Origin of the sequence: Bacteroides sp. D22 (assembly GCF_000163675.1) — a bacterium.
Taxonomy (GTDB): domain Bacteria; phylum Bacteroidota; class Bacteroidia; order Bacteroidales; family Bacteroidaceae; genus Bacteroides; species Bacteroides xylanisolvens.
Window position 1 is genome coordinate 254,376 of record NZ_GG774797.1, and the last position, 57,671, is coordinate 312,046.

At 42.1% G+C, this 57,671-nt stretch carries 37 protein-coding genes (1 of these 37 only partly in view); 17 read left to right on the top strand and 20 right to left on the bottom strand.

Features of this window, described 5'->3' with window-relative positions; all coding sequences use genetic code 11:
• Positions 1-280 precede the first annotated feature (280 nt).
• The 11 genes from HMPREF0106_RS20465 to HMPREF0106_RS20415 all read right to left on the bottom strand — a co-directional run bounded on the left by HMPREF0106_RS20465 (position 281) and on the right by HMPREF0106_RS20415 (position 10,935).
• The gene (locus HMPREF0106_RS20465; RefSeq protein ID WP_004312106.1) at positions 281-1,720 is read right to left on the bottom strand and encodes an NADH-quinone oxidoreductase subunit N; all 1,440 of its coding nucleotides are present in this window, start codon (positions 1,718-1,720) and stop codon (positions 281-283) included.
• A gap of 37 nt (positions 1,721-1,757) precedes the next feature.
• Positions 1,758-3,242, bottom strand: a complete 1,485-nt coding sequence (locus tag HMPREF0106_RS20460; protein ID WP_004312107.1) for a NuoM family protein — start codon at positions 3,240-3,242, stop codon at positions 1,758-1,760.
• 38 nt (positions 3,243-3,280) lie between these two features.
• A complete protein-coding gene (gene nuoL / locus HMPREF0106_RS20455) occupies positions 3,281-5,170 on the bottom strand; it encodes an NADH-quinone oxidoreductase subunit L (protein WP_009039049.1) in 1,890 nt (629 codons plus the stop codon).
• 191 nt (positions 5,171-5,361) lie between these two features.
• Entirely contained in the window at positions 5,362-5,670 is a 309-nt protein-coding gene (nuoK, locus tag HMPREF0106_RS20450) for an NADH-quinone oxidoreductase subunit NuoK (protein ID WP_004312109.1), read from the bottom strand.
• Positions 5,671-5,707: 37 nt separating this feature from the next.
• Positions 5,708-6,220: an NADH-quinone oxidoreductase subunit J gene (locus HMPREF0106_RS20445; protein WP_004312110.1), complete on the bottom strand. Its 513-nt coding sequence runs from the start codon at positions 6,218-6,220 to the stop codon at positions 5,708-5,710.
• A gap of 2 nt (positions 6,221-6,222) precedes the next feature.
• Entirely contained in the window at positions 6,223-6,711 is a 489-nt protein-coding gene (locus tag HMPREF0106_RS20440; RefSeq protein ID WP_004305338.1) for a 4Fe-4S binding protein, read from the bottom strand.
• A 12-nt stretch (positions 6,712-6,723) separates the two neighbouring features.
• Entirely contained in the window at positions 6,724-7,800 is a 1,077-nt protein-coding gene (gene nuoH / locus HMPREF0106_RS20435) for an NADH-quinone oxidoreductase subunit NuoH (RefSeq protein ID WP_004312111.1), read from the bottom strand.
• 20 nt (positions 7,801-7,820) lie between these two features.
• Positions 7,821-9,413: an NADH-quinone oxidoreductase subunit D gene (locus HMPREF0106_RS20430; RefSeq protein ID WP_004312112.1), complete on the bottom strand. Its 1,593-nt coding sequence runs from the start codon at positions 9,411-9,413 to the stop codon at positions 7,821-7,823.
• 82 nt (positions 9,414-9,495) lie between these two features.
• The gene (locus HMPREF0106_RS20425) at positions 9,496-10,098 is read right to left on the bottom strand and encodes an NADH-quinone oxidoreductase subunit B (protein WP_004312113.1); all 603 of its coding nucleotides are present in this window, start codon (positions 10,096-10,098) and stop codon (positions 9,496-9,498) included.
• The gene (locus HMPREF0106_RS20420; protein ID WP_004312114.1) at positions 10,089-10,439 is read right to left on the bottom strand and encodes an NADH-quinone oxidoreductase subunit A; all 351 of its coding nucleotides are present in this window, start codon (positions 10,437-10,439) and stop codon (positions 10,089-10,091) included. The genes HMPREF0106_RS20425 and HMPREF0106_RS20420 overlap by 10 nt, the downstream gene beginning before the upstream one ends.
• A gap of 118 nt (positions 10,440-10,557) precedes the next feature.
• Complete coding sequence (locus HMPREF0106_RS20415) at positions 10,558-10,935, bottom strand: hypothetical protein (protein WP_004312115.1); 378 nt, start codon at positions 10,933-10,935, stop codon at positions 10,558-10,560.
• Between the two features lie 260 nt (positions 10,936-11,195).
• Here HMPREF0106_RS20415 and HMPREF0106_RS20410 point away from each other — a divergent pair, with 260 nt between their 5' ends.
• The 10 genes from HMPREF0106_RS20410 (at position 11,196) to HMPREF0106_RS20365 (ending at position 30,402) form a co-directional block, all read left to right on the top strand.
• Positions 11,196-12,800, top strand: a complete 1,605-nt coding sequence (locus HMPREF0106_RS20410) for a DUF6377 domain-containing protein (RefSeq protein WP_032851024.1) — start codon at positions 11,196-11,198, stop codon at positions 12,798-12,800.
• Positions 12,801-12,992: 192 nt separating this feature from the next.
• Complete coding sequence (locus tag HMPREF0106_RS20405) at positions 12,993-13,517, top strand: RNA polymerase sigma-70 factor (RefSeq protein ID WP_004301470.1); 525 nt, start codon at positions 12,993-12,995, stop codon at positions 13,515-13,517.
• Between the two features lie 78 nt (positions 13,518-13,595).
• The gene (locus HMPREF0106_RS20400) at positions 13,596-13,826 is read left to right on the top strand and encodes a hypothetical protein (protein WP_004312118.1); all 231 of its coding nucleotides are present in this window, start codon (positions 13,596-13,598) and stop codon (positions 13,824-13,826) included.
• A gap of 12 nt (positions 13,827-13,838) precedes the next feature.
• Positions 13,839-16,403, top strand: a complete 2,565-nt coding sequence (locus HMPREF0106_RS20395; RefSeq protein WP_009039050.1) for a glycoside hydrolase family 38 C-terminal domain-containing protein — start codon at positions 13,839-13,841, stop codon at positions 16,401-16,403.
• A gap of 18 nt (positions 16,404-16,421) precedes the next feature.
• Positions 16,422-18,761, top strand: coding sequence for a GH92 family glycosyl hydrolase (locus tag HMPREF0106_RS20390; RefSeq protein WP_009039051.1), 2,340 nt, complete (start codon positions 16,422-16,424; stop codon positions 18,759-18,761).
• A 48-nt stretch (positions 18,762-18,809) separates the two neighbouring features.
• Complete coding sequence (locus HMPREF0106_RS20385; RefSeq protein WP_032851009.1) at positions 18,810-21,899, top strand: discoidin domain-containing protein; 3,090 nt, start codon at positions 18,810-18,812, stop codon at positions 21,897-21,899.
• Positions 21,900-21,944: 45 nt separating this feature from the next.
• Entirely contained in the window at positions 21,945-23,351 is a 1,407-nt protein-coding gene (locus HMPREF0106_RS20380) for an SGNH/GDSL hydrolase family protein (protein WP_050427846.1), read from the top strand.
• Positions 23,352-23,360: 9 nt separating this feature from the next.
• On the top strand, positions 23,361-26,042 hold the full coding sequence (locus HMPREF0106_RS20375) for a family 78 glycoside hydrolase catalytic domain (RefSeq protein ID WP_009039054.1): 2,682 nt from the start codon (positions 23,361-23,363) through the stop codon (positions 26,040-26,042).
• Positions 26,043-27,075: 1,033 nt separating this feature from the next.
• Positions 27,076-29,220 (top strand): TIM-barrel domain-containing protein, encoded by a 2,145-nt coding sequence (locus tag HMPREF0106_RS20370; protein WP_032851010.1) that lies wholly within the window; start codon positions 27,076-27,078, stop codon positions 29,218-29,220.
• 384 nt (positions 29,221-29,604) lie between these two features.
• Positions 29,605-30,402 carry a KilA-N domain-containing protein gene (locus HMPREF0106_RS20365; protein ID WP_004301479.1) on the top strand — a complete coding sequence of 266 codons (798 nt, stop codon included), beginning with the start codon at positions 29,605-29,607 and terminating at the stop codon, positions 30,400-30,402.
• Positions 30,403-30,657: 255 nt separating this feature from the next.
• On the opposite strand, the gene HMPREF0106_RS20360 is transcribed toward HMPREF0106_RS20365, so the two are convergent.
• Genes HMPREF0106_RS20360 through HMPREF0106_RS20335 form a run of 6 tightly spaced genes read right to left on the bottom strand, consistent with a single transcriptional unit; the run spans position 30,658 to position 41,813 of the window.
• Complete coding sequence (locus HMPREF0106_RS20360; RefSeq protein WP_009039056.1) at positions 30,658-33,753, bottom strand: SusC/RagA family TonB-linked outer membrane protein; 3,096 nt, start codon at positions 33,751-33,753, stop codon at positions 30,658-30,660.
• A gap of 6 nt (positions 33,754-33,759) precedes the next feature.
• On the bottom strand, positions 33,760-35,535 hold the full coding sequence (locus tag HMPREF0106_RS20355) for a RagB/SusD family nutrient uptake outer membrane protein (protein WP_004320977.1): 1,776 nt from the start codon (positions 35,533-35,535) through the stop codon (positions 33,760-33,762).
• A gap of 14 nt (positions 35,536-35,549) precedes the next feature.
• Positions 35,550-38,381, bottom strand: a complete 2,832-nt coding sequence (locus HMPREF0106_RS20350; protein ID WP_004320976.1) for a SusC/RagA family TonB-linked outer membrane protein — start codon at positions 38,379-38,381, stop codon at positions 35,550-35,552.
• A gap of 33 nt (positions 38,382-38,414) precedes the next feature.
• Positions 38,415-39,482 (bottom strand): DUF4961 domain-containing protein, encoded by a 1,068-nt coding sequence (locus tag HMPREF0106_RS20345; protein WP_004301483.1) that lies wholly within the window; start codon positions 39,480-39,482, stop codon positions 38,415-38,417.
• Between the two features lie 15 nt (positions 39,483-39,497).
• Positions 39,498-39,953: a DUF5004 domain-containing protein gene (locus HMPREF0106_RS20340; RefSeq protein ID WP_004301484.1), complete on the bottom strand. Its 456-nt coding sequence runs from the start codon at positions 39,951-39,953 to the stop codon at positions 39,498-39,500.
• Between the two features lie 15 nt (positions 39,954-39,968).
• Positions 39,969-41,813 carry a RagB/SusD family nutrient uptake outer membrane protein gene (locus HMPREF0106_RS20335; protein ID WP_004301485.1) on the bottom strand — a complete coding sequence of 615 codons (1,845 nt, stop codon included), beginning with the start codon at positions 41,811-41,813 and terminating at the stop codon, positions 39,969-39,971.
• Positions 41,814-42,170: 357 nt separating this feature from the next.
• On the opposite strand from HMPREF0106_RS20335, the gene HMPREF0106_RS20330 reads away from it, so the two are divergent.
• From HMPREF0106_RS20330 to HMPREF0106_RS20310, 5 genes are all read left to right on the top strand, one after another.
• The gene (locus tag HMPREF0106_RS20330) at positions 42,171-43,475 is read left to right on the top strand and encodes a DUF5005 domain-containing protein (protein WP_004301486.1); all 1,305 of its coding nucleotides are present in this window, start codon (positions 42,171-42,173) and stop codon (positions 43,473-43,475) included.
• Between the two features lie 275 nt (positions 43,476-43,750).
• On the top strand, positions 43,751-46,024 hold the full coding sequence (locus tag HMPREF0106_RS20325) for a GH92 family glycosyl hydrolase (protein ID WP_008019149.1): 2,274 nt from the start codon (positions 43,751-43,753) through the stop codon (positions 46,022-46,024).
• A gap of 30 nt (positions 46,025-46,054) precedes the next feature.
• Positions 46,055-48,211 carry a GH92 family glycosyl hydrolase gene (locus HMPREF0106_RS20320; RefSeq protein WP_009039057.1) on the top strand — a complete coding sequence of 719 codons (2,157 nt, stop codon included), beginning with the start codon at positions 46,055-46,057 and terminating at the stop codon, positions 48,209-48,211.
• Between the two features lie 78 nt (positions 48,212-48,289).
• Positions 48,290-49,423, top strand: coding sequence for a glycoside hydrolase family 130 protein (locus HMPREF0106_RS20315; RefSeq protein ID WP_008642145.1), 1,134 nt, complete (start codon positions 48,290-48,292; stop codon positions 49,421-49,423).
• 49 nt (positions 49,424-49,472) lie between these two features.
• Positions 49,473-50,855, top strand: a complete 1,383-nt coding sequence (locus tag HMPREF0106_RS20310) for an SGNH/GDSL hydrolase family protein (RefSeq protein WP_004301490.1) — start codon at positions 49,473-49,475, stop codon at positions 50,853-50,855.
• 213 nt (positions 50,856-51,068) lie between these two features.
• Here HMPREF0106_RS20310 and HMPREF0106_RS20305 read toward each other — a convergent pair whose 3' ends face one another.
• The 3 genes from HMPREF0106_RS20305 to dxs are packed head-to-tail and all read right to left on the bottom strand — an operon-like array spanning position 51,069 to position 55,787.
• Positions 51,069-52,520: a TrkH family potassium uptake protein gene (locus tag HMPREF0106_RS20305; RefSeq protein WP_004301491.1), complete on the bottom strand. Its 1,452-nt coding sequence runs from the start codon at positions 52,518-52,520 to the stop codon at positions 51,069-51,071.
• 20 nt (positions 52,521-52,540) lie between these two features.
• Positions 52,541-53,881, bottom strand: a complete 1,341-nt coding sequence (trkA, locus tag HMPREF0106_RS20300) for a Trk system potassium transporter TrkA (RefSeq protein WP_004301492.1) — start codon at positions 53,879-53,881, stop codon at positions 52,541-52,543.
• 1 nt (position 53,882) lies between these two features.
• A complete protein-coding gene (dxs, locus tag HMPREF0106_RS20295; protein ID WP_004301493.1) occupies positions 53,883-55,787 on the bottom strand; it encodes a 1-deoxy-D-xylulose-5-phosphate synthase in 1,905 nt (634 codons plus the stop codon).
• A gap of 167 nt (positions 55,788-55,954) precedes the next feature.
• Here dxs and HMPREF0106_RS20290 point away from each other — a divergent pair, with 167 nt between their 5' ends.
• Complete coding sequence (locus HMPREF0106_RS20290) at positions 55,955-56,974, top strand: GSCFA domain-containing protein (RefSeq protein WP_004309403.1); 1,020 nt, start codon at positions 55,955-55,957, stop codon at positions 56,972-56,974.
• Positions 56,950-57,671, top strand: the 5' portion of a protein-coding gene (locus HMPREF0106_RS20285) for a bifunctional UDP-N-acetylmuramoyl-tripeptide:D-alanyl-D-alanine ligase/alanine racemase (RefSeq protein ID WP_008020734.1). 1,819 nt of this gene lie beyond the right edge of the window; the window shows 722 of its 2,541 coding nt (coding positions 1-722); its start codon is at positions 56,950-56,952; its stop codon lies off the right edge, out of view. The genes HMPREF0106_RS20290 and HMPREF0106_RS20285 overlap by 25 nt, the downstream gene beginning before the upstream one ends.

The window sequence follows — 57,671 nt, forward strand, 5'->3', positions numbered from 1 at the left end:
CAGGTATAAGGGATGCCTGGGATTCAGCTGGTCTGTCAAAGAGCTGAACAAGGAGGGCTGAGGGGTGGTCTTGTTTATCATAATAATCTGCAAGTTTTCAACCATAAAGATACAAAAACTTGCAGATATATCAAAGCAATTTATATATTAATATGTTGATTATTAGGCGTAAAAGCACATTCTAAGGGGCGACTATATAGAAGAAACGGTCTTGGTTTTGATGTCGATTGATACTGACATGAAACCAAGACCGTTTCTTTGGTGAAAAGGTGTAGTCCGTTTAAATTCCGAACGACAGTTTATCGATAGATTGATATACGATACTTGCAATACCCAGTCCGATGATACCCAATGTGCAAAGTGCCAATCCCCATTTTGTGCAGCGGTCGCTGCGGAAAGTAGGAATCGGGTTGTCGGAAGGAGTGATATACATTGCTTTTACAATCAATAGATAGTAATACAACGAAATCACTGTATTTACCAATGCGATGAATACCAGCAAGTGGAAACCTGCATCGAAAGCAGCCATGAAGATAAAAAACTTAGAGAAGAATCCGGCAAACGGAGGGATGCCTGCCAATGAGAACAGAGACAGAGTCATCAAGAGAGCGATTTTGGGATTCGTTTTATAAAGTCCTGCGTAATCTTCGAGCGTGAATTTCTGACTGCGTAATGCCACGATAGTGATAACGGCAAATACTCCGAGGTTGGCGGCAGCGTACACTAATACATAATATACCAATGCCGTCATGCCTTGTGCTGTACCACCAATAACGCCTAACATAATATATCCCGCTTGCGAAATACTGGAGAACGCCATCAAACGTTTCAGGTTTTGCTGACGGACAGCAAATATATTTGCAATAGTGATAGAAGCGATGGTTACCCAATAAAGTACTTCCTGCCAGTCATTAATCATTGGAGCGAATACTTTGATAAGGACGGCCAATAATACAAATGCTGCCGATCCTTTTGATATAACACTCAAATAAGCGGTAACTGTACTCGGAGCGCCTTCGTAAACGTCTGCTGTCCATAAGTGGAATGGAACCAGTGATAACTTGAATGCCATTCCTGTGAAGAAGAATATAAATGCCATGATCTGTAACGGATTTCCGTCGATATGGGCAGGGAGGTCATCGAAATAAAGAGTCCCGGCAGAACCATAGATCATGGACAGACCAAACAACAGCAATGCACTGGAGAAAAGAGCTGTCAGAATGTATTTGGCACCTGCTTCGGCAGAGTTGTGACGGTATTTATCGAAGGCAATCAATGCTGCCATCGGAATAGAAGCTGTTTCAAGACCGATGAAGAACATCAGGAAATGTCCGGCGGAAATCATGAGATACATACCAAACAAGGTAGAGAGTGTAAGCACATAGAATTCTCCTTGTTTGAATGAAGTGTCTTCTCTTTTCATCCACTCGTGCGCCATCAGGAAAACAATCAGTGTACCGACATTCAGGATCGATTTAACAACTGTGTGCATCGGTACATAGTGATACATACCACCGAATGCATCGGTAGCAGTTCCCGGAATCAAGTTGATAGCCGTATGGATAGCCATCAGAATAACGGGCAACATGGTGTTCAGGCGTGCTTTCCCACTATTTTTGTGTGCATCCGGACTCATGAAGAGGTCAGCTAGAAATAGCAGCAGTAAGACAGCTATGAGCGACAGCTCTTCTCGCATATTTAGAAATTGTGAATAATCCATCTTGTTTATTTATGAATTAAGAATTATGATTTATGAGTTAGGGGATTAGTTGTGAGACAACCGGTAATACGCTTTCACCAATCATGTGGCTAACCCAGAAAGGAGCCATACCTAGTCCGGCAACGCAAACGATGAGGCAGATAACGGCTACACGTTCGTCCCAAGTTGCGTCGGTCAGTTCGAGGTGATGTTTGTTGGTGCAGGTTCCGTATAGAATCTTACCTACCAGGCGCAGGATGTAGACTGCGGTAATCACAATCGAAGAGCAGGCGATGATGGTCAGTGTGCGGTGAAATACGTCGTTGTTCTGGAAAGAGCCGACGAAGATGGTCATTTCAGCAATGAAACCGCTTAATCCCGGCAGACCGAGGTTGGCAAGACCGGCAATCACATAACATACACTAAGGAACGGCATAATTTTCATTAAACCGGCAAGTTCGCGAACGTCACGTGTGTGTGTACGTCCATATATCATACCGATCAGAGCAAAGAACAAGGCTGTCATTAATCCGTGTGAAAGCATTTGAAGGATTGCTCCTGTTGCTGCTGTCTGGTTTAGCATCAGAATGGCGAAAAGAACCAGTCCGCAGTGAGATACGGATGAATAAGCATTGATATATTTCAAGTCGGTCTGTACGCAAGCGGAGAAGGCTCCGTAGACTACAGAGATACCTGTCAGTATCAGGAATATCCAGGAAAGTTCGTTGGCTGCTTCCGGCATCAGATACATGGCGATACGGAAACATCCGTAACCTCCCAGTTTCATCAATACTCCGGCATGAAGCATGGATACGGCAGTCGGGGCAGAAGCGTGACCGTCAGGACTCCATGTGTGGAACGGGAAAAGGGCGCCCAATACACCGAAGCCGAGGAAAGTCAGCGGGAACCAGATGCATTGCTGTGCAAAAGGTATGTTGTGCAACTGTGCAATTTCGAGAAGGTTCATGGTGGTTGCTCCCGAGCCGAAATAGATTCCGAGAATACCGATCAATAGGAAAGCGGAACCGCCCATCAACATAAGGGTCAGTTTCATGGCTGCATATTCTTTACGTCCTGATCCCCATACACCAATCAGCAGGTACATCGGTATCAACGCAATTTCATAGAACATGAACATGGTGAACAAATCGACGGATATAAAGAATCCGAATACTCCCATAGACAACAGGGTGAACCAGAGGAAATATTCTTTCGTCAGCGGTTGCAGGCGCCAGGAAGCGAATGTACCGGTGAATACGATGACAGCAGACAATAACAACATGGCTACCGAAATTCCGTCAACACCTACTGAATAAGATATGTGAAGCGGGGCATACCAAAGCGTATCTGCACGGAAAAGCATTTCTGCCGTGTTTCCGGCGCTACGCTCTCCCAGATACAGGAATGTAAGTACGACGGAGGCAATCAGAAGTGCCGATGCGCCAGTAACCATAACCCCCCGGATGGCTTTGATTCCTCGTGCTGCCCAAAGTCCGGCCAGCATCAATAAGGGGATAAGTACGAATATGGATAAGAAATTCATCTTTATGATTTACTATTTAAAGATTTACTATTTACTATTTAGAGAATCAGCAGTAGGATAAGTGCCAATGCACCGCAAAGGAACACATACGCATATTGTTGTACCTGACCGCTCTGCAAACCACGAATCTCGTCGCTTGTTGTGTTGGTGGCCCATGCCAGGAAGTCAAAGAATCCATCCACTACATGACGGTCGAACCATGCGATAGGAGTAGAGATGCAGCGGAAGATAATCTTATGCGTAATAAACTGGTAGATATCATCAATATAGAAGCGATTATAGGCTGCCTTGTGCAGACCTTTGAATCGTTTTGCCAACGAATCAGCAACAGGCTGTTTGGCATTCTTGTACATCCATGTAGCGATTGCAATCGAAATAATCGCAATAACAACGCTCGTAATAGCTACTGACGGATCGAGATGGATAGAATAAGATTCACCATTCGAACTGATGAAGTGTCCGAAAGGAATAAATCCTGCTCCACAAGTTACAACAGCCAGGAACATTAACGGGAAAGTCATAGCCAACGGACTTTCGTGTGGTGTGTGATGTGCATGAAGTTCTTTGTTTTCCTTGCCCCAAAAAATACCGTAGTAAAGGCGGAACATATAGAAAGCTGTCATTGCAGCGATGACTGTCATCACCCATCCCATTACAGGGCTGTATTGGAAACAAGCAGCCAGAATTTCATCTTTCGAGAAGAAGCCCGAGAACGGAGGAATACCGGCAATAGCCAGACAAGCAATCAGGAATGTCCAGTGAGTGATCGGCATATATTTGCGTAAACCTCCCATAGCGGACATTTCATTAGAATGTACGGCATGAATGATGCTACCTGCACCGAGGAAGAGCAATGCCTTAAACATGGCATGTGTGAAAAGGTGGAACATGGAAGCCATGTAGCCCAAACCTCCTTCGTGTGGATTCATGGAAGTACAAACACCCAGAGCTACCATCATAAAGCCAATTTGTGAAATGGTAGAGAAAGCCAGTACACGTTTAATGTCTGATTGTACGCAAGCCACACTTGCCGCGTAGAATGCTGTAAATGCACCTACCCAAGCAACCATGTGCAGCGTATTCGGTGCGTATGTAATGAAAAGTGGGAACATACGTGCCACCAGATATACACCGGCAACTACCATGGTAGCCGCATGAATCAATGCGCTGACCGGAGTAGGACCTTCCATTGCATCCGGCAACCAGATATGCAACGGGAACATGGCACTTTTACCGGCACCACCGACAAACATCAGTCCGAGAGCCAACGGAAGCATAGAAGCTCCACCGCTTATCAAGGATACTGTATCCGGAGTGAATCCGAATGTACCACCGTAATATCCGTAAATCAGGATACCGATCAGGAAGCCCAAGTCAGCAAAGCGAGTAACAATAAACGCTTTCTTGGAAGCAGCGATGGCAGCCGGTTTTGTATAATAAAAACCGATTAGCAGGTAAGAACTTACCCCCACCAGCTCCCAAAAAAGGTACATCTGGAAGATGTTGGTTGCAACGACCAATCCCAGCATAGACATGGTAAATAGGGATAGGAAAGCGTAATAACGTTGAAAACCGACTTCTCCTTTCATGTAACCGAAAGAGTAGATATGTACCATCAGTGACACTGTAGAGATGACGATCAACATCATTACCGATATAGGATCGAGCAAGATGCCCAAGTCGAAGTGTAAAGTCTCTGTAAAAGGAAGCCACGTGAAGTTGTAAGGCATCAGTGTGGCGAATGTTCCGTCTTCCAGTCGTGGAGCGGAGAAATATTGGATAGCTGTAACGTAGGATAGTACTGCTACTGCTCCCAGTATCAGCGTACCGATTGTACCCGCTGTCCGGTGGGACATCCATTTACCTCCGATTCCCAATATGAGAAAGGAGAAGAAAGGAAGAAGGAGTATTAGAATTGTTAGTTCCATACAGTTTTATTTAATTACTTGAGTTATTATTATTAATTCTTGGTCTTATAGCTGATAATCACTATACTCGGACCTTCTGTTTGGTTTCCCGGTGTGAAACTAGTTGTTCCTCGGTGAGAAACACTTTGTTTCTCGGTGTGAAACGAAGTGTTTCAAGGGATGAAACACCTTGTTCCTGGGAATGAAACAAATCACCACTTCAACTCGTCCAGATTGCGCACCTGAATGCTTCGAAGATTACGATAAATGTTAATCATGATGGCGATAGCTATTGCAGTTTCCGCAGCCGAGATGGCGATGGAAAAGAGTGCAAAGAAATAACCCTCCATTCCCCCCGGAAAAAGGAAACGATTGAATACGGCGAAGTTGATGTCCGTAGCATTCAGCATTAACTCTACAGAAATCAGGATAGCCAGTGTATTTCGGCGGGTAAAGAATCCATAGATTCCTGCAAACATCATGATGGTAGAAACTACCAGGTAATATTCCATGTGTATCATATTCGAACTCTATTTTGATAGTTAATACTTAAAATTCCTATCTCTTACGTGCAATCATGATGCCACCGATGATACACGCCAGCAATAATATGCTGACAGCTTCGAAAGGCAATACATAACCGTATTTGTCACTACTTAATAAAGCGTTCCCGATAGCATGAATGCTAATTTCTTGCGGGGCCAAATTAGCTGTCTGCATGAAATCGTGCTTCAGTGTGATAAAAAGGATAATGGCTAAACCGGCAATCATAGTGAAGAGTCCGGCTAAGACTTTACTTCGTTTTGCTTTCTCGGCCCGGTCGCCTTCTCCACTGGTCAACAGGATGGAGAATACATAAAGAACGACGATACCACCGGCATAAACCATAATCTGAACGGAACCCAGAAAGGTGTAACCCAGCAAAAAATAGATGCCGGCCGTGCCGAAGAGCACGAAGAGCAGGTAGGTGGCCGAGCGTACGATACGTTGGGTAGTCACCGTCATGATGGACATAGCAATAATAAATGCTGCCAAAAAGTAGAATACTACTGTTTCAAGTGTTGATCCCATATCTAAACTTCTTTTTTCTTTTCTATTACTTTACTACCGTCGTGGTTCAACTTCAGGACAAGTTTCGTCCGGTCGAAGACTGCATGTTCGAAGTTCTGATCGAACGTGATGGCATCGTGCGGACAAGCATTGACACAGAGCTGGCAGAACATACAGGCACCCAAATCATATTCATAGGTTGCCAGGATTTTCTTCTTCTTTCCATCTTCTGTTTCGACGGTTTCGCTGGTCACTTTGATTGTATCGTTCGGACAGGCCATTTGACACAGTCCGCAAGCTACACAGCGATGTTCATTATTCTCATTGTGGGGCATATTCAGCGTACCACGGAAACGGTCGAACATTTTCAGCTCTTTCCGGTTTTCGGGATATTGCTCGGTCACTTTCTTACGGAAGTATACCTTGATGCTGGTTTTCATACCCGTTGCCAGTGTACTGATGCCATGCACCAGACCACCTAAGTACGTATATTTTTTATCTTTATATTCCATAATTTTCATTTATCAAAAGTGGAAGCCGAAAGCTACGCAGCATGCCATTAGTAATAGATTTACCATAGAAATTGGGACCAGGTATTTCCATTCCAGATTCAAGATCTGGTCGATACGCAAGCGTGGGAAAGTCCATTTGATCCACATCAGAAGGAATACCACAAAGAATGCTTTGGCGAAGAACCAGATAAAGCCCGGAATATAATCCATTACAGCATTAAATCCATCCAAACCAACAATGTGCAGCGGCATCCATCCTCCCAGGAAGATGGTGGCGGCAACACTGGCTACGATAAACAGATTCAAATATTCTGCCAGATAGAAGAAACCGAAGCCCATACCAGAGTATTCAGTATGATATCCGGCAGTCAACTCACTTTCTGCTTCGGGAAGGTCGAACGGGCCACGGTTACATTCTGCATTTCCGGCAATCAGATAGATGATGAAAGCAATGACCGCAGGAATATGTCCCTTGAAGATGAACCAACCATTAGCTTGTCCTTCTACGATTTCAGAAAATTGCATGGTTCCCGTCAGCACTACCATTGTCATGATACTCATACCAACAGAAAGTTCATAACTGATAATCTGTGCACCGCTTCGCATGGCACCGATCAAAGAGAATTTGTTGTTACTACCCCAACCGGCCAGCAAGATACCGACAACTCCAATGCTGGAAGCTGCCAACAGGAAGAACACGCCCACATTAAAGTCCAGAATCGCCGCACCTTTATTAAAAGGAATACAAGCGAAAGTCAGGAATGAAGCGATAATCACCATGAATGGAGCAAGATTGTAAAGGAAATGGTCGGCACCCTTCGGCATGAAGATTTCTTTGGTCAGCATTTTGAGCACGTCGCAGACCACTTGGATAGAACCCCATTTACCAACACGGTTCGGTCCAAGACGACACTGGAAGAAACCGCAGACCTTACGCTCCATGTAGATCAATATGATAGCCAGGATGGCATACAGTGCTACGAGGCACACGCCGACAGCTACACATTCTATAAAGATGGCTAATCCCTCCGGCATAATGGAGAGCAGTAGCTCATGTATCCAGTTTGTTACTATACTAAAGTCGAACATATATTTTTAATAATTAAGTATTATCTGTCAATATCCGGAACGACATAATCTATTGTTCCGCCAATAGCAATTAAGTCGGCAATCTTTGTGCCCCGGCAAATGGTGTCAATTGCAGCAACAAGCGGCAATCCCGTAGCACGGTAGTGCAGACGGTAAGGCGTTTTGTCACCCTGACTTTCCAGGAAGACACCAAATTCACCACGACTTCCTTCTACTGCTGCATAGTAACTGCCTTCCGGAACACGGATGATAGGTTTCATCTTCTCCTGATAAGGTCCCTCGGGAATATTGTCTATTAATTGCTCAATGATGTTCAGACTTTCCATGATCTCATCCATACGCACCAGGTAACGGGCAAAGCAGTCACCTTCCGTATAAACGATTTCTTTGAAATCGACTTTGTCATATACACCGTATGGCATTCGTTTACGTACGTCACACGCCCATCCTGATGCACGGCCTGTACCTCCGGTACAACCGAAAGAGATGGCATCTTCACGGCTTAACACACCGACGCCTTTCATACGGCTCTGTGCGATGATGTTACCCGTGAATATATCGTGATATTCGTGGATAATTCCTCTCATATATGGAATGAACTCTTTTACTCGTTTGACGAAGTTAGGATGAAGATCAGCCTGTACACCGCCAATCGTATTGTAGTTCATAATCAGACGTCCGCCGCAAGTTTCTTCAAAGATATCGAGAATTTTCTCGCGGTCACGGAATCCATAAAAGAATGCTGTCAACGCTCCTAAGTCCATAGCAAGACAAGAGTAGAACAGCAAGTGAGAATCGATACGTTGCAACTCGTCCATTATGGTACGGATGTACTGTACGCGTTCACTGACCTCAATGCCCATGGCTTTTTCAATACACATACACAATGCGTGACGATTTTGATGCGCGCCCAAATAGTCCAGACGGTCTGTCAAAGCTAATGTTTGAGGGTAAGTGAGGCTTTCATTCATTTTCTCGATACCTCGGTGGATATACCCGCAGTTCGCATCAATCTTACGAATAATTTCACCTTCCAGAGAAACACGGAAGCGCATTACACCATGAGTAGCAGGGTGTTGCGGACCGATGTTGACTACATATTCTTCTTCGCCGAACAGTTTCGTCTCTTTGTTCTTGATGGTTCCGTCCGGGTTCAGTTCTATTTCTTGAGTCGTATCAAACGTCTCTTCATTGGTCATGCACAGTGGGTTATCCTTTTCCGGGTCGTTATCTTTACGCATCGGATAACCAATCCAATCGTTGCGCAGGTAGAGCCGGCGCATATCAGGATGACCGACAAAGGTGATGCCATAAAAATCAAAAACTTCACGTTCGTAGAAGTCGGCTATCTTCCAGATGTCGCTGACAGACGGTATTTCCGGTAGCTCGCGGTTGGTTGTCGCTGTTTTTAGTGCTATCCGTTCGCCTGTAATGGTAGATTCCAGATGGTAGACTACGCCTAAGCCGCGGAGTTTTTCCGGAGCGTCTTTCTCATCGGCTACTCCCCAGTCCATACCGGTGAGGCTTTCGAGAAAGTCCATCTGTTTTTCATTTCGCAAGCGCAGCATCTCGTCGTGTAACGCTGCAGGAGCTATAAATTGTATTTCTTGCATAAATCAAATTAAATTAAGAATGAAAAATTAAGAATGAAAAATCTGCCGGGATGTTGCATGCGAATTCTTCATTCATCATTCATCATTCTTCATTTCTTAAATAATCCGGTTTCTTCTCTTTTCTGTTTACTCCACCAAAGAACTTTTCTATTTTCACTTTGCGTTGCAATTGCATCATGCCATAATAGAATGCTTCAGGACGTGGCGGGCATCCGGGAATATATACATCTACCGGAAGAATCTTGTCCACCCCGTTTACTACGTGATAGGACTTCTTGAAAGGACCTCCGCTGACAGCGCATCCGCCTACGGCAACCACATACTTCGGATCGGGCATCTGGTCGTAAAGTCGTTTCAGTACCGGAGCCATTTTATTGGTGATTGTTCCGCATACCATAATCATATCAGCCTGACGCGGGCTGGCACGTGCTACCTCAAACCCAAAGCGGGCCATGTCATAACGCGCGGCACCCAGTGCCATAAATTCGATACCACAACAACTGGTTGCAAAGGTAAGCGGCCACAGTGAATTGCTGCGCCCCCAGTTGATAAAGTCGTCAAGTACTCCGAGGGCAACATTGGCTCCTCCAGCATTAAGTTCTTTGACCAACTTTTCCAATGATTCATTGTCGATAAACTCATCATACGGAATAGATTTTATTTTTGGCTTTTTGGTTATTTCCATTCCAAAGCTCCTTTCCTCCAGGCATAAGCAAGACCTAGAACTAAAATGATAAAGAAGAAGAGAACACTAATAAGTCCCTGTGGTCCCATGTCACGCATAACTACCGCCCACGGAAACAGAAAAGCTGTTTCGACATCGAACATAAGGAATAAGATGGCAAACAAGTAGTAGCCTACACGGAACTGCATCCATGATTTACCACGTGTCGGTATACCACATTCATAAGCCTCAAACTTTTGCAGGTTGTATGAACGGGGAGAGATAGCACGCGAGAGGGCTATTACTACACCGACAAAAGCAAGCGCTGTCAGTAAAACAACAACTAAAAATGTAAAATTCATAATTCAATAGCTGTTTAGATTGAATATTATATAGAAATAAGCAATTAGTCTATTCGCCCTATGGAGAATAAAACCAACTGTAATAAATGACGAGCAAAAGAGTCTACTGTACTGTAGGCTAAATGACAATCTTTCTCAACCCATATATATAATAGGAGATAGGATCGTAATAGTATGTAGGAGAATGGGATGAGACAGGGTAAGGTGGACTTTGATGTTTGTAATGGTCACAGAAATAAGCGATTAACAAAAACATGCTTTTATCTGTCGGAACATGTGCGACGTCTGTATGACTCATATCACAGGTTTGAGTCGTATAAAGATTATAAAGACGTTCCAAAGCATCCTGAATCGGACGATCTTGTGATACATAGCATTTCTCCTGCCGATAAGTCGGGGAGGAAACTTTGCACATATCTTCCATTGCTCCGTTAGTTGCGCAATGGATGAGCAAAGCCAACACTAAAAGTAGTCCGAATTTTAAGCTTTGTTTCATCTTTCTCCTTTAACGGCTGCAAATATAGAACTAATATTTATACTTTTTGCAAAGTCCGTATGGCAAAAAAGCTTTTTTTAACTCCATATCTTTTAGATTCATTTTTTAGTCAGCATGGTTTCACAAATATCATTTAGAATGGGGTAATTTCTCCATCTTCATTTGTTAAAAGATGCAATAAAAAGAATGATTTACGCTCTTTTTTGCGAATTACACAAAGAAAATACATTTTTTTGCAGATTAAGAAAGAATACATGATTATGAAACGCACACTTTGGTTTATATTTTTCCTTCTAAACTCCTTGTTTTACCTCTATGCAGATAGTGAGAATGATTCTTTGTTGAAGGTGTTAGACAAAGTGATTTCTGAACGTTTGATATATACCCAGAAAAAAGAAGCTACCATAAAAGAATTAAAGAAAAAGAAAGTTGGCCTTAATTCGTTGGAGGATATATACAATTTAAATAAAGAGATTATCCATCAATATGAGACTTTTGTCTGTGACTCGGCAGAACAATATATTCATGAGAATATTGATATAGCAAAAACGATTGGTAATAAAGAATATCTTTTGGAAGAGCAGCTCCGGTTGGCTTTTGTCTATTCTTTATCCGGTTTGTTTATTCAAGCAAATGATATTTTTAAGTCGATAAAATGTGCGGATTTACCCGATCATTTGAAAGCTTTGTATTGCTGGAATCGTATACGTTATTATGAAAATCTCATTAAATACACGGACGATGTACGGTTTTCAAACGAGTATATATCGGAAAAAGAGGCTTATCGGGATACTGTGATGAGCATCTTATTTGACCAGTCGGATGAATATAGAAAAGAAAAAGCTGTGAAGCTTCAAGATAAGGGAAGTACCAAAGAGGCTCTTCTGATTTTGACAGAGATATATGATAAACAAGAGCCGGCATCTCATGGCTATGCTATGATGGCTATGGGACTTGCCAGGGCTTATCGGTTGATTGGGAATTATGCATTGGAAGAAAAGTTTCTAATGCTGGCTGCTATGACAGATACAAAACTGGCTGTCAAAGAGAATGAGGCATTATTGACATTGGCAGTTAATTTATATCATAAAGGAGATATAGACAGGGCTTATAATTATATTAAAGTAGCGTTGGATGATGCCATCTTTTATAATTCTCGTTTTAAGAATACAGTAATTGCCCGCATCCATCCGATTATTGAAAATACATACTTGATCCGGTTGGAAAAACAAAAGCAGAACCTCCGTTTCTATATATTTCTGACTAGCTTGTTTGTGGTAGCTCTTGCTATCACCCTGTATTTTACATATAAACAAACAAAAATTGTATCCCGGGCTAAACGGCATCTTAAAGCAATGAATGAGGAACTGGTCGGGCTGAATAAGAATCTCGACGAAGCTAATCTGATCAAGGAAAAATATGTGGGGTATTTTATGAATCAATGTGCCGTTTATATTAATAAACTCGATGAGTACAGGAAGAATGTGAACAGGAAAATCAAGACCGGACAGATTGATGATTTATATAAGTCATCCTCCCGACCTTTTGAAAAGGAACTTGAAGAACTTTATCATAACTTTGATAAAGCGTTCCTTAAATTGTATCCTAACTTTGTGGAAAAGTTCAATTCTTTGTTGAAACCGGAGGAGCGTTATAAACTGGAAAAGGACCAACTGAATACAGAATTACGCATATTTGCATTGATACGATTAGGAATTACCGATGTTGGACAGATTGCTGTATTTTTGCATTATTCTGTGCAGACAATCTATAATTATAAGAGTAAAGTGAAGAGAATGTCCACTCTTGATAGTAATATCTTTGAGGAGGAGGTAAAAAAGCTTGGTTCTTTGTCTCAAAAATGATTCTATCCGGTTTACCAAAACTAAAAAATGATCTTATTATAAACTGTTGATTATTAAATGTATATATAATAATTGATCTATAAAACGTTTACTTTCCTGCCTACTTCCACTAAGAAGTAGGCTTTTTTCATCTCTATATTTGCATCACAAGATTTTTGATAACTGAATACTAATCTAAAGAAACACACAACTATGAGTTTTTCAGAATTGTATCTTATTTATTATCCCAAACTAGTTCGGTTTGCAAAAGAATTTGTGATGTCGGAAGAGGATGCTGAGAACATAACGCAAGACGTGTTTACAGACTTATGGGAAAAGAGAGAGTCAATGAATCATATTGAGAATATGAATGCTTATCTTTTCAGACTTGTGAGAAACAAATGTTTGGATTATTTAAAGCATAAAGTATTCGAGCAAAAGTATGTCGAGAATGTGAAGGCTTCTTTTGAGATTGAGTTGAATCTGAAATTGCAATCTTTGGATCGTTTTGATGTATATGATATATCAGAAAGAAATCAGATGGAGAAACTGATACGGGATGCTATCAATAGTTTGCCTAAAAGATGCCGTGACATATTTTTGTTAAGTCGCATGGAAGGATTGAAGTATAGGGAAATATCCGAACGTTTGGGCATTTCGGTAAATACAGTGGAATGTCAGATGGGAATAGCACTAAAAAAGTTGAGAGCAAAACTCAATGTAACATTGGCTGCATAACTTTTTAATGATTTTATCGGTATTTTTTAGGGGTATTTATTGAGATAATCGTTCTTTGATAAAAAAAGGACTGTGTATATGGAGAATTGTCTGAATAAATATTTTGCGGATGAATTTACTTCTGATGAAAAAACAGAGTTTCTCATAGAAGTGGAAAACAACGAAAGGCTGAAGGAAGAATTTATAGAAAATCAGACTTTGCTGGCACTCGTTGATTGGATATCTCCGGAATATGAAAATAATAAAGAAGTTGTCCAACATAAATTATATGAATTTATGTGTAGAATGGAGCAACACAAAGATAAATAGGTTTAGGATACCATGAATAAAATTTATATCATATTACTGACTGTTTTCTTTTATGCAAATGTTTATTCTCAACAAGCTTATTTTGTTGATGGGTATCATGGCGGGATATATGGCCATTATCCGGTAAAGTGGAAAACTCAATTTATTGTGGATCAGCTGGCTATGCATCCGGATTGGCGGATTTGTATGGAGATAGAGCCTGAAACATGGGATACAGTCAGAGTACAGACTCCGGAGGCTTATTTGCGTTTTAAAGAGATGGCTACTAGTAATCAGGTAGAGTTTACGAACCCTACTTATGCACAGCCTTATTGCTATAATATCTCGGGAGAGAGTATAATAAGACAGTTTCAATATGGTATTGCTAAAATAAACAAACATTTTCCGGGGGTAGATTTTGTAACCTATTCGGTAGAAGAACCTTGCTTCACAAGTTGCTTGCCACAAATCCTTAAACAGTTCGGCTTTAAATATGCTGTATTAAAATGTCCCAATACCTGTTGGGGAGGGTATACTGCTGCTTATGGCGGAGAATTGGTTAATTGGGTGGGACCGGACGGGACTGCAATCTTGACCGTTCCCAGATATGCTTGTGAAAAACTGGAGCCGGGATCAACTTGGCAGACAACTGCTTGGGGAAATTCGGATGCTTATTTAAAAGATTGCCGTAACGCAGGTATCAAACGCCCCGTTGGTATGTGTTTTCAGGATGCCGGATGGAAAAACGGCCCATGGCTGGGAAGTGGAAAGAACACAAAAAATAACTCTATATATGTGACATGGAGAGATTACATTGAAAATGTCTCCATTGGAAAAACGGATGATAACTGGTATTTTTCACAGGAAGATATACATGTGAATCTTATGTGGGGAAGTCAGGTTTTGCAAAAAATAGCGCAAGAAGTACGTGTTTCAGAAAATAGAATTGTCATGGCAGAGAAAATGTCTGTAATGGCTTATCTGGAAAATAAATATATTTGTCGACAGGCAGATATGGATGAGGCTTGGCGTACACTGATGTTGGCACAACATCATGATTCGTGGATTGTGCCTTATAATGGACTGAATAGAAAAGGAACATGGGCTGATCAGATTAAGCGATGGACAGACAGTACCAATCATATTGCAGATGGAATTATTGAGGCATCTATGCAGAGCTTTAATGAAAAGTTTATTCCGCAAAATAATGCTCAACAGCAATATATACGTGTTTTTAATACATTAGGAATGAGAAGAAAGGAAGTCGTAAATGTTCTTCTGCCTACGGAATCTGAAAATGCGGATTTAAGTGTTTATGACTGGAAAGGTAAAGATATAGGTTGTTTGGTAGAAAATGAAGGTAAAGAGATAAGATTATTTTTTGAGGCAGAGATTCCTCCCTTTGGTTATTCCACGTATTGTATAAAAAAGAAAGAAGCCGGTAAGAAAGAGGCTTCGGAGAGTAGATTCGTTTTGGAAGGTAATAAGGTGAATAAACAGGAATACGTGGTTGAAAATGATATGTATAAAATTGTTTTTGACTTATCAAAGGGAGGAACCATAAAAAGCCTGATAGCTAAAAAAGAAGGGAATAAGGATTTTGCAGGTAAAACGGAGAAATATGCTTTAGGGGAGTTACGAGGCTTTTTTTATGAAGAAGGCAAATTTCGTTCTTCTATAGAGACTCCGGTCAAGCTGACAGTAGTAAGGGATAATGTATATGAGCAAGAAATTAAGATAGAGGGTGAGATTGCTTCCCATCCGTTTACACAAGTAATCACTCTCACTAAAGGAACGAGACGAATCGATTTTGATTTGACGGTTGACTGGAAAAAGAATGTAGGTATTGGTGAATATAAAGAGGAACGTTGGCGTGATAATCGTCGAGCTTATTGTGACGATCGGTTTAAACTAAGTGTATTATTCCCGACTGATTTACATGCTCCCCGTGTCTATAAAAATGTACCGTTTGATGTATGCGAAAGCAAACTGACTGATACTTTCTTTGGTTCTTGGGATCAAATCAAACATAATATTATACTTCATTGGGTTGACTTGGCTGAACAGGAAGGCGACTATGCTCTGGCTTTATTATCAGACCATACTACTTCTTATTCTTATGGAGAGGGCTATCCATTAGGACTGACTGCTCAATATTCGGGTGGAGGACTTTGGGGACCTGATTATAAAATAACACACCCTTTGAGGATGAAGTATGCAATTATACCTCATCGTGGCAAATGGGACAAAGCATCAATCGCAGATGATAGCGATTGTTGGAATGAACCATTGCTGCATTCTTGCTATCCAGTGGCAAAACCGGAATCGAAATCATTTATTGATTTACAGAATACTGGTTATCAAGTGAGTGCTCTTCAAATGAAAGATGGAAAGGTACTATTGCGCCTGTTCAATTCTGAAGGGGACGAAAAATTACAAAAGGTTACCATTGACATGCCATTATCCGGAGTGGAGGAAGTTGATTTGAATGGACAATGTATCGAAAGAAAGAAGATAAAAACACGTGCAGGTAAATCGGAAATGATGATTTCAATGCCTCGGTTTGGTATTAAGACTTTCGTTCTTAGTTTGACTTAAAATAATTAGATTATTGTTATGTATAAAGCGACTGCTAATCTTTTAATTGTTTGCTTTTTGTGTTGGATGACGGGTTGCTCATCAACCAATACCGTATCGGAAGATTGGGTTCCGACCGATTATGTAAACCCGTTTATTGGTGCCAGTACTAGTGTAGGGGCTGCCGGTGTTTATCACGGATTAGGTAAAACTTTTCCCGGAGCTACGACTCCGTATGGTATGGTACAGGTTAGTCCTAATACAATAACGGGAGGTGATAACGGTTCCGGATACAGTGATGAACATAAGACAATCGAAGGATTTGCCTTTACCCAGATGAGTGGTGTGGGATGGTTTGGTGATTTGGGCAATTTTCTTGTGATGCCTACAACTGGTGAATTATATAAAGTGGCAGGTAAAGAGAATAATGATAGTATAAAAGGATATCGTTCGGCTTATAACAAAGCCACTGAAACGGCTAAGGCCGGATATTATTCGGTAGAATTGACTGATTATCATATCAAAGTAGAAAGTAGCGCGACACCGCACTGTGGAATTTTACATTTTACTTATCCTTCTAGTGACCAATCGCGTATTCAGATTGATTTAGCTCGTAGAGTAGGGGGAACATCTACTTCGCAGTATATTAAAGTTGTAGATGATTACACCATTCAAGGATGGATGAAGTGCACACCTGATGGTGGTGGATGGGGTAATGGTGAAGGAAAAGCCGATTATACCGTTTATTATTATGCACAATTTAGTAAACCTTTGACTAATTATGGCTTTTGGAGTGCAGATATTCCCGAACATTGGGTTCGGAAACGTGATGAAGTAGTGAGTATTCCTTATTTGACTCGTGTATCACAAGCTCCGGTTATAAAAGACAAGAAAGAACTGACGGGTAAACATCTGGGCTTTTTTACTGAATTTCCAACGAAGGAGGGAGAGACTGTAGAGATGAAAGTTGGTATCTCTTTTGTTGATATGGAGGGTGCTGCAAATAACTTTGAACAAGAAATAGCCTCTAAAAATTTTGGACAAGTAAAGCAGGAAGCTACTGAATTGTGGAATAAAGAACTTAATCGTGTCCGGATATCCGGTGGTACGGATGATGAAAAAACGATATTCTATACTGCCATGTATCATACGATGATTGATCCTCGTATCTATACAGATGTAGACGGACGTTATGTAGGCGGTGATTATAAAATACATACGGCTGACAGCACTTTTACAAAACGTACTATATTCAGTGGATGGGATGTATTTCGTAGTCAGTTTCCTTTGCAGACTATAATTAATCCGCGTTTAGTAAGTGATGAACTGAACTCATTGATTACTATGGCAGATCAGAGTGGGCGCGAATACTATGAACGTTGGGAATTGCTGAATTCCTATTCCGGCTGTATGTTGGGAAATCCTGCTTTGTCTGTTTTGGCGGATGCTTATATCAAAGGGATTCGTACGTATGATGCAGAGAAAGCGTATCGTTATGCCATTAACACATCCCGTCGTTTTGGTAATGATTCATTGGGGTATGCTCCGGAACCATTGAGTATTTCAACCACTTTGGAGTATGCTTATACTGATTGGTGTATATCTCAATTAGCGAAAGCTATGGGGAAAGAAGATGATGCCAAATGTTTCTATGAAAAGGGACAGGCATATCATCATATTTTTGATAAAGAAAAGGGGTGGTTCCGTCCCCGTAAAGCAGATGGAACATGGGTAGAATGGCCGGAGAATGCACGTCTTAAAGAATGGTATGGGTGTATAGAAGCAAACTCTTATCAGCAAGGTTGGTTTGTACCTCACGATGTTACGGGAATGGTGAATTTGATGGGTGGTAAGGAGAAAGTTATTGCGGATTTAACAGATTTCTTTAATAAAACTCCTTCTAATATGCTGTGGAATGAATATTATAATCATGCGAATGAACCTGTGCACTTCGTTCCTTTTTTGTTCAATCAGCTTGAAGTTCCCTGGTATACTCAAAAATGGACACGCTATACATGTGAAAAGGCTTATGCAAACAAAGTTGAAGGAATTGTTGGCAATGAAGATGTAGGTCAGATGTCAGCGTGGTATGTGTTGGCTGCTTCCGGTATTCATCCTTCCTGTCCGGGAAATACACGTATGGAGATTACAAGTCCGGTTTTTGATAAAGTAGAGTTCAATCTTGATCCCAGCTATTATACTGGTAAGAAATTCACGGTGATAGCTCATAATAACAGCATAAATAACGTCTATATACAAAAGGCCTTGTTGAACGGTCAGGAATACAATAAATGTTATCTTGATTTTGCGGACATTGCAGCCGGAGGTACATTGGAGCTGTTTATGGGTGATAAACCTAATGTTGAGTGGGGACTTTGATTGAATAACATACTCTAAAACAAATTGTTACTTTAAAATCTTGATAGTATGATGAATAAACTTGGGCTTATCATTATATCGGTTATATGTGCTCTAATCCAGACAGGGTGTGCAGAGCAGAGTACATGGATGTCTTTGAACAGCTCTAATCCTCGGATTATCTGGGAAGTGAAACCCCAGGCAGATTTAGAGAACATAACCGGAGAGCAGATTTCTACTCCGGAATTTAAAATGTCCGATTACGTTAAAGGTGTGGTTCCCGGAACTGTTTTTACTGCTTATGTTGAAGCAGGAATCGTTCCAGATCCTAATTATGCCGATAATATTTATAAAGTAGACGAAACGTTTTATAACCGTCCTTTCTGGTATCGTACGGAATTCGAACTCCCGTCTTCTTATTCGGAGGGGAAGCGGGTATGGCTTCATTTCGACAATACGAACCGCTTTGCCGATTTCTATTTTAATGGTGAGAAGATATCAGGAACAAAAGCATCTACTAAAGATGTAAGCGGTCACATGTTACGTTCGAAGTTTGATGTAACTAATTTGATAAAGAAATCCGGTAAGAATGTGATAGCTGTTCTGATTACCGATGCCGATCAGAAAAAGACGCGTAAGGCTAAAGACCCGTATGGAGTTGCGTGTAGCCCCAGTTATCTGGCTGGTGCCGGTTGGGACTGGATGCCATACGTTCCGGGACGTCTGGCTGGTATCACAGGCAATGCTTATCTTGTGGTAACAGGAGATGTAGTGATGGAAGATCCTTGGGTACGTTCAGAGTTACCGACCTTGCAGAAAGCAGAGCTTTCTGTCTCAACAGATATTAGAAATGCTTCTTCTTCCCCTAAAGAAGTCGTTGTATCCGGAGTGATTCAGCCGGGGAATATTTCTTTCTCTAAAGACATTCGGGTAGAAGGAGGAACAACAGCCAGACTATCTATTAACAAAGATGATATAGCGCAATTGGTTGTTGATCATCCGAGGCTTTGGTGGCCGAATGGCTATGGTGATCCCAATCTTTATACTTGTAAGCTGACTTGTTCTGTAGATGGAAAAGTGTCGGATGTAAAAGAAATGACATTCGGTATCAAGAAGTATGAGTATAAAATGGTCGATAATGTAGTGGGATATCCTGTTCTTACATTCTTTATCAACGGACAGAAGATCTATCTGAAAGGTGGAAACTGGGGAATGAGCGAATATCTGCTTCGATGTCAGGGTAAAGAGTATGAAACGAAAATCAGACTTCATAAGGAAATGAATTACAATATGATCCGTCTATGGACAGGGTGTGTTACTGATGATGAGTTTTATGATTATTGTGATAAATATGGGATTATGGTATGGAATGATTTTTGGTTATATGTAGCATACAATGACGTGGCGCAACCGGAAGCATTTAAAGCGAATGCCCTTGATAAAGTCAGACGTCTTAGAAACCATCCTTCTATTGCTATTTGGTGTGGAGCAAATGAAACGTATCCGGCACCTGATTTGGATAATTACCTGCGTGAAATGATTGCGAAGGAGGACAATAATGACCGTATGTATAAGTCTTGCTCCAATCAGGATGGATTGTCCGGAAGTGGTTGGTGGGGAAATCAACCTCCAAGACACCATTTTGAAACTTCAGGCAGTAATCTGGCATTTAATACACCGGCTTATCCATACGGTATTGATCACGGTTACGGTATGCGTACAGAAATAGGAACGGCCACTTTCCCCACATTTGAAAGCATCAAAGAGTTTATCCCGCAAAAAGACTGGTGGCCTCTACCTACTGATGAGCAGTTGAAGAATGATGATGACAATGTATGGAACAAACATTTCTTCGGTAAGGAAGCGTCTAATGCCAACCCGGTTAATTATAAGAATTCAGTAAACACACAGTACGGAGAATCATCCGGACTGGAAGAATTCTGCGAGAAAGCGCAAATGCTGAATCTTGAAGTGATGAAAGGTATGTATGAGGCTTGGAACGATAAGATGTGGAATGATGCAGCCGGACTTCTGATCTGGATGAGCCATCCGGCTTATCCCTCGTTTGTATGGCAGACTTATGACTATTATTACGATCCTACAGGTGCTTATTGGGGAGCAAAAAAGGCTTGTGAACCTTTACATATCCAATGGAATGCTTCCAATAACAATATAAAAGTAATAAATACTACAGCAAAGGACTTGAAAGGTGCAATAGCTAAAGCTGCAATTTACAACTTGAATGGAAAAGAAGTGCCTGCATACGGACAGGCAAAACAGGTCGATGTGGCAGCCAGCAACATTGCAGAAGCATTTTCTTTGAACTTTAACCCTTTCAATCTGGCTTATGGAAAGAAGGCTGTAGCTTCTTCTTCAACAGGTGCCTCTAAAAGTGCTTCAATGGTTACTGACGGAGGAGCGGGAAGTCGTTGGGAAAGTGCATACAGTGATCCTCAATGGATATACATTGATCTTGGTAAAGAAGAAAAGATAGAAAAGGCTATTTTGAAATGGGAGGCAGCTTGTGCTAAGAAATACGAACTGCAAGTATCGAATGATGCGCAAGAATGGAAAACCGTTTATGCCAACAAAGATGGAAGAGGTGGTACTGAACAGATTGAATTGGAACCTGTTACAGCACGTTATGTGAAATTGGCAGGCATCAGCCGTGCCACACAGTTTGGATATTCATTGTTCGAATTCGAAATCTACGGTGAGAAACCAAAAGAGATAGAAGAACTGACTCCGCTTCATTTTATCAAGTTGGAACTGACAGATGTCAAAGGTAATCTAATCTCTGAAAACTTCTATTGGCGGAATGGTGTGAATGATCTTGATTATACATTGCTGAATACACTCCCAGAGGCCGATTTGTCTTGCCGATTGGTGGATAAATCGATGTCTGACGGAAAGATGAAGATCGCTGTAAAGAACAATTCCGAGACTGTGGCTTTTGCTAATCGGGTGAGGCTTGTTAATAAGGCTACGCAGAAAAGAATACTTCCAATAATTATGTCCGATAATTATGCGACGTTGATGCCGGGCGAAGAAAAGGTTATCACTATGGAGGCAACTCCCGAACTGTTGAAAGGAGGCGTAAGTGTATTGGTGAAACAGTATGGGAAAGCAGAGAAGAATAAGCTGGATATAGCAGATTGATTGTTGTACGGTTATCTTTATGGTTTGATTAAAAGAATAAAGAAAATGGCTAATAGACTAAAAATGAGGATACTCTTGTTGTTATCTTTAGTTTATATAAATTGCGATTACTTACAGGCACAAATAACAATACCTCGGTTTGAAGAAGGGGAACGTGTGGTATTTGTAGGAAACAGCATTACTCACGGCGGACATTATCATTCATTTATCTGGTTGTATTACATGACTCGTTTCCCGGATAAACCGATTACTATCATGAATGCCGGAATTGGTGGAGAGAGTGCATGGGATATGAAGGATCGCTTGGACTATGATGTTTTCAACAGGAAACCAACTTATGTGACTCTAACTTTCGGTATGAATGATACCGGTTATGATATTTACATGAAAGACGATGCAAAAGAACTGTCGGAACAACGGATTGCAAAGTCATTGGAAAGCTATCGGGAAATAGAAGAACGCTTACTGGCTAAAAATAAAATAAAGAAAGTTTTGATTGGTGGTTCTCCTTATGATGAGACTTCCCGGTTTAATAATTTTATATTGCATAATAAGAACAACGCCATTTTAAAAATCATAGATGCCCAACGTACATCGGCTAAAAAGAATGGCTGGGGTTTTGTTGATTTTAACCAACCGATGCGTGAGATAAGCAGAAAGGAGCAGGAGGCAGATTCTACATTTACATTCTGTAGGATAGATAGAATTCATCCGGATAATGACGGACAGATGGTCATGGCCTATTTGTTTCTGAAAGCACAGGGACTGGCTGGGGATGAAGTGTCATCAGTATCTATTGATGCATATCATTCATCTGTAATAACCCATAAGAACTGTAAGATTTCAAAACTAAAAAAGAGCGGAGCTGATCTGACTTTTGATTATCTGGCGTATGCTCTTCCTTATCCGCTGGATTCTATTTCTAGAAGTGGTTGGGGAAATAAAAGGTCACAACGCGATGCAATGCAGTTGGTTCCATTTATGGAAGAGTTTAATCAGGAACGTTTTCAGGTAACAAACTTAGAGAAAGGAATGTATCGGTTAACTATAGACAATCAGTTTATTGACAATCTCTCATCCGAAAAGTTGGCGAATGGTGTGAATTTGGCAGATTACCCAAATACTCCCCAATATCAACAAGCTGCGAAAATCATGTATCTGAATGAAGAACGGTTTGAAGTGGAGAAACGTTTTAGAGAATACTTGTGGACCGAATATTCATTCCTGAAAAAAGAAGGATTGTTGTTTGCAGACGATCAGAAGGCTATTGATAAGCTAAAAGAGTACTTACCTAAAGATGGGTTTCTCAGGATGAGCTACGACTGGTATATAAAAGCGATGAACCCCGAAATACGGGAAGTTTGGAGCAATTATATAAAGAGTCTCGTTGAAACAATTTATAAAATCAATAAACCTGTCATTCATAAAGTGAGGCTGACAAGAGTTGAATAATAATAGAAGATGAATAGAATGAAACGATTGTTATGTTTAGGTTTGATTTGTTATTTCTGTTGTCTGTCGATGATAGTATATGGAAATGAGAATACTTCGCCTTTCTATTTGGCGGAATTAAAATGTGAGAATCTTATTAATCCTTTGGGGATTGATAATGTAACTCCTCACTTCAGTTGGAAGTTAAAGGGGGACGGCTGGAAAGGCGGGCAAACTTATTATGAAATACAGGTAGCTTCGGATAGTATTCTGTTGGTGCAGGATAAAGCAGATTTATGGAATACCAGAAAATTGAAATCCAAAACTTCGGTTATGGTACCTTATCGAGGGAAGACTTTAACTTCTCGTTCTTTGTGTTATTGGCGGGTACGTGTTTGGGATGCTAAAAAACAAGCTTCATCATGGAGTCCTGTTGCCCGTTTTGGAGTTGGCATCTTGGATCAGTCACAGATGAAAGGAGAATATATAGGGGCTTCTGTTGAAGGTGGTAAGATTTGTGCTCCTATTCTTCGCAAGAAAGTGAAATTGACTCAGGGAGAGACTTCTTTCCTGCATGTAAATACGTTAGGTTATCACGAAATTTATATCAATGGGAGAAAGGTTGGGGAGGACGTTCTGACCCCTGCTGTATCACATTTATCTAAACGTTCACTAATTGTTACTTATGATATTACTCCTTATTTGAGAGAAGGAGAAAATGATTTGCTTATCTGGCTGGGACAAGGTTGGTATAAAACGACGACTTTCGGAGCAGCTTATGAAGGTCCGCTGGTAAAAGCAGAATTGGATGTGTTGAGAAATGGTAAATGGGAAGTCGTTACGAAGACAGACGGATTATGGTACGGATGTGAAAGTGGCTATTCGGATACAGGTACTTGGCGTGCTTTGCAGTTTGGAGGTGAGAGGGTGGATGGAAGGATTCTTCCGCGAGATCTTTCAACACAGGCTTTAGACAAAATGAAATGGACTCCTGTTGTGAAAGTGAATGTTCCCGATCATATCGCTTCCCCTCAAATGTGTGAGATAAACAAGATACATCAGATTTTGCAGGCTGTTTCTGTAAAGAAGCTGGGTGAAAGTCTCTGGCTGGTAGATATGGGGAAGGTTCAGACCGGATGGTTTGAGATGCAAATGCCTATATTGCCGGCAGGTCATGAAGTTATTATGGAATATAGTGATAATTTGACGAAAGACGGTGAATTTGACAAGCAAGGTGAAAGTGATATTTATATATCTGGTGGTAAGCAAGGAGAATACTTCAGAAATAAATTCAATCATCACGCTTTTCGATATGTGCGCATTTCCAATCTTCCTCAAAAACCGGAAACAGGTGCTATGAAATCTCTGCAGATTTATGGAGATTATAAACAGACCGCAACTTTTGAATGTTCGGATGCCGACTTGAATGCTATTCACCAAATGATTCAGTATACGATGAAATGTCTGACTTTTAGTGGATATATGGTAGACTGTCCGCATTTGGAACGTGCAGGATATGGTGGTGATGGAAACTCCTCAACGATGTCTTTGCAAACGATGTACGATGTAGCTCCAACATTTGAAAACTGGGTGCAAACATGGGGAGACTCCATGCGTGAAGGAGGAAGTTTGCCGCATGTTGGTCCTAATCCGGGTGCCGGTGGCGGCGGTCCGTATTGGTGCGGATTCTTTGTACAGGCTCCCTGGAGAACGTATGTCAACTATAATGATCCCCGCTTGATTGAGAAATATTATTCTCAAATGAAAGAGTGGTTTAAGTATGTTGATAAATATACAGTAGATGGTTTGCTGAAACGTTGGCCCGATACCAAATACCGTGACTGGTATTTGGGTGATTGGCTGGCACCTATGGGAGTAGATGCAGGTAATCAGGCTTCAGTGGATTTGGTAAGTAACTGTTTTATCAGCGAATGCTTGAGCACTATGTATAAGACAGCCATAACATTAGGAAAAAGAGAAGAGGCGGAAGAGTTTGCTATGCGTAGAGAAAAACTCAACAAGTTGATTCATCAGACGTTCTACCGTGAGGATGAAGGGATCTATTCTACCGGTTCACAGTTGGATATGTGCTATCCTATGTTGGTAGGTGTTGTACCTGATTCTTTGTACAATAAAGTGAAAGAGAATGTCGTTGCCATGACCGAAGAAAAATATAAAGGACATATTGCTGTTGGTTTGGTTGGAGTGCCTATTTTGACAGAATGGGCTGTTCGGAATAAACAAGTGGATTTCTTCTATCAAATGATGAAGAAACGTGATTATCCCGGTTATCTGTATATGATTGACCATGGTGCGACAGCGACTTGGGAATATTGGAGCGGAGAACGAAGTCGTGTGCACAATTGTTACAATGGAATTGGTACTTGGTTTTATCAGGCTGTAGGAGGAATACGTCTTGACGAGGCTAAACCTGGATATCGTCACTTCTATGTCGATCCTCAAATTCCAAACGGTGTGACCTGGGCAAAAGTAACGAAAGAATCACCTTATGGCACAATTGCTGTTAATTGGAAGTTGAAAGATGATAATCAGTTGAATCTTCAATTGACAGTTCCTGCCGGAACAACGGCTACAGTTTGCATCCCTAATAATGCTGTCTCATGTAAAAAGAATAAGAAGAAAGTGAGCGTTAAGGAGCAGACTGTTGATGTAGAAGCAGGGCATTATGATTTTCTATTTAATTTGAAATAGATACCCTACTAGAGTGTATTTATGATTTTCATTTCTCATATTCTCATTCATTAATCATAAATAGCAGAAAACTAATAGAATAGACTATGAGAAATGATTTCTAAGACGGCATTTCTCATAGTTTTTCCGTCAAATACCCCGTATTTTACCTTGTTTCTCATACTTGTTAGATTCATTTCTCATAGTGTTTTTCCAATCAACCTATACAAGAATAAAGAAGCAACTAGTCAACGATTATCAGGGAAGTACATATTCTTCTTGTCCCATATATTGTGGGAAGGTATTCCCTATTAACAGGGAAAAGATTCTCTTATTTTGTGGGAATAAATTCTCATAATATTAGGGAACATTTTCCCATAATATATGGGACAATCGGAACTACAGTTTATCTTCAACCAGAAAAAAGGAGAAGTATAGTATTTAACTATGAGAAATACTCTGAAATACTATGAGAATAAGGTGAATTTTAAGCTAAAATAGAAGGTGTATTATGAGAAATGCCGTCTTAGAAAGTATTTCTCATAAGCTATTTATTTGACTATTTGTTGTTTATCAGTCACCTATGAGAATATGAGAAATGAAATTTAAAAATCTTCTCTAGAGACTGCTGAATTTTTTATTGATACATTTAAAAACGTACCGTAATAAACTAAATTATCATTTAATTTAAATCTGTGCAGAAACAAAATTAACTTTAGGAAAATTGTCTTGTGAATTGACTTGAAGTTAATCGCCTTGATTATTATTTTTATATGATTCTTTTTAAATTTCTCTTTAGTGGTTTCTTAAATTTCAAGCGTTCATAGTATAAAGTTCAATAGATATAGGTAAAAAGTTAGGATTGGTGTTTGAAATTCCACAATATTCCTCCGGTCTGTTTATTCTTCTTTTATGAGTGACCGGAGGAGTTGCTGGAAATCCTGTTTGACCAAAATGAAAATATGATATCATGAGGACTGTTTTCCAAGCTTTTGATTATGAAATTGCCAGACTAAAATCCGTTGGCGGAACTAATAACTAAAATAATATTTAAATGAGAAAAAGAATATCGTTATTGCAAATGGCTGTTTTCTTCTTTACGGCTCAGGTAGCTTGGGCAGGTAATATAAAAACAGAAAAAGTAACACTGGTAGGAAATGGAATTGTAGAATTTATCCCCGTAGGGTATGATGTTTCCCGTACGCCTTCATTAATTCTCTCCCATGAACCGGAAAAGAAAGGTGAAGTACCGGAAAACTGGAAATTAGTTCCTCAATTTACGATGACTGATGGCAAGGCAAATGCCTCATTGGATGTTCCAGCCGGAATAAGTCTGTATGGAGGTGGTGAAGTGACCGGTCCGTTGCTGCGTAATGGGCAAAAGATTAAAATGTGGAATACGGATAATGGTATGTATCGGGTTGATGGTGGCTCACGTCTGTATCAAACGCATCCGTGGGTATTGGGTGTTCGTCCGGACGGGACAGCATTTGGCGTATTGTTTGATAGTTTTTGGAAGGCTGAATTGATTACTAATTCAGATAAAATTGAATTTAATACTGAAGGAGCACCTTTTCGTACTTATATCATAGATCGTGAATCTCCGCAAGCTGTATTAAAAGGACTTGCCGAATTGACCGGTACTATAAGTATGCCTCCCAGATGGGCAATTGGTTATCATCAGTCTCGTTTTTCTTACGTGCCGGAAGCTAGAGTGAAAGAAGTTGCCAATACTTTTCGTGAAAAGAAGATACCGTGCGATGTAATATGGTTTGATATCAACTATATGGATGAATTCCGTGTATTCACAATCAATGACAGGGATTTTCCCGATCCGAAGCGCATGAATAAGTATCTGCATGATAATGGATTCCATTCCGTGTATATGATAGATCCAGGCGTAAAAGTGGATGATAACTATTTTGTGTATAAAACCGGAAAAGAGCAAAATGCTTTTGTTTGTGATATCTATCGTAATGAGTTTCACGGGAAAGTATGGCCGGGTGCTTGCGCATTTCCTGACTTTACCCGTCCGGAGACGCGCACTTGGTGGTCCGGACTTTATAAAGACTTTATGGCTAATGGAATAGATGGCATTTGGAATGATATGAATGAACCGTCTGTATTTGATGGTCCTGGGGGAACGATGCCGGAGAACAATATTCATTTAGGAGGAGGCAACTTACCTATTGGTAGCCATTTAATGTATCATAACGCTTATGGTCGTCTGATGGTCGAAGCTTCTTATAATGGCATGATGGCTGCTAATCCAGGCAAACGTCCATTTCTTCTTTCCCGCTCCAATATTATTGGCGGACAGCGTTATGCAGCCATGTGGACGGGCGATAACGAAGCTACTTATGAACACATGAAACTTTCTATACCGATGTCTATTACATTGGGGTTGTCCGGTCAGCCTTTCAATGGTCCGGATATAGGTGGATTTGCTGGGAATACGACTCCCGATTTGTGGGGAAACTGGTTAGGCTTCGGTGCATTTTTCCCTTTTTCCAGAGGACATGCTTCCTGTGATACAAATAACAAGGAACCGTGGGCATTTACTAAAGATATAGAAAAGGAATCACGCATGGCATTAGAACGTCGTTACCGTTTGCTGCCTTATCTCTACACTGCTTTTCATGTGGCTCATAAAGATGGACAGCCTGTGATGGCTCCGGTTTTCTTTGCCGATCCGAAAGATGAAAGTTTGCGTGCTGAAGAGCAAGCTTTCATGTTGGGGACAGACCTGTTGATAATTCCTGCATTTGCAAAGAATCCTTCTCTACCCAAAGGAATTTGGGAAAATTTATCTTTGGTTAAAGGAGATACAAAAGGTAAATATCAGGCTAAATTAAAAGTGAGAGGTGGTTCTATTATTCCAGTAGGCAAAATAATTCAGAATGTGAATGAAAATTCATTCGACCCATTGACTTTAGTTGTTTGCCCGGATGAGGATGGCAAAGCGGAAGGCTCTTTGTATTGGGACAAAGGAGATGGATGGGGATTTCAGAAAGGAGATTATAAACAGCTAACTTTTAAAGCAGAGTTAGTAGACGGGCATCATCTTATTGTAAAAGTGACAGAAGATAAAGGGGAAGACCAAATTGATTTTGGAATGATAAAGGTAGAAGTATTGCATGCTGGCCATACTTATAAATCTTCTGGTGATATAGCTAAAGGCATTACAGTGAAATTGTAAGGGAGAATACAATAAATGAGGAGTTCGTTTATTTAACTATCTTCTTTTTGTACTGTTTAGAACTAAACTTCATCCTTATAATCCAAATGTGATTACTAAAAATAGCTTCCAGTCAAAAACATCAGTAAAAAAGGTTTTTGACTGAAAGCGAACCGAAAGCAAAAAAGAGAGATGAGTTCAGTCTCTTTTTTAGAGCCTCTATATTCGTTTAATAGAGCCTCTGTTTAAGTGAAATGCAGGCTTCGTTTCACTTAAACAGAGGCTCTGTTTTATTCACCTGACGCGTTCTTTGACTTGTTGTAAACGAAAACTATTCATAAATAATGTGTTAGGGATTGAAGGGAAAAGTGTACCTTTGCCCATCGTTTAACCGGAGAAGACAAGATGACCAAAATAACAGTATTGACTACAGACATCAATGTAGTGTCTATTAATAACGAAGATTATATCTGCATTACTGACATGCTAAAAGCCAAAGATGGCGATTTCTTCATATCAGACTGGCTGAGAAACAGGAATACACTGGAATACCTCGGTATATGGGAGCGGTTGTATAACCCAGGATTTAATTATGGCGAATTCGCCACAATTAGAAATCAGTCGGGGTTGAACAGTTTCAAAATCAGCGTGAAAGAATACGTGGAGAAGACCCATGCTATCGGTATTCAAGCGAAAGCCGGAAGATATGGAGGCACCTATGCACACAAGGACATCGCATTTGAATTTGGAATGTGGATTAGTGCTGAATTTAAAATCTATTTAGTCCGCGAGTTCCAGCGCCTTAAGGAGCAGGAACTCGCGCAACTGGGCTGGAGTGCCAAGCGAGAACTGTCGAAAATAAATTACCGCATCCACACCGATGCTATCAAACAAAACCTTATCCCGGCAGAAGTCACACCACAACAAGCTTCCCGCATCTACGCCAGCGAAGCCGATGTGCTGAACGTTGCCATGTTCGGCCTCACTGCCCTCGAATGGCGCGATGCGCATCCCGACCTGAAAGGAAACGTCCGCGACTATGCCACGGTGAACGAATTGATTTGTCTCTCGAACATGGAGAATCTGAATGCCGTATTCATAGGAGAAGGACTTCCTCAGCACGAAAGGCTTGTCCGGCTGAACCGGATAGCTATCCAGCAGATGCAGATACTGGAAGATGTAAACAAGAAGTACCTCAAGTAGCTGCTTTTACCAGAATGAACCGATAGATTTTTAGCACGACAACTATAATAGTTTTCGTCCCGCTCCGCACACCGACTTGTGTGTGGAGTGGGACGTTTTCGTTTACGGCAAGCCATGTACCCCTACATGTACGGATTCGGCTTCCTATCAAATAATAATGCTTGATTTACAATGTGTTATCAATGAAAAAGGGGATGCATCTATGAAGACGCATCCCCTTTTTCATTGATACTACTATGAGTATTTATCAGTTTATTAGAATGTAAGTTGTACTCCTAAGTTAAACACGCGCTGGTTCATGTATGCATCACCGGCGGAGTTGGACTTGATTTCCGGGTCTTGTTGATACTTATCAAAACTTGTCCATGTAAACATGTTGTAAGCATTGAGATAGACACGGAGGTTTGTAAGCCATGAAGGCAACACTTTTGTGGGCACTTGATAGGAGACGTCGATGGTTTTCAAGCGGATGTACCAAGCATCAATCAACCAAAAGTCGGACATATACGCTGCTGCGCTGTTTACAGTCGACGGATTGCTTGTTAAGCGCGGAAATTCGATGGCTTCACCGTTCAGGTAGCGTTCTAATGTCCAGCGTTTCTGGTGTAGAGGTTGGAATTGACTCTTGAAAGGTTCGATACCTATGCCGTTTACCGAGAAACTGTAGTTGAACGAACCTTGGAAGAGTACGCTCACTGACAATCCTTTCCACGAACCACCGATTGTCCATCCCAACGTGGTGTTGGGTAAGTTTGGCTTACCAATAGCTCCCTTGTCGAAGTCGTTGATAACACCGTCTCCGTTCAAATCTTTGTATTTCAAGTCACCGGCTTGGATAGGAACGTCGGTATTGGGCACAGCCGGTGCATTTGCGGCTCCTGCATGAATCAAGTCCACTTCTTCAGGTGTATAATAACCTATCCAAGTGTAACCGAATGGTTGACCGATAGGACGACCTGTTGCCGACAACCAATCGTATCTTTGTTGTGCTTCGGCATTAAATTCTACCTTATTCTTAGCATACGAGAATACGAAGTTGGTATTGAAGTTGAACTCACCGAAACGGTCTTGATAACCAATCTGTCCGTCGAAACCCATATTGCTGGTGCGTGCCACGTTGATAGGTGAAGTACCCACACCTAAGATCTGCGGTATGTCATTGCGTTTCACAAGCTGATTGTATCGTTTGTCATAGAACCAGTCGAAAGTAAATGAGAAGCGGTCGAATGCATTGAAGTCGAGACCTATATCAAACTTCTTGGCTTCTTCCCATGTCACACTGCTATTACCAAGGTCACCTTCCGTAATAGCAGTGGAAGTGACATCGCTTTGTCCGAAATTATAAGCATTATCAGTTGCTGTATATATCTGGTTGTAAAGGTAGCGGTTACCCATAGCTACGTCCGAACCTACAATACCATACGAAGCTCTGATTTTCAATAGTTGGATGAAAGATATGTTATCCTTGAAGAACGATTCTTCGGAGATACGCCAACCCACACCAATAGCAGGGAATATTCCGTAGCGGTGTCCTTCGGCAAAACGGTCGGTACCGTTGTATGCAACATTGAAGTCGACCAGATATTTATCTTTATATTTGTAACCTACGGTAGCGGTAAGACCCTGAAAGTTTTCGGGAATCTTTTCTCCTGTATCGTCTGGATTTTTTTCTACGGTACGGCTTTGGCGGCTATACAGCAACGTGGCACTAACGTCATGTATTCCATTGAATATGCGTGCATAGTTGATGGAGGCCTGAACATCCAGATTTTTCACAGCCTGGTTGGTTCCGGCCGTCAGAGCATACTGTGAATAAGCATATTTACGGTTGGGGTTGATGTTATACTGATCCGTAGTAGGATCGTAGTGGTAGGTAGGGTACGCATCTTTTCCACGGTTTACTTTGCGGAAGACTTCGTCAATGGTAGAGTAAGCAATACGAGCATTGGCTGACAATCCTTTGGTGAGCCAATCCATCTTCCAGTTCACACCGTAGAGAATGTTGTTATCGTTACGGCGTGTACGCGTGTAACCTTCGTTAGCCAAACGTGCATTCAATGTAGGTCCGTAACCGTCCACATCTGAAAGATAAGCATACGATCCGTCCGGATTGAGTACCGGTGCCGAATAGGGGTGCATGGCGGTGAAATTGTAAATCTCGCCTGTAGCATTCAGACTACTCGGTTCGTTGATGTTCATGAAGCGCGAACTGAAGTCCAGACGCATAGTCAGATTATCAGTAACAGTAAAGTCCAAGTTGGTACGGTAGTCAAAACGGCGGTAAAAATAGCCGGTATTCACATCGTCATCCGCTTTAGCAAAGTTACGAACCAAACCACCTTGTGAGAAATACCCCCCGGATACGAAGTATTTCAAACGTTTGGTACCACCCGATACGTCGACATTGATGTTCGACTGCATAGCCGATTTTTTGAACACTTCGTCGTACCAGTTTACATTAGGATGTCCGTATGGGTCGGAACCGTCTTTAAACAGTTCCAAATCATGTTGTGTAAACATTTTAGTCAAACCATCGTTAGTACGTGCCTCGTTGACTAACAGGGCGGTGTTGTATGAGTCTAAGAAGTTGGGTTTACGGACAGGTATCTGACCGCCGGCTTCTGCACGCACATGGATCACAGGTTTTCCTTCTTCACCGCGACGTGTCTTGACTACCAACACACCGTTAGCACCCTTGATACCATAAATAGCAGTCGTTGATGCATCTTTCAAAATAGATATGCTTTCAATCTCATTGACATTGATTTGCGACAGCTGTTCGTAACTGTATTCCACATCATCAACCATAATAAGTGGCTTGTTACCGTCCTCATTCAAGGAACTGACACCACGGATAAAGAAGTCGGAAGCATCTTTTCCCGGCTGACCGGAACGTTGCTGACTGAAGAAGCCGGGCAGTTTACCCGATAATGTATTCTGTAAGCTACTTGTAGGAACTCTACGTAATTCGTTGGCTTGAATACCGCTCACGGCACCGGTCAAAGTGATACGTTTCGCGCTGCCGCGACCTGTGATAACAACTTCGTTCAGGTTGTTGGCTTCGGAAACCCTTAATGCGATATTCAGTGTGCGCTGATTTGTTATTGCGACTTCCTGATTTTGATAGCCCACAAACGAAAATACCAATGTTTCGCCACGTTTCACTTCCAGCGAATATTTTCCATCTATATTGGTGATGGTACCCCTTCCGGCTCCCTTTACCAGAATACCAGCTCCGATAAGCGGTTCGTTGCTTTCCCCATCAATAATGGTACCGCTTATCGTAAACGATTGGGAGTATGCCTGTACAATGCAGAGGAGGCACAAGAATGTTATAATTACTCTTTTCATAAGATATTACCAATTAGGGTTTTGAACCATATTCTTATTTTTTATTACTTCCGAATAAGGAATCGGATAGAAATAACGTTTATTGTCCCATTGTACATTGAGTACAGCTTGCGGAACATAGGTCGTGGAAGTCTGTGATTTAGTGATGTACATTCCTTGAATAGGCTGTGCATAGACCTGTTCGGCAAGTCGCCAACGACGAATGTCCCAATAGCGATGCTCTTCAAAAGCCAATTCAATGCGGCGTTCATTCTGAATCACTTTGCGCATTTCGGCTTGCGTCAAATTGTGTGTCTGCTCATTGGTTGTTAGTCCATACAAATTCTTTTCACCAGGTTCGATACCTGCACGTCGGCGCAGGGCGATGATAGCATCATATACAGCTTGTGAAGGAGTAGACAAATATTCGTTTTCGGCTTCGGCAAAGTTCAGAAGTATTTCGGCGTAACGGAACATCACCCAGTTGTGTTGTGTGTCTTGATATTCGTTGGCTGCTTCGAAATCACCCATAAACTTGCGCATGTAATAACTCGTGAGCGAGTACGACGAACCAAGAGGATTATTGGCTCCACCCTGCCATGTTTCCATCGTAGAGTTCACCCATGACGAACCATTGTGTATAATGGTATATTCCAAACGTGGATCACGTTGTGCGTAAGGAAGCTGTTCATTGTATTCATATTTACCTTTATCATTGATAAAGTGACCGTCTTTCATTAAAAAGGCATCGACTAAATTCTGTGTGGGATTGGTGCGGCCGTTTCCTTGTTTGGCACCGCTAAGTCCCAATGGACCGTTAGCTGTTTCCACCGTCTTATCCATTGCGTTTTCACGGAAGAAGATAACTTCTTTATGTTCGTTTGAATACCAATTGGTAAATACATTTTTGAAATTATCGTCAAGTCCCATGATAGCTCCGTCACCTGTTCCGTACGTGTTAATAAAGTTGCGGGCGGCATCGGCTGCTATTTTCCAACGTTCGCGATCATAAGAGGCATATCCTATCAACTCATTACCAGATTCAATGGGCTTTTCGTTGAATAACGGACTTGCTGCATAGAGCAATACACGAATCTTCAGTGCCTGGGCAGCCTGTGTGTTTACTACGTGTGCGCTAGCGGCGGCGTCAGGTAGTGGCAGCGAACGAAGGTCATCTTTGATATCGTCAAGCTCACTTACAATATACTTGATACATTGCTCGAACGTGCTACGTGGCAATTCGATGTTTTCGTTCAATTCGTACACTTTATCACCGATAATGGGCACTCCACCGTAGCGCTTCACCAATTCAAAATAGAAGTAAGCACGCAGGAACCGGGCTTCGGCTTTCATAGAATCATTGAGCCTGCGTGTATTACCGAGTGCATCAGTGTAAGTAGTGTTGAAAGGTACTACGTCAATGCCACTCAACAGAATGTTCACGCGGCGAATCACCAAATAAGGGTCGCTCCAAATCATATCCGAGTTAATAAAATTGGAGGCACTGTAACGTCCGATGGCCAGTTTGTATACATCGGACTCGGACGAAATAACAGAGAGCGCATCGTCGGAAGCGGCATCCAGGTAGTCACCATTTACGCCGTTGTGTCCATTACGCATGTAATAGTAGATGCGGTTGAGGTATTTACGTACTACAGTTCCGTTGGAGTCGGTCTTCGAGAAGAGGTAATCTTCTGTAAACATATCTACAGGCGTACTCTCATAACTGTCTGTACATGCGGCAGCACTCAATAACAGCATAAATGCTCCTACTGCCCATGTGCCATATTTATTTTGTTTCATATCCATCATTTTTATTAGAAGTTAAGATTGATTCCAGTCGTAATGGTGCGCTGTAACGGATAGCTGGTGAAGGTAACTTCAGGGTCTTGCAAGCGGGTACGTGACCATGTGAGTAAATTTTGTCCCTGTACAAATATTTTCACGCGCAGTCCGCCTAAGTAATTACGGCAGAAGTTTTCGGGTAGTTTGTACGATACGGTGGCGTTCTTGAGACGAATGTAGTTTCCGTTCTGTACAAAGAGTGAAGAGTTCCAGTTGTTTCCGTAGTTGTACATATTGCCTCCGGCAGTCAGTCTCGGATACGTAGCTGTTTCAGCAGTTTCGGGTGTCCAACGATTCAGCAAATTGGTGTAAGCTTGTCCGTAGCTTTGTCCGATCACTTGGAATCCTTCGAGCAACGTGCGGTCGCTATTATATAAGTCGCGGTTGTAAGCACCTTGGATAAGTGCTGTAACTTCCAACCCTTTCCATTCAAAGCCTAAATCAATACCAAAATAGCAAGTCGGTTTGTCGCCACCAATCACAGTACGGTCGAATTCGTTGATTTCGCCGTCACCGTTCATGTCTTTGTATTTCACGTCACCCGCTTGAATATTGTTGAAGCCGTTCATTACGGGATAACCATCGGCTATGTCTTTAGCTGTGAGGAATCCGGTAGCTACCAATCCGTAGATGGTACCGGTGGGTTGACCTGTCATTTTCAGATAGTCGTAAGGTACGTATTGCTCGTCCATGAACAACCGTTTGTTCTGTTCCATACTCCAGTTGGCTGATACATAATAGTTCACCTTACCGATGTGATCTTGCCAGCTAAGTTGTGTTTCCAATCCGTAGTAACGTGTTTTTCCGATATTTTCTGCCGGATAAGCAATACCCAGCAATTCGATGCTCTTACCACGTGATTGCAATATGTCATAGTAGTAGTCATTGTAATAGTCGGCCGAGAGAGTCAAACGATTCTTTAACAAGGTTAAATCTAAACCTACATTGACCTTCCTTCCTTTTTCCCATGTCAGGAGGGTATTAGCCAATGGGGATATTTCTGACACTGAACCTCCGTTGCTCATGGATGTACCGTTGCTATACCAGAATCCGCCATCTTCATTGTATCTCTTTAAATAGCTGAAGTAACCGGCATTGTCGATTCCGTTTCCTGTATGACCGTATGTGGCACGTAACTTGAGTTGGTCTATCTTCGATGCCTCCATAAACTTCTCTTTGCTGATATCCCAACCCAGACCTACTGCCCAGAATGTTCCCCAGCGACGTCCATTGTCATAGCGGTTGTAATAACTTTCCGTTACGGCTGCTTGCGCGAAGTATTTGTTATCGTAATTGTATTCAACTTTCTGTCCGATGTTCGACGGAATCATAGGCAGGTCGTAGTTGTTGAGTATAGTACGTGTATCGCCCCAAAGTGAAGCTTTTACACCATGCATACCGAATTGGCGTTCCCAGTCTACATACATTTTGCCATACATATATTGGTACGTCGATACTGAACGGTAACTGTTGGTTTGTGAACTTACATCTCCATACTTGTCATAAGCCTCGTTGCCTTGTTGGGTTATGCTGTATTGAAATACTTGTGCCTGTTTAGTACGAACGATAGCATTACGCACTTGCGATGAGATGTTTCCCGTTGCACCAACAGAAAGTCCTCTCACCAATTTATCGAAGTCATATTTCAAATTAATGGTTCCTACGACGTCGCGGGTATTGCTTGAGATATATCCCGAACCAGTGGTCTGTGCATAGAGGTTTTGGGTATACGAAGCGTTACCACCATACGTACCGTTGGGATTTAAGACGGGATAAGCATTGTTGGGAGTTTGCCATACGTTGCTCAAAAGGTCGCTGTATCCTGTCCCCGAAATACCTCCAGGTTGGTTTCCTTCCTCTATACGTCCCATTAAAGACATGCTTACCTTAAATTCATCTGTCACGTTGATGTTTACCTTCGATGTGATGAGATACCGGTTGTACTTGAAATTGGTGTTGTAGCTATTAGCATCGCTCGTCTTGAACAATCCGTTTTCGCTGTAATATCCCAAACTTACAAAGTATTGAGCCACCCGTCCGCCACCTGTTACATTCAGATTATAGGCTTGCGACGTAGTAGAATTGTTCATAATAGCATCTTTCCAATTTACGTCGGGATGCAGATAAGGGGAAGTTCCATTACGATAGGCTTCGAAATCATCATACGTATAGAGTGGTGATTTGCCATCATTGAGCAATGCTTCGTTGAGCAAATAAGCATATTGATAAGCCGAAAGTGGATTTGGGCCAGATTTCAATGCACTGGATATACCAAACTTTCCGGTGAGTGAGAGATGGAAACCACCTTTTGCATCAGGATTTTTGGTAGTAATAATCAATGCACCACGTGAACTGCGCATTCCTAAAAACATATTGGAAAGGGCATCCTTTTGAATGGTAACCGATTCAATGGCTTCGGGATCTATGGAATACAGGTCACGTTCTACACCGTCGACAATGGCTACAGGCGATTGTCCGCGTGCTGAAATGAGAAACTCCGAATTATCTCCGTAGATACCTCCACCTACATTAGGAATAGCTCCCACTATATCGGATTTAGTATTGGCATCAGTCCGTAACAGTTGCATGCCACGGAAAGGTGATACATTAAGACCTTTCAATCGTCCTTGCAATCCGGTAAGGATGGTGGCTGACTGATATTTTATCAAGTCGTTGGTATAAACCGTCGAAGATGCCCCTAGGGTATTACTTTTAGTGTGATCCACACTGTCTATCGGTGCATCTTGTGCCTTTAGTGCGACGGCAGCTATACATAGTAGTCCCGTCGTTATCATTTTATACATATTCTGTTTCATTATCAGTAGAATATAAGGTTATCACTCGCAATAGAACGTATATATGAATGGTTCCTTCTGCGGAGGAAGAGGTATATTTAACATTACGAAGTCATCATCAGACTGTGTAACGGAGATAGATCCATCGGCATTAGTGAAGGCATATTCAATACTTACAAGCTCTGTTCCTTCAGGTACATTGAAGAACCCTTCCGGCCAGAATGTGATATTGTATGTTTTGGTATACTGATTCTCTCGTTTCATCAGGGTCTTGTCACTCTTCTCATTTACGGTATAACGGTGTCCGTCGCTAGCTACCGCCGTTCCTTCAAAATAGATCTTATCGGCCTTGACAAGTGCATTTTCGTCGTCCATGCCTCCAATGAAGCTAAAGGTTACAAAGTCGTTTTGCAATGCTGTTAATGGAGTGGTTTTGTTGAAGTGTTCGCTACAGAAGTCAGTGACAAGTCCTTCACCTTCTACTACCTCAAAACATCCGGCTTCCTCACATTTCTTTGCATCTGCACTTGTACTGAAGTTATCGTCAGTACTGTTAATAAAGAATGATGGTTTGAAACGCAGATTTTTGTTTCCTACCGGTACACGGACATAGATTGTAAAATGAATTTCATCTGCGACACCGTTATAGGGTCTTGTCCAATAGGCTGCCCATTCCATATCTTCCAGAATATTGGTACCGACACCGTATTCCTGCATGAGAGCAGCCGACCACGACAATCCTGGTTTGTTGCTAGGTTGTTCGGTCAATGGGATAAGCGTCATGTTTTGCTCACCTATATTCGGATCAAATGTATCTTCTGTGTACGAAACCCTGGCATTTTGTGCCAGATTCCAACTCTTAGGAGCCAAAAAACCGAAAACAAGTCGTTTGTCATTGCGTGGGTCTCCTTGAACCTTAATGTGTCCATGCATTTTGAAAGTAGCAGTCGTTCCGGCCTTTGCATAGTTTACGGCTTTTCCATCTATCATTTGGGTTATATCGACAGAATCGATAAAGAGGCAACTCATAACGATGAAAGTCATAAGTATAGTTGATAACGCTACGATGTGCCGTTTGCGTTGAAGCAAGCTGATTAATTTCTTTTTCATAAAGCGTTATGATTTTTAGTTTTCTGATATTTTCTTGAATACATAGGTGTAGGTATTCGAACCACACCCGGGGCTATGAGTAATCACGATGTTACGTTCGCCATTGGTAATGGGGAATAGGATATCGGTACTGGCCTGCTCCGTGGCTCCATCCTCTGTGAAATAGAGGCGAAAAGGATAATAGATATCGTCAACTTTCCACGTGCCATTGTGGCGTACCACAAAAGGCAGATAGTTTTCAATTGTGTACTTACCATCTTTCTTCAGGTCAATTTGGAACTGGCTGAAGTCCATGGTTTCGGTAATATCATTACTGTTGCGGCTCACTGTGGTGAGTTGCCACGTGCCTGATATGTCTTTGACCTGCTCCGTGTTTTTGTCAGGATCAGCAGGAGCAGAGAACGTATCACACGATGTCACAAGCAGAGTAGTCAGCAAGGCTATTGCCGCCAAATGTATGCTATGTTTCATATTTAGGGTATTTTATTAATTATAGTAGGGATTCTGTAGCAAATCTTTCGACTTCACCGTTTCATTGTAAGGAATTGGGAAGAAGTACATAGCCGGACGCCATACATGCGTGCGTACATCAAATTCTTTCCAAGTCTTTGTTCCGTCAGTGGCGCGAGTGATTTCAATGCCATGCATGGTTTTGCTTTCGGTTTGCGGAGCAATCATCCAGCGGCGTACATCAAAGAAGCGATGTCCTTCAAAAGCAAATTCAAGGCGGCGTTCTTCCTGAATGGCTTGGCGCATCTGTTTTTGTGTCATATTCTTTTTAAGTCCATACATACCATCTGCACCGGGCTCGATGCCGGCACGCTTGCGAATGAGTTTTAATATGGGATAGCAACCAAGTTGTTGTCCGCCTAGTGTTTCTTCGAAATCGGGCCCATGATATTCATTGGCTGCTTCAGCATACATCAGTAAAATGTCGGCGTAACGTATCAGTGGATCGTTGTGACGGCTTGGGTTCCATGTACTACCTTTACATAAGCGATCACATCCCTTGCGTACATAGAAACCAGTGGCAGTGCCTTGGTATACGGCATCGCTTGTTTGCCCTACGCCAATCCATGTGTTAACAACTGTGGTAGCACTGTAAGTATCGTCAGCAGGGACCAAAGCACCATCATAAATCACGGTGTTGTTGAAACGTGGATCACGATTTTGAGCGGGATTCAGAGGATCGAATGTGTATTGGCTGTTGTTAATGGGTTTACCGTCAATCATAGGGAAGGCATCTGCCAATTCTTTGTATATGTACCCGCCGTGGCGTGTTCCGGAGTGACTTCCACTAGGTGGATAGTAAGCAGCTTCATGTCCGGACTCACGTTGATACTTACGGTCGAGGATATTGCCGGCAAAGGCTCCGTTATTGTTTTTACCATCATCATCGGTTAAATTGGCATTTCGTGTATCACCGGCTTGGAATACGACGTAGAATCCGAAACCTGGTTCGGCTTTGCCGTTCAAATCTTTACTTCTAATAAAGAGATTATAGGTTCCTAGGTTGATTACTGCGCGGGCAGCATCCATTGCCGTTTTCCAACGTTCTTTATCATAAGAGGGATAGCCTACTAATTCTTTGGTATCAGTAGGAGCGAAATCACTTCCATTGAATAATGGACTAGCTGCATAGAGGCAGACACGGGCTTTAAGACCCAATGCCGCTGCCGATGAGGCGCGACCGTTTTCTTGACCTGTTCGTCGCACGGGAAGTACATTGAGTTGGACGATAGAGTCACATTGATGGGACACATACTCTACACATTCCGCCCATGTGTTGCGCGAGGTTTTCATTGTCGAAGTAGCATCATACACGTTATTACCGATAATAGGTACACCACCGTAGTGTTTCATCAGAATGAAGTAGTACCAGGCACGCAAGAAAAGTGCTTCGGATATGTATTGAGCTTTCCGGCTCTGTACCATCGGTGATCGGTCGATGTTGGCAAGGAATACGTTACACCGGCGAATGTTAGTGTAGCATTTCGACCATGCATCATCACTCACCGTAACCGGATTAACCGTACCGGTAGCAAACATCATGTTTGTCCAGATGGTTGACGAAGGATAAAATTCAGCTTCGTCACAAGCGCTTTGCAGCCCACCACCATTAGCCAAAAGGTATGTCCATCGGTTGTAGTTGATATCAAACCCGATATCGGTATAAATTCCGGTCAGGAAGTTGGCGGTATACGTACTATCTGCAAAAACGGTCTCACGATTTAAATCCGAAGTTTGGGTTTGATCGAGGAAACTGTCATTACAGGACGCAACTGTTCCTAAAAATAGGAGTAGCGTTAATGATTTCATGTACAATTTCATAGTAAAACTTATAAAATTAAAATTAAACAATTTAAAGCCAATAAGCCGAGACTAATTCACGACTTGAATTTGTATTAAGACGATTGACAAGATATACACCACTAAACACAATACTTTTTTTTCACGTATTATTATTCAGTGAAAAGGTCATTGTATTATTCGAGCAATGATAGTAAATCAAATACATCTAAAGAAAGAATTATCCGAATTAGTGGTTTTTCATTCCTGAATCGTCTTTATCCTAAACTCTAATAGTATAACATTATGAGACGCATCTTTTTGTCAACCTTTATGGCTTGTATTATCGGCTTTACAGGTGCAGAAACAAATTAAATAATCTTAAATATCTTATTAAACATGAAACCAATTCATCTTATCCTAAGTATCGCACTCCTCGCCGGAGGAGCATGTGGTGACCAGCAAGAACCTTATTACGGCAATTCAGAAGTGAAGATGCCTCAAATTGATTCCGAATGGAATCTCGAACTAATGCCAAATCGATCAGGACAATATTGGAAAGTGTTCGTCTACAAAGACTTGAAATACAATGCCCTTTTCACTCGGTCGTTGGGCTGGAATGGAGGAGACGGTGTGTTCACCACTGGTTTGCCTGACGGGAATATATTTTGGTCGTTCAATGATAGCTTCTATGGCGTAATCAATGAAAATCGTTCACGAGGTAATTGTAGTTTCCCTCGTAACAGTATTATGGTACAAACACCTGGTGAGAAGGATGAAAATCTTGTTTGGTTAGCTGATTACGTACAAACCAACGATCCTAATGCGGATAGATACTATCAGGTACGTACTCACATTCGTCATCCGAAAGCTACACTATCGGATGAAAAAATACAAGCTGGAGAAATCGATCAGGATTATCTTTATTGGGCAGGAGATGCTACGATATATAACAATCAGATGCAAATGTTGTGGGGAGCCGTTGATAATACCGATCCGAACAACTTGATGCGCCGCTTTGGTACTTGCTTGGCTACTTATAGCTTGGAAGGAAAGCCGGGTGATGCTACTTATATGAAACTTATCAGTCGTAATGATAATTTTAACGACCACACTTTAGGTTATGGCGACACTATGTGGGAAGACGAAGACGGACATATCTATCTTTACACAACTTCCAATTATAAGGTGGCTGTGGCACGTACCGCTACACGCGACCTTGGCAGCCAGTGGGAATATTATGTGGCCGATCCGCAAGGACATTTCTCGTGGACAACGCAGTACCCCTCAACCCAAGATGCTGAAAATTCTACAATTATCCCTTTGGAAAGTGCATGTTCTATGCCTTGGGTATTTAAAAAAGGTGATACCTACTACATGATCGGACAATCCATGTGGTTCGGGAGAGACGTGCTGATGTTCCGTAGTAAGCACCCTTATGGGCCGTTTGTCGACCAAAAGACTCTCTTTACATTGCCCGAATTTCTTGATAAGATTGGCGAACAACGTTATCAACATGTTTATATGGTAAATATTCATCCGGCTTTATCACGTACCGGTGAATTGGTGATCTCTACCAATACAGACTGTTCCAACTTTTGGGATAATTTCAATGCACCGGGTAGTGCTGACTTCTATCGTCCTTATTTCTACCGTGTATTTAATTGGGAATCATTGTACGATAACGATGCTCCACTTGAGTAAAAGGATTTACTATCTCTGACGTTGATCATAAGTTTCATTGGGCTGATGCTGTGATTGATGGTAATTCCATCATCGTCTCATCTCCTGAAGTTGCTTTCCCAATAGCAGTGCGTTATGCTTGGGCAGATAATCCAATTTGTAATTTATACAATGGAGTTAACCTTCCGGCGTCCCCTTTCCGTACAGATGACTGGCAGGGTATTCTTATGGTAATAAATAGATATAGTTGTTTCGATTTGCCAAGTGAAATAGATGTAACACATAAAAAAATAACCATGAACAAGCTCATTTATTTAGTAATTTTCTCTTTCTTATCAACAAGTATATATGCCCAAATGAAAGACCTTGTGCAATATGTCAATACACTGCAAGGTACCGACTCTCATTTCGGATTAAGTTATGGAAATACATACCCTACTACCGGTATGCCTTATGCCATGCATACGTGGTCTGCCCAAACAGGGAAAAATGGAGAAGGCTGGAAATATCAATATGCGGTAGATAATATCAGAGGATTCTGCCAGTCTCACCAATGCAGTCCGTGGATGAGTGATTATGCAGTGTATTCCTTTATGCCGATGGTAGGGAAGTTAGTCGTTAATCAGGAGATGCGGGCAACGAAGTTCAGCCATGATAATGAAATTGCCAAGCCGCATTATTATAAAGTGATGCTGGATAATGGAATTACAACCGAGATGGCTCCAACTACTCGTGGTGTACATTTACGCTTTTCTTATCCCTCTACCGAAGACGCCTATCTGGTAATTGACGGATATACAGATATGAGTGAAATCAAGATTGATCCGGTTAAGAGACAAATTTCCGGTTGGGTGAATAACCAACGTTTTGTAAATAACTCTAAGACATTCCGTAGTTACTTTGTAGTGCAGTTCGATAAAGCATTTGAGGATTACGGTATGTGGGAAAATCAGAAAGATGAGATTTTCCCTAAAAAGTTGGAAGGAGAAGGCAAAGGCTATGGTGCTTATATCAAATTTAAGAAAGGATCGAAAGTACAGGCAAAGGCTGCTTCTTCCTATATCAGCGCAGAGCAGGCTGTGATTACACTGAACGACGAACTGGGTAAAGATAAGAATTTGGAAGCCACCAAAATACGTGGACATAAAACGTGGAATGAATTATTGAACAGAATCCAGGTAGAAGGTGGAACAGACGAACAAATGAAGACTTTCTATTCCTGCCTGTTCCGTGCCAATCTCTTCTCACGCAAATTCTATGAACGTAAAGCGAACGGTGAACCTTATTATTATAGTCCTTATGATGGCAAAGTATATGACGGATATATGTATACCGATAATGGTTTCTGGGACACTTTCCGTTCTCAATTTCCATTAACTAATATTCTTCATCCTACTATGCAGGGACGTTACATGAATGCCTTGCTTGCCGCACAAGAACAATGCGGATGGTTACCTTCCTGGTCAGCTCCCGGAGAAACAGGAGGAATGTTGGGTAATCACTCCATTTCATTATTGGCAGATGCGTGGGCAAAAGGGATTCGGACTTTTGATCCGGAGAAAGCTCTGAAAGCCTACGCACACGAAGCCATGAATAAAGGTCCTTGGGGAGGTGCCAACGGACGTGGTTTCTGGAAAGAATATTTTGAACTGGGATATGTTCCTTATCCGGAATCAATGGGATCGAGTGCACAGACAATGGAATATGCATACGATGATTTCTGTGGCTACCAACTGGCTAAAATGACCGGAAACAAACACTATCAGGAAGTCTTTGCCCGTCAGATGTATAATTATAAAAACGTATTCGATCCGTCTATCGGTTTTATGCGTGGAAAAGGCGTTGATGGTAAATGGCAGGAACCGTTTGACCCATTGGAGTGGGGTGGACCTTTCTGCGAAGGTAATGCCTGGCATTATACCTGGTCCGTATTCCATGATGTAGAAGGATTAATAGACTTGTTCGGAAGCGACCAAAGATTTACGACCAAAATGGATTCGGTATTCACCCTTCCCTGCACTATTAAACCGGGAACTTACGGAGGAGTGATCCATGAAATGAAAGAAATGGAATTGGCGGGTATGGGACAATATGCACACGGCAATCAGCCGATTCAGCACATGCCTTATTTGTATAGCTATGCCGGCCAGCCATGGAAAACACAGTATTGGGTACGCCAGATCGTTGAAAGATTGTATAATTCCACAGAAAGAGGATATCCGGGAGACGAAGACCAGGGTGGTATGTCATCATGGTATATCTTGAGCTCATTAGGCATTTATGCCGTTTGTCCGGGTACGGATGAGTATGTAATTGGCAGTCCGTTATTTAAGAAAGCTACTATAACGATGGAAAACGGTAATAAATTCGTGATTGAAGCGGACAACAATAGTAAAGAGAATCTCTATATCCAGTCTGCTACCTTAAATGGACGTGTGTTGGATAAGAATTTTATCAGATACGACGATATAGCAGACGGAGGAATTATCCGTTTTGAAATGGGAAGTCAACCGAATAAAGAACGATGTACGTCGAAGTATGCTGCTCCTTTCTCATTGTCGAAAGAATAAGAAACTAAAAAGATATAAGAAGAATACAGTATGAAAAATAAAATTTTAACAGGTTTATTATTGGTTTTGATTGGAGGGTGGGGGAGTCTCTCGGCGCAGAACGTCGGGAGTAATTATGCCCGTCAGGTAAATACCCTGATAGGAACGAAGGGCGTGGGTTTGACTTCGGGATATCTTTATCCCGGAGCTACCTATCCTTATGGAATGGTGCAGTTCACCCCCTCTTATTTTTCCAAACGTTCCGGATTCGTCATCAATCAGTTGAGTGGTGGCGGTTGCGAGCACATGGGCAACTTTCCCACTTTTCCGGTAAAAGGTAAACTGAAGATGTCTCCGGACAATATCCTCAACTACCGCATCAATATTTCTGAAGAAAAAGGACATGCCGGTTATTATGAAGCAAAGGTGCAGGAAGATATTCATGCAAAACTGACAGTAACCGAAAGAACCGGTATGGCGAGTTATGAATATCCGGCAGATCAGCAATATGGTACGGTAATTATCGGTGGAGGTATTTCTGCTACTCCGATAGAGCAGGCCGCCATCGTTATTACTGCACCGAATAAGTGTGAAGGATATGCAGAAGGTGGTAATTTCTGTGGACTCCGTACACCGTATAAAGTCTATTTTGTAGCAGAGTTTGATACGGATGCGTTGGAATCGGGAACATGGAAAAGAAATGAACTGAAGCCGAACACGACTTTTGCTGAAGGAGAATACTCCGGAGTCTATTTTACTTTTGATGTAAATAAGAAGAAAAATATCCAATATAAGATTGGGGTTTCTTATGTATCAGTAGAAAATGCACGCGAGAATCTGAAAGCGGAGAATACCGGATGGGATTTCCTGCAGATTCAGAATCAGGCAGAATCCAAATGGAATCATTATTTGGGTAAGATTGAAGTAGAAGGAAACAATCCGGATCGTACTACTCAATTTTATACCCATCTGTATCGTTCATTCATTCACCCGAACGTATGTAGTGATGTGAATGGGGAATACATGGGAGCGGATTTCAGGGTACATAAGTCCCGTTCCAAGCACTATACTTCTTTTAGCAACTGGGATACCTATCGTACACAGATTCAACTATTGTCAATCCTTGATCCTGAAGTAGCCTCTGATATTGTTATTTCTCACCAATTGTTTGCCGAAGAGGCTGGTGGTGCTTTCCCGCGTTGGGTGATGGCTAATATAGAGACCGGCGTGATGCAAGGAGATCCGACTCCTATCCTGATATCCAATGCTTACGCTTTTGGTGCCCGCAATTATGATCCGAAACCAATTTTCAAAACCATGAGAAAAGGAGCGGAAGAACCGGGAGCAATGTCACAGGAGGTTGAGGCTCGTCCGGGACTGAAACAGTATTTGGATAAAGGATATTACAACGCTTCTATACAATTGGAATATACTTCCGCTGATTTTGCAATCGCACAATTTGCCTTACATGCCGTAGGAGATGAGTTTGCAAGCTGGCGTTATTTCCATTTTGCACGTTCGTGGAAGAATCTGTATAACCCGGAAACCGGATGGCTGCAATCACGTAATCCGGATGGTTCGTGGAAACCACTGACTGAAGATTTCCGTGAATCGACCTATAAGAATTATTTCTGGATGGTGCCATACGACATTGCCGGTCTGATAGAAATCATCGGAGGCAAAGCAGCGGCAGAAAAACGCCTGGATGAATTCTTTACTCGTCTGGATGCCGGCTATAATGATGCCTGGTTCGCTTCCGGCAATGAACCGAGTTTTCACATTCCTTGGATATACAACTGGGTTGGAACTCCCTATAAAGCACAGGAGATTATTAACCGTGTATTGAATGAACAGTATTCAAGCAAAATTGATGGTCTGCCGGGCAATGATGATTTAGGGACGATGGGCGCCTGGTATGTGTTCGCTTGTATCGGTCTTTATCCCGAAATACCGGGAGTGGGAGGCTTTACGGTGAACACTCCGATATTCTCATCCGTGAAAGTTCATTTGAAGAAAGGGGATATGGTGATAAAAGGCGGTTCGGAAAAGAATATTTATATCAAGTCCATGAAGCTGAACGGTAAACCGTATGACAGTACATGGATCGATTGGGACCAACTGAATAATGGGGCTACAATAGAATACACTACCTCGTCCAAGCCTGACGTGAAGTGGGGAACTAAAGTGACGCCTCCCTCTTTTCCTTAAAGCAAATCAACGAGGTATATGAATTTATGATATAAGATAATTTTGTAAGAGCACTTATTTATAACATCAAACGTGAAAATGAAAAGAAAACTACAAAACATAGCTTATCTACTGATGGCTGCCGCATTAATCACTTCCTGTGGCGAGAAGAAGCAAACAGCAGAGTTCCCGGATTGGGCGTGGGCAGATTTCCAGCGTCCGGAAGGTATTAATCCGATTATTTCTCCTGACACTACTACCTTTTTCTATTGTCCGATGCGACAGGACTCAATAGCATGGGAAGCGAGTGATACGTTTAATCCCGCTGCTACTGTTTATGATGGGAAAGTAGTAGTCCTCTACCGGGCTGAAGACAATTCGGCAACCGGTATCGGATCACGTACCTCCCGTTTGGGATATGCCTCTTCTGACGACGGACTACACTTCAAACGAATGTCCGTACCTGTATTTTATCCGGCAGACGACAGTCAGAAAGAACTGGAAAATCCCGGCGGTTGCGAAGACCCACGTGTTGCTGTAACAGAAGACGGGCTTTACGTAATGCATTACACACAATGGAACCGCAAACAGGCGCGTTTGGCAGTGGCCACCTCGCGCGATCTTCAAACGTGGGAAAAACATGGACCGGCTTTCGCAAAAGCATATAACGGAAGATTCATAGATGAATTTTCCAAATCTGCCTCTATCGTAACCCAATTAATCGACGGCAAACAAGTGATTGCCAAGATTGACGGCAAATACTGGATGTACTGGGGAGAAAAGTTTGTGAATGTAGCCACTTCCACAGACCTTGTCAACTGGGAACCGATGTTGGATGAAAATGGAGAATTCCTGAAAGTGATGGTTCCCCGCGCAGGTAAGTTCGACAGTGACCTGACCGAATGTGGTCCTCCTGCCATCCTGACTGACAAAGGAATCCTTTTATTTTATAACGGCAAAAATAAATCGGGCGCAGAAGGAGACACACTGTATACAGCCAACTCTTATTGCGCCGGACAAGCTTTATTTGATGCCAAAAATCCTACTAAACTAATCGATCGCTTGGATAAACCTTTCTATATTCCCGAATCAGACTTTGAAAAGAGCGGACAATATCCAGCCGGAACCGTATTTATAGAAGGACTTGTATTCCACAATCAGAAATGGTTCTTATATTATGGCTGTGCCGATTCACGCGTGGCAGTTGCCGTATATGATCCTCTCAAAAAATAAAGAGAACGTTCATAATGAAAATAACAGTTTATAAAATAGAAATTAAGACATGAAAAAACTTTTTGTATTGATTGCAGCGGCTTGTATGACATGTACTGCTGCGTTTGCACAAACTGTGAAACCTTTTAAGGAGGGTGAGAGAGCAGTGTTCCTGGGAAATAGTATAACGGATGGTGGGCATTACCATTCATACATCTGGTTGTATTATATGACCCGCTTTCCAGATATGCCTATCCGTGTTTTCAACGGTGGTATTGGTGGAGATACAGCCTATGATATGAACAAACGTCTGGATGGTGATATTTTTGCTATGAAACCTTCCGTGTTGATGGTTACTTTTGGTATGAATGATTCCGGATATTTTGAATACAACGGTGATAAGCCCAAAGAATTCGGTGAGCAGAAATATCAGGAAAGTATAAAGAATTACCAGCAGATGGAGAAACGTTTTAAAGATCTTCCTGATACCCGTATCGTGATGGTCGGAACTTCTCCGTATGATGAAACCGTACAACTGAAAGAGAATACACCGTTCAAGACAAAAAATGAAACCATCAAACGGCTTGTTGAATATCAGAAAGAATCGGCAGCTAAGAATAATTGGGAATTTACCGATTTAAATGCTCCTATGACAGCTATTAATCAGCAATATCAGCAGAAAGATCCTACCTTTACCCTTTGTGGCAGTGACCGTATTCATCCCGATAACGACGGGCACATGGTGATGGCCTATCTTTTCCTGAAAGCCCAGGGATTTGTAGGTAAAGAAGTAGCGGATATGGAGATTAATGCTAATAAGAAACAAGCCGTTAAGTCGGAAAATTGTACCGTTTCAAATATAAAGAAGAATGGAAAAGATTTGAGTTTTGACTATTTGGCAGAAGCTCTTCCTTATCCTTTAGATACTATTGCTCGTGGTTGGGGACAGAAAAAGAGCCAGGCAGAAGTGCTGAAAGTTGTTCCTTTTATGGAAGAGATGAACCGTGAAACGTTGAAAGTAACAGGACTAAAAGGCAATTATAAGTTGTTGATAGACGATGAAGAAATTGGAACCTGGAGTGGAGATGAACTGGCAAAGGGCATTAATCTTGCTGCTGAATCCAAAACTCCCCAATACCAACAAGCATTGACGGTGATGCACCTGAATGAATATCGTTGGGAAATTGAAAGAACATTCAGAGAATATGCGTGGTGTGAATTCGGCTTTTTTCAGCAAAAGGGATTGTTGTATGCTGACGACAGAAAAGCGATCGAGGTGATGGATGAAAACTTGGATAAAAACGTTTGGTTGAAGGGACGTCGTGATATGTATTCAAAGATGATGTTTGAAGCTGTCCGTGATGCTCGCCAACAGGAAATGGATGTTCTTATCAATAAGATTTATGAAATAAATAAGCCTGTTGTAAGAAAGATTTTACTTAGAAAGATATGATGTGATAACAGCGTAGAAATACGATAGAATACTCACCGTAATGAGAAAGAATTCTCACTGTAATGAGAACTTTTTCTCATTGCGATGAGTATTTTTTCTCATTACAGTGAGTATCATTGAGAATATATGAATAGATAAGTACTCTTTGTAATAGCCTGATAATGTACTCCTTATTGTAGCTTTTGCATTAAAGAGACTACCTTTATTGAATTCTTAATTCTTTTTCCAGAAATCGGAAGTGAAAAGTAGTAATACTGTAAACAATTCCAAACGTCCCAAGAGCATTAAAAAAGAAAGCAGCCATTTGGCGGCATCAGGCAATTGACTCCATGAAAAAGCCGGGCCGCATGTACCGAGTCCCGGTCCCATATTACCCATACTTGAGATTACGGTTCCGATTGATTCCAGAAAACCGACTCCCAGCCCCATCATGATAAGTATGCTGATGATAGCGATGACTGCATATAAAAAAGTAAAGGCCAATACTGTAGACTGGATGGAAGGAGAAATAACCTGTTTGTTAACTCGCACCGGGAGCACGGCATTAGGGTGAAGAATATGTTTGAATTCGTTTTTCACAACCTGAAACAGGATAACCATACGAATACATTTTATACCTCCTGTTGTACTGCCGGCACAGGCTCCGATGATCATCACTATTACAAGGCATCCCCAAAGGATAGAAGGCCAAAGCATATAATCGGCTGTGGCAAATCCCGTAGAAGTTTGCAAGGAAATCACTTGGAAAAGTGATTTACGGAACGCCTCTTCTATCTCCATAGAAGAAGTCTGATGAAGCCAGACTGCAATAAATATAGTAAAGAAAGAAACACACCAGAAATAGAATTTTAGCTCTGCATCATGAATGAACTTCTTTATTTTTCCATTGAACATCAACAGTAATAGCGTGAAGTTGATGCCCGAAAGAAACATGAAAATAGAGATTACATAATCTATATAGGGTGAGTGGTAATATTCGATACTTGCTTGTTTGGTAGAAAATCCGCCAGTGCTGGTTGTCGTGAAAGCATGGCATATACTGTCAAACACACTCATACCTCCAAATACTAATAAGACAATCAATGTCCCTGTCATTCCGGCATAAATACCCCAAATCCATTTGGCAGTGATACCAATACGGGGATGCACTTTGTCATGAGTAGGACCGCTGGCTTCTGCTGCAAACACCTGAATCCCGCCCACACCGAAAATCGGTAGAACGGCAATGGTGAAGAATACAATACCCAAACCGCCTATCCATTGTGTCATAGCCCGCCAAAAAAGTATTCCATGAGGCATTGACTCTATATTATTCAAGATGGTGGCACCCGTACTGCTGAACCCGGACATCGTTTCAAAAAATGCATCCGTAACACTTGGGATATACCCTCCTATATAATAAGGTAACATTCCGAAAAGGGAAAAGGTGACCCATGCTACACTGACTATGACATATCCATCACGGCGATTCAGGGATTTCACTGCGTCTTTCCCGATGGCGAGCAACAGAATACCGATGCTAGTGGTAATAGCCGATGAAACCAGAAAACTCTGCAAGTCATTCTCCTTATAAAAAAGAGAAACACCCCCACAACATAATAGCATAACTGTTTCTATTAGAAGCAGAAAACCCAGAATCCGGAATATCATCTTCGAGTTAATCATATACAAGTATTTGTTGATACTTAGTGAAAGAACTTCTCAATCTTTTTAATCATCATGCTTAGGCAGAATACGACTACATGGTCGCCGGGGCGGATTTGCGTATCACCTGTCACCAGGATACCTTCTCCGTTACGGATCATTCCTCCGATGGTGGTGCCTTTGGGAAGTCCCAGGTCTTTAATCAGGTGTTTGGTTATTTTGGCCCCTTCCGGTACGGTGAATTCTGCAACGTCCGCATTGGCAAAAGTCAGGCATTTCACATTAGACACGTCGGCGTCCAACATCATTTGGTAGATATGGCTGGCAGCAATCATTTTTTTATTGATAACTGTGCCGATGTCAAGACTCTCTGCCATACCAATATAGTCGATGTTCTCCACTTCTGCCACCGTCTTTTCCACTCCCATACGTTTGGCGGCGAGACAGGCAAGGATATTCGTTTCCGAGTTGCCGGTCAGGGCTACAAATGCTTCGGTATTCTTTAGCCCTTCTTCGATAAGCAGATCCATGTCGCGACCGTCTCCATTGATAATCATTGTTTTGTCATCCAGTAGCTCTGTCAGACGGTTGCAACGGTTCAGGTCATTATCCACTATTTTCACCTGCATATAGTCCGGCACATATTGTGCGGTACGGACTGCGATACGGCTACCTCCCATAATCATTACATTGCGTACGTCGGCATAGTCTTCTTTGCCGGCTATCTTACGTATATAAGGAATGTATTTGCGGGTAGTGGTGAAATAAACAATATCATGCAATTTAATAACATCGTCTCCGCGAGGGATAATCGTTTCCGTTCCGCGTTTGATGGCTACTACATGGTAAGGAATGTTGGGACCGCCTAATTGGTGCAGCGGTATATTCAGGATTTCAGCCTTTTCGCGCATCTTCGTACCAATCAGAACCAGCGAACCTCCACAGAATTCCCACCATTGGCGTACCCAGCTCATGCGCATGGAAGATACGATTTCTTTAGCAGCCAGCATTTCCGGGTAAATCAGCGAATCTACTCCCAGCTTCTGGAAAAACTCTTTATTTTTGGGTAGAAGATATTCATAGTTGTCGATACGCGCCACTGTCTTTTTGGCTCCCAGGTTGGTAGCCAGCATACAGGCAGTCATGTTGCGGCTTTCGTCCGGTGTGACTGCGATGAACAGGTCGGCTTCTTTGACGCCCACTTCTTTCAATCCGGAGATGGAAGAAGGAGAAGCGGCAACAGTCAGCAAGTCAAAGTTGGCGCTAAGAGCACTTAGTTTCTCTTCGTCATCATCCATCAAGATAATATCTTGCTTTTCGCGCGATAACAGTTTGGCCAAATGGGTGCCTACGTTGCCGGCACCGGCAATAATAATCTTCATGTCAATTGATAAATTCTTTTATTTTAGTCAGAATCCCTTCTTCATCCATGCCGCACAGTTGGTATAGTTCGGCAACTGCCCCATGTTCTACAAATATATTAGGGATACCGATACGCTTCACGGTCGGTTTGTATTCGTTGTCTGCCATAAATTCGAGGACAGCGCTACCCATACCGCCTTTGATAATTCCGTCTTCGATAGTCAGGATACGTTGGAATTTACGTCCTGCCTCATGCAACAACTCTTCATCCAGCGGTTTCAGGAATCGTAAATCGTAATGGGCGATGGACAGACCTAAATCTGCTTCTGCCCGGGTGATGGCACGGGCGGCTACGTTTCCTATCGGTCCAATAGTAATCACTGCAAGGTCGCTACCCTCTTTTAGTTTCCGTCCTTTTCCTACCGGAATTTCTTCCAGCGGACACTTCCAGTCTACCAGTACACCGCGTCCACGGGGATAACGGATCACGAACGGTCCCTTGTCCGGCAATTGTGCAGTATACATCAGGCGACGTAATTCATGTTCGTCCATCGGGGAACTGATAGTCAGGTTGGGGATCGGGCGTAAACATGCCATATCAAAAGCTCCGTGATGAGTAGGACCGTCTTCGCCAACCAATCCGGCGCGGTCGAGACACAAAACAACTGGGAGATTCTGAATCGCTACGTCGTGGATGATATTATCATGCGCCCGTTGCATAAAAGAAGAATAGATATTGCAGAACGGTTGCAGTCCGTCTTTAGCCATCCCTCCGGAGAAGGTAACCGCATGTCCTTCGGCAATGCCGACATCGAAAGCGCGTTTCGGCATTTTCTCCATTAGTATATTCATCGAACAGCCGCTGGGCATGGCGGGAGTGACACCGACAATCTTCGGGTTGGCTTCGGCAAGTTCCACCAGTGTATTTCCGAATACGTCCTGGAAAAGCGGGGGCATTCCTTCGGTGTTGGCAATGAAACGTTCGCCGGTGACGGGATCGAATTTGCCGGGAGCATGCCATTCGGTAGCGTGTTTCTCTGCCGGACCGAATCCTTTTCCTTTGATAGTATGCAGGTGCAGGATTTTAGGTCCTTGCATATCTTTGATATCACGTAATACTCTTGCCAGGTTCTTTACGTCGTGTCCGTCTATCGGACCGAAGTAACGGATATTCATCCCTTCAAAAATATTCTGTTGCTGTGCCGCCATTGATTTCAGGCTATTTCCGAAACGGATGAGTGCTTTGCGGCGTTCTTCGTTTAAAATGCCAAGCTTGAACAGCATGCGCGAGAGCTTGAAACGTAGCTGATTATAGCGGTTGGAAGTCGTTAAGTTGAAAAGATACTGCTTCATGCCTCCTACGCTGCGGTCGATTGCCATATCATTGTCATTCAGGATAATGAGCAGGTTGTTCGACGTGGCAGATGCGTTGTTCAGTCCTTCAAAAGCCAGTCCGCCACTCATTGATCCGTCGCCGATAATGGCTACTACATGGCGTTTGGCGTCTCCTTTCCGGGCGGCTGCGACAGCCATACCAAGAGCGGCAGAAATAGAATTGGAAGCGTGTCCGCACGTGAAAGTATCATATTCGCTTTCTTCCGGAGACGGGAAAGGGCGGATTCCACCGAGTTTCCTGTTTGTGGAAAATGCTTCACGGCGTCCTGTAAGAATTTTGTGGCCGTATGCCTGATGCCCCACGTCCCATACAATACGGTCGTATGGTGTATTGTAGACGTAGTGCAGAGCTACGGTTAGTTCCACGGTCCCCAGGCTGGCGGCGAAATGTCCGGGGTTGCAGCAGAGTTCTTTAATAATGTCTTGTCTTAGTTCACCACATACTTCCGGTAGTTGCTCTACGGTTAGTTTACGTAGGTCTTCGGGGTAATTGATGGAGTTTAACAAGTTATATGTTGGTTCACTATTCATGATTCTAGGAAATTTAGTGCAAAAATACGAAAAGAAAGTATATTCGACCTCCTTTTTTTTATAAAATCTTATCCGGTATAAAGACGTATCTGTTTTTCTATGCTTCCTAAGATTATTGAATCGTGAGGAAAAAGAGGGCGGAAATAGTTTTTTGATTACTTTTGCACATGAAACGTAATGAAATGATGGAAAATCGTATGAACTTTCAAACATCTGTAGAATTACCTGCCGGGATGCCGTCGGTCAGTCATGCAGATCATATTCTTCTGATGGGGTCCTGTTTTGCGGAAAATATCGGGCGACAATTAATGGATGCCGGATTTCAACTGGACCTGAATCCTTTTGGTATTCTTTATAATCCTTTATCCGTCTCATCTGCTTTGAGAGAGATTATAAGGAATAAGGAATACAACAAACAAGATCTGTTTGCCTACAAAGATTTATGGCATAGCCCGATGCATCATGGCTCTTTTTCTGCTTTTACGCCCGAAGAGACATTGCATACCATAAATTCACGTCTTCACCATGCTTATAAAAAACTGCCGGAATTGAACTGGCTGATAGTGACAATGGGAACTGCTTACGTTTATAAACAAAAGGAGAGTGGACAAGTGGTAGCTAATTGCCATCAATTGCCGGAGAGTCATTTTTTGCGTTACCGGCTGTCTGTTGAAGAAATTGTAGAAGATTATACAGCACTCATCACCGAAATGTCAGCCCTGAGTCCGGATCTGAAATGGCTGTTTACAGTCAGCCCGATCCGTCATATACGCGACGGGATGCACGCCAACCAGTTAAGCAAATCGACTCTGCTACTCGCCATCGACCGATTGCAACAACTGTTCCCGGAGCGAGTGTTCTATTTCCCCTCTTATGAAATCATATTGGACGAATTACGTGATTATCGCTTCTATGCCGACGACATGTTGCATCCGTCTCCTTTAGCGATTCGTTATCTGTGGGAACGCTTCTCCGAAACCTTCTTTTCTCCTGAAACAAAGCAGGTTATCGTAGCTGTGCAAGACATCCGCCGGGACTTGGCGCACAAACCCTTTCATCCCGAGTCAGAGGCGTATCAACGCTTTTTAGGACAAATAGTGTTAAAAATAGAACGACTTATCGGAAAATACCCGTACTTAGATTTTCAAAAAGAAACAGAACTATGTCATATGCGATTGAATCCATAGCCAAAAGTATCGGTGCCCGCCGTGTGGGCAAACATAAAGCGACTATTGATTGGCTGCTAACAGACAGCCGCTCTTTGAGTTTTCCGGAAGAAACTCTTTTTTTTGCTTTAACTACCAAACGAAATAGCGGAGCCCGTTATATCCCCGATTTATATGACCGGGGCGTACGTAATTTTGTAATTACGGAAGAAGACTTTAAAGAAGTTGAGAATGGAGAGTTGAGAGTTGAGAGTTCTATGCAGCATGATGGTGCGCAGCCCACTCTCAATTCTCAACTCTCAACTCTCAACTTCCTCATCGTTCCCAATCCTCTGAAAGCTTTGCAGAAGCTTGCCGAAACACATCGTGATAAATTTAAGATCCCTGTGATCGGTATCACCGGCAGTAATGGAAAAACCATTGTGAAGGAGTGGTTGCATCAGTTACTTAGCCCGGATCGTTGCATCGTTCGTTCTCCACGCAGTTATAATTCGCAGATCGGAGTCCCACTTTCTGTGTGGCAACTTTCTGAAGAAGCCGAGCTGGGTATTTTCGAAGCCGGTATTTCCGAGATGGGGGAGATGGGAGCTTTGAAACGAATGATTAAGCCTACTATTGGTATTCTGACCAATATCGGTGGTGCCCATCAGGAAAACTTCTTCTCCTTGCAGGAGAAATGCATGGAAAAGCTGACGCTTTTCAAAGACTGTGATGTCGT

Bases quoted from the DNA above. Each gene is read 5' to 3' on its own strand.
- HMPREF0106_RS20465 (WP_004312106.1), bottom strand. From the start codon at position 1,720: ATGGATTATTCACAATTTCTAAATATGCGAGAAGAGCTGTCGCTCATA.
- HMPREF0106_RS20460 (WP_004312107.1), bottom strand. From the start codon at position 3,242: ATGAATTTCTTATCCATATTCGTACTTATCCCCTTATTGATGCTGGCC.
- nuoL (WP_009039049.1), bottom strand. From the start codon at position 5,170: ATGGAACTAACAATTCTAATACTCCTTCTTCCTTTCTTCTCCTTTCTC.
- nuoK (WP_004312109.1), bottom strand. From the start codon at position 5,670: ATGATACACATGGAATATTACCTGGTAGTTTCTACCATCATGATGTTT.
- HMPREF0106_RS20445 (WP_004312110.1), bottom strand. From the start codon at position 6,220: ATGGGATCAACACTTGAAACAGTAGTATTCTACTTTTTGGCAGCATTT.
- HMPREF0106_RS20440 (WP_004305338.1), bottom strand. From the start codon at position 6,711: ATGGAATATAAAGATAAAAAATATACGTACTTAGGTGGTCTGGTGCAT.
- nuoH (WP_004312111.1), bottom strand. From the start codon at position 7,800: ATGTTCGACTTTAGTATAGTAACAAACTGGATACATGAGCTACTGCTC.
- HMPREF0106_RS20430 (WP_004312112.1), bottom strand. From the start codon at position 9,413: ATGCAAGAAATACAATTTATAGCTCCTGCAGCGTTACACGACGAGATG.
- HMPREF0106_RS20425 (WP_004312113.1), bottom strand. From the start codon at position 10,098: ATGGAAATAACCAAAAAGCCAAAAATAAAATCTATTCCGTATGATGAG.
- HMPREF0106_RS20420 (WP_004312114.1), bottom strand. From the start codon at position 10,439: ATGAATTTTACATTTTTAGTTGTTGTTTTACTGACAGCGCTTGCTTTT.
- HMPREF0106_RS20415 (WP_004312115.1), bottom strand. From the start codon at position 10,935: ATGAAACAAAGCTTAAAATTCGGACTACTTTTAGTGTTGGCTTTGCTC.
- HMPREF0106_RS20410 (WP_032851024.1), top strand. From the start codon at position 11,196: ATGAAACGCACACTTTGGTTTATATTTTTCCTTCTAAACTCCTTGTTT.
- HMPREF0106_RS20405 (WP_004301470.1), top strand. From the start codon at position 12,993: ATGAGTTTTTCAGAATTGTATCTTATTTATTATCCCAAACTAGTTCGG.
- HMPREF0106_RS20400 (WP_004312118.1), top strand. From the start codon at position 13,596: ATGGAGAATTGTCTGAATAAATATTTTGCGGATGAATTTACTTCTGAT.
- HMPREF0106_RS20395 (WP_009039050.1), top strand. From the start codon at position 13,839: ATGAATAAAATTTATATCATATTACTGACTGTTTTCTTTTATGCAAAT.
- HMPREF0106_RS20390 (WP_009039051.1), top strand. From the start codon at position 16,422: ATGTATAAAGCGACTGCTAATCTTTTAATTGTTTGCTTTTTGTGTTGG.
- HMPREF0106_RS20385 (WP_032851009.1), top strand. From the start codon at position 18,810: ATGATGAATAAACTTGGGCTTATCATTATATCGGTTATATGTGCTCTA.
- HMPREF0106_RS20380 (WP_050427846.1), top strand. From the start codon at position 21,945: ATGGCTAATAGACTAAAAATGAGGATACTCTTGTTGTTATCTTTAGTT.
- HMPREF0106_RS20375 (WP_009039054.1), top strand. From the start codon at position 23,361: ATGAATAGAATGAAACGATTGTTATGTTTAGGTTTGATTTGTTATTTC.
- HMPREF0106_RS20370 (WP_032851010.1), top strand. From the start codon at position 27,076: ATGAGAAAAAGAATATCGTTATTGCAAATGGCTGTTTTCTTCTTTACG.
- HMPREF0106_RS20365 (WP_004301479.1), top strand. From the start codon at position 29,605: ATGACCAAAATAACAGTATTGACTACAGACATCAATGTAGTGTCTATT.
- HMPREF0106_RS20360 (WP_009039056.1), bottom strand. From the start codon at position 33,753: ATGAAAAGAGTAATTATAACATTCTTGTGCCTCCTCTGCATTGTACAG.
- HMPREF0106_RS20355 (WP_004320977.1), bottom strand. From the start codon at position 35,535: ATGAAACAAAATAAATATGGCACATGGGCAGTAGGAGCATTTATGCTG.
- HMPREF0106_RS20350 (WP_004320976.1), bottom strand. From the start codon at position 38,381: ATGTATAAAATGATAACGACGGGACTACTATGTATAGCTGCCGTCGCA.
- HMPREF0106_RS20345 (WP_004301483.1), bottom strand. From the start codon at position 39,482: ATGAAAAAGAAATTAATCAGCTTGCTTCAACGCAAACGGCACATCGTA.
- HMPREF0106_RS20340 (WP_004301484.1), bottom strand. From the start codon at position 39,953: ATGAAACATAGCATACATTTGGCGGCAATAGCCTTGCTGACTACTCTG.
- HMPREF0106_RS20335 (WP_004301485.1), bottom strand. From the start codon at position 41,813: ATGAAATTGTACATGAAATCATTAACGCTACTCCTATTTTTAGGAACA.
- HMPREF0106_RS20330 (WP_004301486.1), top strand. From the start codon at position 42,171: ATGAAACCAATTCATCTTATCCTAAGTATCGCACTCCTCGCCGGAGGA.
- HMPREF0106_RS20325 (WP_008019149.1), top strand. From the start codon at position 43,751: ATGAACAAGCTCATTTATTTAGTAATTTTCTCTTTCTTATCAACAAGT.
- HMPREF0106_RS20320 (WP_009039057.1), top strand. From the start codon at position 46,055: ATGAAAAATAAAATTTTAACAGGTTTATTATTGGTTTTGATTGGAGGG.
- HMPREF0106_RS20315 (WP_008642145.1), top strand. From the start codon at position 48,290: ATGAAAAGAAAACTACAAAACATAGCTTATCTACTGATGGCTGCCGCA.
- HMPREF0106_RS20310 (WP_004301490.1), top strand. From the start codon at position 49,473: ATGAAAAAACTTTTTGTATTGATTGCAGCGGCTTGTATGACATGTACT.
- HMPREF0106_RS20305 (WP_004301491.1), bottom strand. From the start codon at position 52,520: ATGATTAACTCGAAGATGATATTCCGGATTCTGGGTTTTCTGCTTCTA.
- trkA (WP_004301492.1), bottom strand. From the start codon at position 53,881: ATGAAGATTATTATTGCCGGTGCCGGCAACGTAGGCACCCATTTGGCC.
- dxs (WP_004301493.1), bottom strand. From the start codon at position 55,787: ATGAATAGTGAACCAACATATAACTTGTTAAACTCCATCAATTACCCC.
- HMPREF0106_RS20290 (WP_004309403.1), top strand. From the start codon at position 55,955: ATGAAACGTAATGAAATGATGGAAAATCGTATGAACTTTCAAACATCT.